The organism is Gallicola sp. Sow4_E12, assembly GCF_052116305.1.
In the GTDB taxonomy this organism is placed as follows: Bacteria; Bacillota; Clostridia; order Tissierellales; family Peptoniphilaceae; genus JBQKLI01.
Genome location: NZ_JBQKLI010000014.1, coordinates 1 through 57671, shown reverse-complemented (window position 1 = coordinate 57671; position 57671 = coordinate 1). Strand labels below are relative to the sequence as shown.

The following is a 57671-nucleotide window of genomic DNA, read 5'->3' as shown; positions in this document are numbered from 1 at the left end:
TGTTTCTGTTACAGAGGCTCCGCTTCTGATATGTAGCGCTTCTTTGCTGATTCCTGTAAAGATTTTTTCTTTACCATCTTCTGTTATAACAACTGTTGCGTTTTCTGCTGCGTAGCTTGGTACAACTACAGTAAATGCTGCCCCTAATATTAATCCTGAAAGGGCAACTTTCTTAATAAAATTTGTGTCCACTTTTACACTTCCTTTTTCTGTTTTTATTTTTTTATAATTCAATACTAAATATTTATTTGTATTATTTAGCAGTGCCTGTTGATTTCTCACTACGATTGCTATTCTATAAAAAGTAAAAATAAGTGTCAATGATTAAAAGAGGAAAAATCAGCAATTATAATATAAAAAATACATACTATATTAAACCATTATAATAAAGGAGTCCTTTAGATGTTGAAAATCAAAGGTTACAAAAAGGTTACAAGAAAAGTGGAAAGATAGAATTTGAAAAAAACAAAAGTTACAAAAAGTTAACAATGAGAGCTGAGAATGGAAAAAAACGGTTAAAAAATCAAAAACCGAAAGGCGATAAAAAAGTGGTATCTTAAAAGAAACAAGCCGTCTTGACCGTTTATTTCCTGTATGAGAAAATAAGATAATAGGTAGATAAATAATACCTTACGAGAGGATGAAAATAAAAATGATATTTTTGGTAGTATTCTTATTAACCTTAGTTAATGGAGTCTTTGCCATGAGTGAGATTGCTCTAGTCAGTCTCAACGAAAAAAAGGTAAAAAACAGGGCGGAAGCAGGAGATGCAAAGTCTAAAACGCTGTATCATCTTTTGCAGGATTCGAATAAATTCTTATCCACTATTCAAATCGGAATAACCTTTGCAGGGTTCTTGACATCTGCCTTCGGTAGTGAAGCTTTTGCAAATATGCTGATCAATTTTATAGGCAGAACTGCGCCTCAAGTTCCAGTAGAAAATTTTAAGGTTGTTATTGTAGTTATTATTACCTTAATCCTTTCTTTCTTTAGTATTGTTGTTGGGGAAATGGTTCCGAAGAGAATCGGGATGAATAACCCGGAGAAAGTGTCTTATGCTGTGGGTGGATTTATACATAAACTAAGCCGAATTACATCGCCGATTGTAGCCCTTCTTTCCGCTTCAACAAATCTGATTGTAAAAGCGGTAGGAATCGATCCGAATAAACAAGATAACGAAGTAACAGAAGAAGAAATCAGACTGATGGTGGATGCCGGCGAAGAAGAAGGTTCCATTCAAGAAAATGAAAAAGTAATGATCGAAAACATCTTCAATTTCGATAATAAGCCTGTAACAGATGTTATGACCACAAGAAGGGATATGGTATCTGTAGATGTGAATGCAACCTATGAAGAAGTAAAGCGTCTTGCTTTTACGGAAAGATATTCAAGATATCCAGTATTCGAAGGAACCATTGATAAAATAATCGGAACTTTTCATTTAAAGGACTTATTGACATTGGATGAAAACAATACAAAGCAGAACTTTGATTTAAGAAAGATTTTGAGAAAGCCCTATTTTGCTCCAGAAACCATGCGCTCAGACCGTCTTTTTGCAGTAATGCAGTCAAAGAAGCTTTATGTAGCAATCATTCTTGACGAATGGGGAAGTGCTGTCGGAATGGTCACTTTGGAAGATCTATTAGAAGAAATCGTCGGGGATATTTTTGACGAGTACGACCATGACGAGATCGAAGAAGTACGGAAAGTGGCTGAAAATCAGTATCTGGCAGATGGTGTAGTCTCTTTAGATAAGATCGAAGATTTAATAAAGGCAGACCTTCCTTTAAACGATTTTGAGACACTAAGCGGTTTCATTATAGGGGAGCTTGGTTATCTTCCTACAGAAAAAGATCAAGGCTATACCTTTGAATATAACGGTTATGAATTTAGAATATTATTAGTAGAAAACCGATTTGTAGAAGAGGTATCGATCCATAAAATAACAGATGAAGAAAATATGAAAGAAAATATTTCGAAATAAATGACAAAAGGGGAAGAAAATATATATTTTCTTCCCCTTTTGTCTTACAGAATAAGTCCATAATTTTTAGAAGGATGACGCAATTTTATTCAAACTTGTAAAAAGCGATAATAATACGACAATTTATAATTACCCGAGGGATAGGAAGCTAAACAAAAAAATTATTAATTGTCGGATTCTCTGAAGCGGAGAAATTTATAGACTGAAAGGATAAAAAAATGAAGATAGAAAAAGTTGGAATATTGGGGCTGGGTGCTTTAGGAATTCTTTATGCTGAAAAACTATCGAAAGTATTAGGAGAAGATCTCTATATCTTAGTTGACAGCGAAAGAAAAGAAAGATATTTAAAAGAAGGTGTTTTTTCAAATGGGAAAATGCTGAATCTGAATTATCTTGATTATGAAAAAGATAGTCAAGAGCTGGATTTGATCATCGTTTCATTGAAATCTTATCATGTAAAAGACACTCTTCCGAAGATTGTAGGCCTGGCAGGAGAAAAGACTTTGTTTATATCTTTGCTAAACGGCATCGACAGCGAAGAGATAATAGAAGAGAGATTTGGAGAAAACGCTGTACTTTATGCAGTAGCCCAAGGAATGGATGCTACCAGAGATGGAAGATCCCTTTATTACAGCAATACAGGTAATATCAGCCTTGGCGAAAAAAACAATCAGCCAAGCAAAAGACTTGAAGCGGTAAAGAATCTCTTCGACCAAGCTTCTATCGAATGGAATACACCGGCGGATATTCATCTTCAGTTGTGGAGCAAATTAATGCTTAATGCCGGGATCAATCAGGTACTGGCTCTATATGAGGGAAGCTATGAAGACTTTCAGAAAGATCCTAAAATAAGGAAGCTTACCATAGATATTATGAGAGAAGTAAAAACAGTGGCAAATCAAAAGGGCATTGCAATTACAGAAGAAGAGATTCAAAAATGGATAAAGATACTCGACGGGCTCGATCCAAAAATGAAACCTTCCATGGCGCAAGATGTAGAGTATGGACGGAAAATGGAAATCGGATCTTTTTCAGGGAAAATTTGTGAGTTAGGAGAAAAGCTCGGTGTTCCTACCCCTCTCAACAAAAAAATAAAAGAGGACCTTGAATTAAAAGAAAAGAAATAACGGATTATTCTATTCTAATTTATTAAATATCTTAAAAGGAGGGTATATAAAGCTATAAGATTCTTATTTTCAAAAGAAAATATCCTAAGTGGTGTTTTCTTTTGAAATGGGAAGAATATAATACTTTAGGCTTGATAAAATATTGTCCTATCATTTCGATCGTGATGGAATGAGAGCAATAAAATAAGGAGGAACAATATGCATAAAAGACTATTTATACCCGGCCCGGTGGATGTAAGACCGGAAGCGTTAGAAAAGATGGCAACTCCTCAAATTGGACATAGAACAAAGGAAGCTACTGAACTTCAAAAGAGTGTTTCCGAAAAGGCAGCAAAGGTATTCCAGACTAAAAATACGATTATTTTATCTACATCCTCTGGAACAGGGTTAATGGAAGGAGCAGTGCGTTCTTTCACAAAAAAACGGGCAGCTGTATTTTCAACAGGGGCTTTTGGAGACAAGTTTTATAAATTGTGTATAGGAAATGGTATTCCTGCAGATAAATACAAAGTAGAAGCTGGAAAAGGAATTACTGTAGACTATGTTAAAGAAAATCTGGCAAAAGAAGATTACGACTTGATCACCCTGCAGCATAACGAAACTTCAACGGGCATTATGAATCCTGTTAAAGAGATCGGCGATTTTTTAAAAGAGAATTATCCGGATATTACATACGTTGTCGATGCGGTAAGCTCCATGGGAGGAGTCGACATCAAAACAGATGAGTGGGGAGCAGACGTTATGATTACTTCCACTCAAAAATGTATCGGTCTTCCTGCTGGAATGGCGATTGCTTCTGTAACAGATGGTGCGATCGAAAAAGCAAAAACCATCGAGAACCGGGGAGTATACTTCGACTATGTATCTCTTTACGACAAAGTAAAGGCGAAATATCAATATCCTTCTACACCCTCTTTAGCTCATATGTATGCATTGGATTATCAGCTGGGATTCATGCTGGAGGAAGAAGGACTGAAAAATCGATTTGCTCGTCATGAGGCTATGGCAAAGACAGTTCGTGAATTTGCAGAAGAATATTTCGAACTATTGGTAAAAGATGAGAAGTTCCGTTCAAACACAGTTACCTGTATCCTCAATACTAGAAATATTGATGTAGGGGATCTAAATAAAAAATTGGCTGAAAGAGGATTTATGATTTCAAACGGCTACGGCGATTTAAAAGATAAAACATTCCGGATCGCTCATATGGCAGATGCTCAGCCGGAAGTACTGGATGAATTATTAAAATATATTAAAGACATTTTAGGTCTATAGGAGGCAGTATGATTAAGGTCTTAGTTACAGATGGGATGGATGCAGAAAAGAAACTGGAATTGGTAGATGCCGGTTACGGTGTTATCGATGAAGAAGTGGATGCAGAGGAGCTTAAGAAATTGATTAAAGACGTAGATGTAGCTGTTATCCGCTCACGAACAAAAATAACAAAAGAAATCATCGACGAAGCTTTAGAAACAAAACAGTTTAAAGCGGTTATCCGTGCAGGTGTAGGGCTTGACAATATTGATGTGGCTTACGCTACAGACAATGGAATTAAAGTGTTCAACACTCCAAACGCCAGTTCCAATGCAGTTGCAGAGCTTGCGTTGGCAGAGATACTAAGTATTCCCCGTTTTATACACACTTCAAACATCGAGATGAGAGAAGGGATCTGGGGCAAAAAAGCGTATAAGGGAGAAGAGATTGAAGGAAGAACATTAGGACTTGTAGGTTACGGAAGGATTGCTCAGAGTCTGGCTAAAAAAGCGAAAGCACTGGGAATGAATATTATCTTTTTTGATCCCGGAGTAGAAGAAGGAGAGGAAGGATCTGTAGAACTAGAGGAACTTCTTTCCAGTTCCGACTTTATATCTCTTCACATTCCGGGAGGAGAAGCGAATTATCATTTTATCGGAAAAGAAGAATTTGAGAAAATGAAAGAAGGCGTGTATTTTATCGATCTTGCAAGGGGAGGAGTAGTAGATGAAGATGCTTTAGTGGATGCAATCGAATCTGGTAAGGTGAAGGCAGCTGCTTTAGACGTATTTGAAGAAGAACCTGTCAAAAATGAAAGAGTTCTTAAGTGTAAGCAGATCTCTATAACACCTCATATCGGTGCGGCTACAAAAGAAGCACAAAAAAGAATCGGACAAGAAGTAGTAGATATTTTGAAAGAAAATTTCCCCCAGTAATTTACGGAGGCAGACATGGTACAAGTAAAAGGATTTAAAGGGATTAGACCGACAAAGGAAAAATCGGAAGATATAGCAGCAGTTCCTTATGATGTTGTAAACAGCGGCGAGGCAAAACTCATCGCTAAAGAAAATCCCTTAAGTTTTTTAAAGATAGACAGAGCTGAAATCAACTTTGATGAAGACATAGATTTTCAAGATCCCAAAGTTTATGAAAAAGCAAAAGAACTTATAGAAGAATATATTGCAAAGGGCTTCTTTTTAGAAGATCCGGATGAGAGCATCTATATTTACGAACAACGATGGAAAGATGTTGTCCAAAAAGGAATCGTTTGTTTATCTTCCTGTGAAGACTATCTAGATAAAAAAGTCAAGATCCACGAACATACTTTAACAGCAAAAGAAATCGATCGAACAAATCATATTGATATTACAAACTATCATACAGGACCGATCTTTCTTTTATATCGGGAGAAGAAAGAAATTCAAGAGGCTATCGAAGAAGGGATAAAGACAGGAGAGGTGATTTTCGATTTCGAAAGAGACGGGGTCAAGCATAAAGGCTATCGTATCGAACCGAGAAAGTTGGAAGAGCTTTTTAAAGATGTAGATGCGACTTATATCGCAGATGGACATCACCGCTGCAAATCTGCGATAAATGTATACGAAAAAAGAAAAGAAGAAGATAGACTGACAGAAGGAAGCGGATATTTTCTGTCTGTGATTTTTCCGAAAAATGAAGTGAAAATTCTTCCCTATAATCGTATCGTAAAAGATTTAAGTCCTTATTCCGAGGAAGAATTTGTAGGAAAATTAAAAGAATATTATGAAGTAGAAGAAATAGAAGATTATAGAGATCCTGTTGGAAAATTCAACGCTACAGTATTTGTTGGAAATACATTCTATTCTATTGACTTAAAAGAAGATAAAAAGTCAGAAGATCCTGTAGATTCTTTAGACGCTGCAGTTATGCAGAAATATAACTTTGACGATATATTGGGCATAAAAAACCCGAAAGAAGACAAAAGACTCGAGTTTGTCGGTGGAATCCGAGAACCGGCCTTCGCCATCGAAAAAGTTAAAGATGAAGGGGGAGCTGCGTTCTTCCTTTGGGCAACAACAGTAGAAGAATTATTAAATGTAGCAGACCACGACAGAATCATGCCCCCAAAATGTACTTGGTTCGAACCAAAACTCCAAAGCGGCCTGTTCCTTCATAGACTGTAAAAAAAAGTGTGGAGCTTAAGAAAAGAATGGAGTTGAAGAGGAAAAATGAGAAATACGATCATTTTTCTACTTAAGATGAAAAAGCAGGGGCAAAGCCCCTGCTTTTGTATTTTCAAAAAGTTATCAGTATAAGAAAAATGTAACAGTTTTATGTCAAGCAGAAAATGGATGCTTTTACCGTTTTCAACCATATCTCCCCTCTCCCCTCTTTCACATTCCACACTGTTCTTTTAATCCTTCCACCATTCATCATAGACTGTAACCGGCAGCTGGCGTTTATGTTCGCTGTTTTTGAAGTAGCGTTCTAGCTTTATTCTGGATTCTTCCGGAATTTTTTTCCCTTCCAGATAATCGTCGATTTCGTTGTAGGTGAGGCCTAGAGCTGCTTCGTCGGCAATCATCGGTTTTTCTTCTTCCAGATCTGCTGTAGGAATTTTGTCGTAAAGTTCTCTAGGACAGTTTAATTCTTTTAACAGGGCTTTTCCTTGGCGTTTGTTTAAGCGCCAGATGGGCATAATATCTGCTGCTCCGTCGCCGTGTTTTGTGAAAAATCCTGTAATATTTTCTGCTGCATGGTCTGTTCCGAGAACTATACCGCTGTGTTCTCCGGCAAGGGCGTACTGGGCGATCATTCGGGCTCTGGCTTTGATATTTCCCTTATTATAGTCGGAGATGTCCTGTCCGCTTAGCTCGAGGGCGGAGACCATACCGTCTACAGAATCTTTAATATTAACACTGTAGGTTTTATCCGGAGAAATATATTCCAGAGCCTTTAAAGCATCTTCTTCGTCGGCTTGTTCTCCATAAGGAAGACGGACTGCTAGAAAGGCGGCTTCTATTCCTTCGCTGCGAAGTTCTTCTACAGCCATCTGGGCAAGTTTTCCAACTAAAGTGGAATCTTGTCCGCCGCTAATCCCTAAAACACAGCTTTTAAAGAAGGGGTGCTTTTTGAAATAATCTTTGATAAAATCTATAGATCTTCGTATTTCTTCCGAAGGGTTGATAACAGCTTTTACTTTTAACAGTTGGATGATTTTTTCTTGAGTACTCATGAGATGCTCCTTTATATAAATAGAATTGAGAGGTAAATAATGAACTATGAAAATTGTGTAAATGGACGTTTTATACGCCGTGTTAACCGTTTTATTGCAGAGATAGAAATTCATGGTGCGGTAGAGAATGTGCATGTCAAAAACACTGGACGGATGAAGGAACTTTTTCTTCCAGGGGCGGAAGTAGTCTGTGCTTATATCGACTCTCCGAAAAGAAAAACGAAATACGATCTTATTTCTGTAAAAAAGGGAGAAGTCTGGTTTAACGTGGATTCCCAAGTTCCAAATCAGGTGGTTTTTGAGGGAATAAGGGAGGGGGAAGTTTTGGAACTTCCAACCTTTGATTTTCTAAAAAGAGAACACTGTTATACAGATTCCAGGATCGATATTTATGGGGAGAAGGGGCCTGAAAAGTATTTGATAGAAGTCAAAGGGGTAACTTATGAAAATGAAAAAACTGCAAAGTTTCCCGATGCACCTACCTTAAGAGGGGTCAAACATCTTCATTCTTTGATTCGTGCCGTGAAAGAAGGATATAGAAGCTATGCCTTCTTTCTTCTTCAATTCACAGGAGTCGATTATTTTACACCCCAAGACGAACGGGACCCCCTCTTTGGCGAAACCCTTCGCCTTGCAGCAAAGGAAGGTGTAGGTATTCTCGTTTATGACAGTATCGTCAAGGGAGGTTCTATTGAGATCAAGGGGAAAGTGCCTTTTAAATTATAAGGTTATTTTAAAGGCCGTACAGTGACTTCCCCGCTTGAAATCTGAATGGTTTTTCCATCTTGATCGAGTATCAATTCTCCTTTGTCGGAAACACCTAAAACTTTACCGTATTTTTTTTCTCCCCGATAGAGATAATAGATTTCCTTTCCCTGAAGGATGTGATGTGCTCGATAATAGTCCAAATAATCGGAAGAATCTTCTATGAGATGATAAAACTCGTTCACGATCTCTGCTATGAGCTGATTGCGGATAAGGTCTTTGCTATGAATCGAATCTGCAGAGTCTTTTATGTCCTCAGGGAAGTCTTCTGTGCGGATGTTGATTCCAATTCCGATAATAACTGTTTCGATTCTTCCCGATTCTAAAGAAGTAATACCTTCTGTTAAAATACCGGCGATTTTTTTGTTTCGAAGATAAAGATCATTAACCCACTTTATCCCCACAGGAAGTCCTGTAAGCTTTTCTATGGATTTTGCAGCGGCAACAGAAGTCAGAGTCGTGAGTCTAAGAGCCATTTCTACATCTTCTAGAAATGGATAGACCAAGGTCATGTAGATTCCTGTTTCGGAAGGAGAGTAAAAGGGTCTGCCTAAGCGTCCCTTTCCTTTTGTCTGCTCTTCGGATACTACAAGAAAAGGACCTTTAGTACTGCCAAGGAGCCTTTTTCCTTCTTCGTTGGTGGAATCGATGGTCTTATAGGAAAAGATATCCAGTTTTTTTAAGTCCTGTTTAAGATAAGAAGAGATCCCTTGAGGGGAGATAAGGTCGTTCTCTAAAAGAAGGCGGTAGCCTGTTTTTCTTTTGGACTCGATTTTATAGCCCTCCTCTTTTAATTCCTTCATCGCTTTCCAGACAGCTGCCCTTGTTACTTGAGCCTTTTGTGCCAATTCTTCCCCGGAGAGAAATTGGTCTCTGTTTTTTTCTAATTCCTTTAAAATAAATTCTTTTACAGACATAACTCCCATCCTTTCTGCTATTATTATACTACAGCTTGCTTTTGAATTTTGATAAAGGAGGATTTCGATGACAAATTTGCAAAAAGGAATACTAAGTACGGCAGCAGGCGGGTTATGCTGGGGATTTTCTGGAATGATCAGCCAGCATCTTATGACCAGCCAGAATATGAACCCTTTATTACTATCAACGTTTAGAATGCTGGGAGCAGGGATTCTTCTTTTGATCTTTCTGCAGTTTAAAAAGAAGGAGAAATTATGGGAAATATGGAAAGATCCCTCATCTTCCAAACGGCTGATCCAGTTTGCGCTTTTTGGATTGACCTTTAACTCGATTACCTTTCTTGCAACTATTCAATATACGAATGCAGGAACGGCAACGATTATGCAGTATCTTTCTGCGATTATTATATTAGTCAGCACAGCGCTCTATTATAGAAAGATGCCGAAAAGAAATGAAATAACCGCCCTTGTTCTTGCAGTCATAGGAGTGTATCTGATCGCTACCGGAGGAAACCCCGGAGAATTAGCGGTGTCCCCGTTAGGGCTTGTGATCGGATTAATTTCTGCGGCAGCTCTTGCTTTATACAATGTTCTTCCAGTAAAAATTTTGGATAAATACGGATCCCTTGTTATAACTTGTTGGGGAATGCTGATCGGAGGAATAGTCCTTGCTGTTTTTTATCAGCCATGGAATCATCTTCCAGAAATAACCTCTTCTTTTATAGCCAACACCTTGATAGTTATTGTGTTAGGAACGGTTCTTCCCTATGCATTATATTTAAAAGGGATAGCCTTAATCGGACCAGTGAAAGCCAGCATGATTATAGCAGTAGAACCTATCTCGGCTACAGCCTTCGCTGCAATGATTCTCGGCACAAACTTTTCGGCAGCAGATCTCTTGGGTTTTGTATGTATACTTTCATCTATATTTTTCTTAGCTGAACGAAAAAAGAGAAGGAAAAGAAAGAGGGAAAAGTTTAAAGAAGAAGGTATCTATTCCTATGAAGATTGATAGAGATAAAGCTGTTCTTATATTTTGTGAAAGGATGCTTATCGAATCTTAAAAATATAAAAGATGAGGAATGGTATGATACAAGATCCTAGCAGCCAGTAATATTTACTATAATTGTTCTAAAAATAGAAGCCTGCACAGCCGAAATGTTGAAATATCTTTATAGATGAAGAAGAGGGAACGGTTTATTTATGTTAGAATAAAAAGAGTATAAAAAAAAGGGAGAAGATCTGTTTACATATGAAAAATATTAATTTAAAAAATAAATCGACAATGGACTGGCTGTTTCGGGTCATTAAAGGGGTCTTTATCGGAATAGGAGCGATCCTGCCGGGCTTATCTGGAGGAGTGCTCGCAGTGATATTCGGTATATACGACCGCATGATAGAATTTATGGCAAAACCTACTAAAAAATTTCTGGAGAACGTACTTTACTTTGTACCGGTGGGAATAGGTGTTGGACTGGGGATACTTCTTTTCTCCTTTGCGGTGAGTGCAGCTTTTTCTTCTTATGAGACTTTATTTGTCTGTCTGTTTTTAGGTTTTGTAGTGGGGACCTTTCCTTCCTTATACAAGCAAGCAGGGGCAGAAGGCAGAGAAAAGAAAGATTTGATCATAACAGCAGTTACAGCAGCAGTGCTGTTTTTAATAATGAATATTCTTCAAAAAGGATCCTTGATTCAAATAGACCAGCCGGGGATGATAGCTTGGGCGGTTGCCGGATTTTTAGTAGGGCTTGGATTTCTTATTCCAGGACTCAGCACTTCTAATTTCCTCATGTATTTTGGAATGTATTCTAAAATGACAGACGGAATTTCCAGTTTTGATTTTTTCGTTATTATTCCTATTACTATAGGACTGTTCGTTTGTGTATTGTTGTTTTCAAAGCTTATTCACAGCCTTTTAGACCATCATTATGCGAAAATGTTTCATTTCATTTTAGGAACGGTAATCGGATCTAGTGTAGCGATTTTGACTACAGTTATATTTCCGTCTTATGGAGGAGAAGGGCTTTCTAAAATGGGCTTAAGCCTTGGTGCAGCCCTTGTGGGAAGTATATTGCTCTTTGTTATAGGAGTCATTACATCTTATGCTTTCAGCAAAGTGGAAGAAAGATATTCGACGAATTAAAAGAATCCCTCAGGGTTCTTTTTTGTTCTAAAAAGAGTTCTTTGGGAATAAAGAAAACAAATAAAAAAATAGAAGGGGATCTTATGATTCAAATAACACAAGAAGCATTAGACTATTTAAATAAAAAAGGGAAAAGGGCTGTTACCGTTGAATATCCGGAACACAGGACGAACTGCTGAGGAGCGGGTGTTCCTGTAGCGGAAGTTTTCGCAAAAAAGCCAAAAAATATTTATAAATTCAGCTGCGAAAAGATAGAGGGGGTAGAAGTCTATCTTTCAAATGCCTTATATATGCCGAAAGATCCAGTGATTATAATAGACGTGGAAAAGATTTTGTTTTTCTCCAACTTGACGGTCACAGGACTGAGGGCTACGGATTATTTCAAAGATTAATATCTTTTTAAAAACATAGTTCTGAACAAGAACTATGTTTTTTTGCACTCTATAGACAGAAATTATCCCTATGCTATAATTACTATATACAATTATTTTCTATATCTATTCAAAAAACAACCTTTAAAAGGAGAAATGTATGAAAAAAGCTTTAACCTTATTGCTGTTGGGAGCTATGATCTTTGCTCCAATAGGACAAATTACATATGCAGCGGATAACAGTGCAGCAGCGTCTCAAACAGTTCAAAAAACACGTTTAGAAGAACTGGAAGAGAAAGAAAAAGCCGATACTTTAACAGAAAACGAGAAAAAAGAATTAGATTATCTAAAAAAAGAGAAAGAGATAAAAGGAAATATAGCTGTTTTAGAAAAGAAAGAAAAAGAAGAGGAGTCCGCATTTTCTGAAACAGATATAAAGGATCTTGCCGCACTGAAAGAGAGCTTTGCTAAGGATAGATTTGCTCATTTAGAATGGAAAGACTCCATAAAAATCATAGCGGATGATGAAAAAACGGAGCTTGAAGCTTTTAGAAAAGCCCAGAAGAAAGCAAGATACGAAGAACTAAAAGCGAAAGGAAAGCTGGAAGGGGACGATATAGAAGAGTTTGAAGAACTGAAAAAACTTTTTGAATCACCAGTTCAAGTTCTATCCGATACCGTATCGCCAGTTCCAGGGAAAGATTGGGATAAAAAACCTGTTGTGAAAAGAGACCGCCTTACAGAAACAGAAGCTGTGAAAGAGTCTTCTAAAAGAGAGGATGATGTCTTTAGCGATAAGAAGCCTTGTACTGCAGACTGGTATGCAGAAACGGTTCATGACCCGGATCTATCAAATGCAGAGGGGATTGTCTACAGAGTCAACAATATCGATCAGGGAATCTTAGAGATCCATTCAAAACAAGAGACTTCAGGGCTTGTGAATTGGACTGCAGCTTTATCTACTTCTAGAAAATTAAAAAATGGAAAACTCTACATCGAGTTTGCAGATCCGAACTGGATACCGATAAAGGAAAGTTTTGCTATTTTAAAGATGGACAAAGATGCAAAAGAATCTCCCTTTACAGAAGTTACAAATGCAAGAGATTCTAAAAATAAAAAAGAACTGTATGCTAAAGCAAACTATATCTCCGACTATAAAGCAGTTTGGAATGAAAAAGACGGAGTCATTACCCTAACAATTGATCTAGGGAATATGTCTGGAAACAGCAGCTTGGCCTTCGAATTGAAAGGATACTATTCCCATAACTTAGAGAATGTACTAAAAGAGTATTCTTTAACAGGAGACTATAGCGAAGGGGTTAAAGAGAACGTAAAATACAGCAGCGAGTTTATCAATCCGAAAGAGGGGAATAACAATGCAAGGATTTGGTTAAGCGCAGCATTTACAGCGGATATCGAAAACTGTTCGGAAACTCTTGTAACAGGAGGGAAAAGCTCAAACAAAACTTCTAGACTGTCCGGTTCAAAGGGAATCCCTAAAACTTCGGCTTATACAGCGCCGCTTTTATTGCCGGAAATGATTCTTCTCGGCACGGGAGCTTATATCTTACTGAAAAAGAAAAGAAAATAATTTAAAAGGAACAAACCGCTTAGAAGGGTATCTATGAAGTAGATCTCTTAGTAAGCGGTTTTTTTGTACAGTAAGGAGGAGAGTATGAAATTTGAGACTATTTATATATCAGAAAACAAACCTATTCCGAATAGCAATCTGCCGGTGATTTTCTATAGCAGTATCTTTCAGGAAGGCAAAGAGGACTATGGAGAGGACTTTTTTAAACTTTTTGAGAAAAACGGATGGGGGAATTCTTGGAGAAACGGAGTCTATTCTTTCCATCATTATCACGCAAAGGCTCACGAAGTCTTAGGATGCGCTTCCGGCTGGGTTAAAGTTCAGCTTGGAGGAGTAAAAGGGGATGTATTCGAACTTAAAAAAGGGGAAGCGGTTATTCTTCCAGCGGGAACAGGACATAAAAGAGTAGAGGCTTCAGCAGATTTTTCCATTATCGGCGCTTATCCTTACAATCAGTCTCCGGATCTGAATAAAGAAGATTCAGAAAAATATGCGGGAAACAAAGAATCCATTCAAAAAGTACAAAATCCAGAGAAAGACCCTGTAACAGGAGAAGAGGGGCCAGCTGTAAAAGAATGGCAGTAAAAGGGTATTAAGAAATTTAAGAGAAATAAAGGAGGATTATTATGGAAAAAGTTATCGTATATACTTCATCAACCTGTCCTCATTGCAAGACAGCTAAGAAGTTTTTAGAACAGAAAAAGTATGAATTTATCGAAAAAAATGTACAGACAGATCCTGGCGCTTCGGCAGAACTTCAGGCATTGGGAGCACAAGGAGTGCCTACATTCAAAATCGGGGAACAGGTAATCGTCGGTTTCAATCCCTCTGCTATTGAGAAAGCGTTAGCTTCTAAAGTTATGGGCTGTCCAAATTGTCAAAAGAAGCTGGCAGTACCTCGAGGAAAAGGAAAGATCAAAATAACCTGCCCCCACTGTTCTCATAAATTCGAAACAGAAAGTTAAGGAAAAGGATAGGGATGAGGAAGTAGGGGATAGGAAGTAGGGGAAAAGATAGAGAGTAGGAAATAAGGGGAAAGAGCTTATAAAGAAAGAGTGGCCGATCATTTCTAGCCAAGAACGAAAAAACCGTTCTTGGGAAATGAGTGGATGAGACCTGTAATCAAATCAAAATACCTGATTTGAGCTAGGGCTTCAGAGAGTGATAGAGTGAAGATGAAGTAGAAACGAAGGGCGTGTTTCTTTTGGGACATCTTAAAGAAAAATGCTTTGCATTTTATGATTAAGAAAACTTTTGAGCTGAAAGCGAAAAAGTTCTCCAGCCCTACTGCCTTCTCCCTATTTCCTAGCCCCTGTTCTTTATCTCCTCTTCAAATCTACGGCTTCCACAGGGCAGATCTCATGGCAGCAGTAGCAGCGGATGCACTTTTCGTAATCCGGCAGGGCTTTGCCCTCTACCATGTCTATAATCTGTCTGGGACACAGGTCTTTGCATCGTTCGCAGCCGATGCATCGATCGTTCATAATGGGCCAAGGAGACCATTTATCTTCCAGTTTTTTTGCTAGGTTTTTTGTTAAAGAGAAGCGATGTAAAAGAAAGTAAATGGGGTTGCCGGAAAAAGAGCCCTCAATCGCAGGCTGGAAAACTGTTTTAAAGTCTTCGATATTTTCTCCAGAGATTTCCAATTCGCTGATGTTTTTTGGAATAAGATTTCTGTCCATTGCTTCTAGAAGGACTGGAATTTGTTTGTAAGGAAGGCTTACAAGATCGCTAAAAAGAAAATCGAGGGCATAGGGGTTTTCGGATAAGCCTAATAAACCGACTTTTTTGGCTGTTCCGCCTGAAGGACCAGGGCCTTCCATTCCGATAACGGCATCCATTAGGGAAAGATTCGGCTTGAGATACTGGCAAAGATCTACAAGCATTCGGCTGAATTCCCTTTTGTCGGGGTATTTAGAGTGATAGTATGCTTTTTCAAGTCCGGGGATCAGACCATACAGGTTTTTGACAGCGCCTGTATAATAAGTGAGGCTGTGGGTTTTTAATTTTGGAAGATTTAAAATGAAATCGGCTTCTTGAAGAACTTCTAAAAGGTGAAAAGATTTTAAGTTTTTTCCTTCCGGATAAGAAACTTTCCTCCCCTTTAAGTTTCTGTTTAAGCGAAGGGGAATTCTCTTTTCTAAATCGGACAGTCTGCAGATCCGATAAACTTTATCCAGACTTTGTGCAGTGAAAGGGCCGGCAGGGCTGTCGGCAACAATAACGGAGCAGTTTTTTTCAATAAAATAAAGAGCTGATTGGCGAAGAATCTCAGGATGAGTTGTGACTGCCTTCTCAGGGGAGTTGGGAGAAAGAAGATTCGGCTTTAGAAGGATGTTTTTTCCAGCGATATCTAAAACAGAAGAGGAAAAGTACCGGTCCAGCAGCGTATAAACTGCTGTTTTAATATTCTCTTCCCTATAATCGCTGCAGGATTTCAGATCTATTTTTTGCTTCATATTGTCCTCCTCATGGTTGCTTAACTTCATCCTACTGAAAAGCGGCATTTTATTCAAGAAAATTTGATATTTTCGTTTAAAGTGTGTACAAAACAGGTATGAGTATAATAGAAACCTATTACGCAAAGGAGGGATAATGATGGATGTAAATTTGAATATAATAAACGAGATCTTCTATGATTTTGATCAAGAAGAAGTTTCATTAATCGCATTGATCAACGATGGCGAATATGAAGGACTTCCAGAGGAAATGGAAGAGGAGCTGAAAGCTTACAAGGAGTTTACAATTGATCCAAACAAAGTCCTTTCGGTACGTATCGTTGCAACGGAAGAAGGCGTTGTCAAAGGGATTGTACTGAATCCTGTGCGTTTATTCTATGAACTGGATACAGAGGAAGATAAACGAAAAATACTTCCAGAAGAGTTTAATATTGCAACTTTATATACGAACGACGAAGGGGAGATTATCGTAGGATCCCTATTGGAAGTTCTTGAAGCATGGATGCTGCGCCACGATTTAAGAAGAGAATATGAAAAGTATACGAAAGAAGACGAAGAAAAATAAAGTTCCGGCACACTCATCTTTTCTGGAGTGGCCAGTTTTTTTGTGGAAATTCAGTAAATAGAAGCATCCTTGTTTTTGCAGGAAGAAGGTTGGGGGTAAGGATTGAAAAAATCCTTATAGAAAAGATTATTTAACGTAAAAATAATTAAAAAATTACAAAAAAATGTTTAGAAAGAAATATTAGGGTATATATAACTATATAGTAATAAATATTAAATTAAATCGGAGGAATTCAAATGACTAAAAAGATTGGTGTACTAGTTGGTAGTTTAAGAAACGGTTCATATACAGAAAGTGTAGCAAAAAAAGCGATTGACCTTTTACCGGAAGGATATGAAGGGAAAATTTTAGATATTTCTAATTTAAAATTCTATAACGAGGATTTAGATACAGAAACAACAGTAGATCCGACATATCAAGCATTAAGAGATGAATTGGAAGAAGTAGATGGAGTAATCTTCGCAACTCCAGAATACAATAGATCTGTTCCAGCATTGATCAAAAATGCAATCGACGTAGGAAGCAGACCTTATGGACAAAGTAAATTCGAAGGGAAGCCAGCATTGGTAATCGGTGTTTCTCCTGGAGCTTATGGAGCATTTGGAGCAAACCACCACTTAAGACAATCGCTAGTATTCTTAGATATGCCTGTAGTTCAGCAGCCGGAAGCTTATTTGGCAAATATTACAGAATATATGGAAAATGGCGAAGTTACGAATCCTCAAACGATAGAATTATTACAATCTGTAGTAGATCGTTTTGTAGATTTAGTGGAAAGATATTAAGATATTTGAAAAATCGGGGAAACCCGATTTTTTTGTATCCGAATATTTTTTTAAAAAAGTATAAATTTACAAATAATGGGTAGAAATGATTCTAAGGAGGGATAATATTATGAACAAAAATCCAAATCATGAATTCGATCATACAAATAATGAAAATAGACTAGACAAAGAAAACAAAGCGAAGGATCCGGATTGGGATAGAGGCTTGTTGGATGAGTTTGAACCTTTTGGGAAAAGAGAAAAAGGAAAGACAGATGAAAAAGCTGTAAAAGAAGAACCGAAAAATACGGACCCTCATGGATTGTTGGATGAGTTTGAACCTTTTGGCAAGAAAGAAAAGGTTTTTAGTGATGAAGAAAGAGACCGGGAAATAGCTCAAGAAAACTATACTCCGGATGCAAGCATAGAAGAAAAGGTAGATGAAGCAAGAGAAAAAGCAGAAGAAAACGATATCGGCGATGAAAGACATATTCGAAAGGATCAAGACGAAGAATATAATGACAATGTAAATCTTCCAGGTTCTGACTCGGGAAGAGAAGAAAAAGAGATAGATTACAGAGACGAAAAAGAAGGAAGAGATTTAGGAAGTCCAGCTAAAGGCCAGAGCCACGGGAAAACATATCGGGAAATATATCAAAAGGATGAAACTTTGACAAAGGAAGATTCTATAGAAATAGAAAAAGCTCGGGCAGCGGGAAGACCTTTAGAAAGCGACTTTGAAGACAAATATGAAGGTGATTATGTTCCGGATGATGAGAGAAACAAAAAAAGCTTCGGCCCGAAAGATAATCCTGAAGTTATAGCTGCACCTTATGTAGAGGGTGTGGATAAGAGACGAGATGGAAATTACACAAAGGGAGATATAGACATGGGGGAAGATTATAAACGCAAAGACAGGGATGAGAATGCAGCAGCTTCCCCAGCAGGAGATTTCGAAGAAAAATATGAAAAGAACTATGTTAAAGAAGATTCTTCAGAAAAAACAACGAATAAGACTCATGCAGAAATAAAAAATAAAAGAAACGACCAAAACGAAGGTTATGAGGAGGATGTAAATCTTCCCGGTTCTCAATCTCATAGCCGAAAAGCAGATAAAGAAAAAAACGAGCAGAATGAACTAGGTGAAAACTTCGAAGAGAAATACGAAAAGAATTACGTAAAAGAAGATACTCCACAGGGAAATAATAAAAAAGAACCTGCTGAAGAAAACTTCGAAGAGAAGTATCGTGAAAAATACGCAGATAAAAACACAGAAGAAAATAATGCCAATGCACATTATGAAAAAGATCATCCCGAGAACAAAGGGATTAACACAGCTATACCGAATGCCGGCTTCGAAGAAGAATATCGTGAAAAATATGTAAAAGACGATTCTACTAGTACGGATGAAGATCTATACACTGACCCTGAAGCAAAAGACGATATTAAAGACCGAGGCGGATTAAGAGAAGAGAATGTAGTAGAAGAAGCTCTTCGCGAAACAAAAGCACGCCAAAGAGAAGGGGAAAAAGGACAATTTTTAAAAGAAGAACTAGAACGTCTTGAACTTGAAGAAAAGCAGTACGATAACAATATATATAAGAAAGATGAATAGATTCTAAAACTCCTAGAAAGCAAAAAACCGCAGTCTTAAGACTGCGGTTTTTTGTTTTGTTTTTCGATACGATAAGACAGGTCGGAAATCTCTTCGGTAATAACTCTTAAAGTTTTGATAAAACTTTCTACATGATAATTATAGATCACTTCATATTCTTTATGAGGCTCCCCGATAAGAGGATGAATCTCTCTTCCTAAAAGAATCTCTAGATCTTTTTTGTTTTTATCCGATAGAGGAACCAGCCGCTCTCTTTGGGTGATTTGTGTAAGCAGACTGAAGGCTCTATAAAACTGTGTATTGACTTCCCATATTTCAGCGAGTGTAATATCTTTATGGAGAAACTGAGTTTCTTTTTCAACATTTAAAGTTTCTAGAGTGATCGCGTTAAGCTCCTTTACAATAGGAGAAAGCTGGATTTCATGATTGTGTTCCAAAAGATCCAGCACTTTTTCACGGAAGGTTTGCAAGACTAAACTATAATGCTTCACAAGGAAACGTTCCTGATCCGGCGGAAGAAAATAGTAATTTACCAAAAAACCTACGATAACCCCGACGAAATTATCAAGGACTGTGTGAAGTGTAAACATCATCGGAGTAATATCTTCGCCGACAGGATTGAAAAGCATAACCGACATCGTTACGATACCAGCAGTGACTATAGAATCCTGCCACTTCAAGCGGATAAAAACATTGATTAAGAGAAAAAGGGCGAAACCAATGGCGAATCCATTTGTAAAACCCAGAAACTGAAACAATCCTCCCAAAAGCCCCCCTAAAAGTGTTCCAAACACCCGGTTAAATGCCGCTTTATAAGAGCTGGAAATAGAATGAGTTATGGTAATAAAAGCCGCTATTCCCGACAGCAGAGGCGATCTCAAACCGACGGATTGTGAAATCATAATCGACAAGGCTACGGCAAGAGAAGACTTGATAATGCGCCGTCCAAATAGTTTTTTCGTTTGTGCTATGCGAAACATAAAATCATCCTTTTATTTCATAAGTATAGTGTTGTCTATCCTTATCATACCCCATTATTATGTATAAAGCTTGAAGAAAAAAAGAAGAACCTGAACACATCTATTCAGGTTCCTCTAAGAGAGAAAAACAAAATATGTAAAAGAAATTCAAATATTTCTAGTACAATAATTTAACTATTTTTATCTGCGATAAAAAGTACTTTTATATAACGGATTGCCACGTAGAAAACCATAAAGGCTGCGATAATGGTTTCGATAAGTACAAGTATAGGCAATATACTGTGCTGGAATCCAAGAGCTTCGTTAAAGTATCCTACACTTTGTTTTAAAGCGATCGCTGAAATAACAAAGGGGAATGTGAAGGAAGAATAAGCAGGGAAAAAAGGTCCTGTCAAAAACTTCGGCATCTGCACTAATACATAAAGCATCATCAGCTGAGCTATAATAAGCATTATAATTACAATGGTAGGATTTTTTACATCGAAGGCTGTCAGATAGCCTGCCAATAAAAGGCTTGCTGGAGCTGCTACGATACCTACAGATGGTTTTGCAACATCTGGAATTTCTTTTACAACATGCAGTCTTTTAAATACCGGTATTAACAGTGCGATATAAGCTAGTAGTCCAAACCAGAAAGCGATAATTCCAACAATCGGGAATCCCATAGCTTTTGAAGTTAAAGAGGTTACTACGATTCCTACATATAATACAAAATAAGTAGCGAAAACTTTTTTTATATTAAAGTTTAAGATGAAATTCTTCGTAAAGACAATAATAAGTCCGATATAAAATACAATAGCCGCACACCACACTATGAATGCAATAGTAGGGAGCATTGGACGAATATAGCCGGCTAATAGGATAAAGGCCATCGGAAAGGTAGCCATAGAACTTGAGATCAGCGGATGGTTCAATCCCTCTTTAAAGGATTTCGGATCCTTGATAATTTTCGCAAGAATAGCCAGTGCAATAATAAGAGCAACAGCACCTAAGACAAAACGCAATTCTTGAGAATAAGAACCCAACAAGTTTCCTAGAGCAGCAAAGCCCAGAGCTAAACCTGCGATAGGATAGGGTAATTTGTTAAGCATAATAAGCCTCCTTTGTTTATGTATTAATCAATACATATTATAGATTCATTTAAGCATAGAAGGAAAGCTGTAGCAAGATATATTATTTTGCAACACGTTAACAATAAGATTTGAAAAATGGCAAAATTATGGGTATATATACAAGTATAAACAAGGGCTTAAAACTTACATACAGATTATAGAAAGGAATCCAATGATTATTAATATTGAAAGTTCTCATAAAAATGAAATGATCGATATCACTGAGACGATAGAAGAAATTGTGGGAAACGAAGGAGAACCTGTAGCCTCCTGTTTGATTTACTGCCCGCATACTACAGCGGCCATTACGATCAATGAAGGAACAGACCCCCATGTGCAGGAAGACATGCTTTTAGGTTTGGATAAAGCGTTTCCAGATCGAAAAGAATTCAAGCATGGAGAAGGAAATTCTGCTGCCCATATAAAATCATCCGTCATCGGCGGATCTGTATGGGTGCCTATCACAGGAGGAAGACTGCAGCTTGGAACATGGCAGAAAATATACTTTTGCGAATTCGACGGACCGAGAAGAAGAAAGGTGATTGTGCATATTCAGACTTAATGTAACTGTTGATATTGAAAAATATTTCATAAGGGGTATTATTTTATAGTATAGAGAAGAGAGGCTGTTATGAAAAAATATTATAAAGGAATATCCATTTTAGAAATAGAACCAAAAAGAAGCGATATAGAAATAATCGATATAAGAAGACCATTGGAAATAAAAATATTTAGTCTAGAAGGAATACGGGCGATTCCCATGGGAGAGCTTCTTAGTTCGCCGGGAAAATATTTAAAGAAAGATACAACCTATTATCTTCTATGCAGAACGGGACAAAGAACAACAATGATGACCGTTTACTTAAGGAAAATGGGGTATGATGCAGTAAACTTGGAAGGCGGTATTAAGGCGTTGTATCCGGAAGCAGACCTTTAAGAATCTTGGATTATAATCCAAGATTCTTTATTTTTGCGATAATATATCGATGTGTTATACTTATGCATAAATAACGTAAAGGAGGATATTATGTCTGAGAAAGCTGTAAAGAAAAAAAGAAGAGTAAAAGTTCCGCGCTATGTGGCGACAGTTTATTGCAATGGGGGAAAGAATGCAAAGAAAAAATACGAGTATGAAGAGGAAGTTTTAAACTGCCAGCAGGCTCTAGAAATCGATCCAGAAGGAAATTTAGAGTGCAGTTACGGATGTTTGGGATTTGAATCTTGTATTCAGGCCTGCAAATTTGATGCAATACATAAAAACGAAAATGGAGTACCCGAAGTAGACGAGGAAAAATGCATCCACTGCAAGCTCTGTATCAAAGCTTGTCCTAGAGATTTAATCAAAACACGAATGGCCGATCAAACAATGATGCCTCTTTGTTCGAATCAAGATAAAGGCGCCCTTGCTAGAAAAGAATGCGACGTAAGCTGTATTGCCTGCAGAATGTGCGAAAAGAACTGTCCGGCGGATGCGATTCATGTGATAGACAATTATGCAGTTATCGATGATGATACTTGTCTAGTCTGCGGGAAATGCGTTACAGTCTGTCCAAGAAAACTGATCAAAGACGAAAATGGAATTATATATGCATAAGGAAAATCCCGCTGAAATAAGAGCGGGATTTTTTGCGCAAAAAAAGCCCTCATCAAAAGATGAGAGCTTGTTAAAAAACTAATCTAAGATAGTAACTTGTACTGGACGTCTTCCCCAGTTATATGCTTCGCTGTTTGAATTCATATAAAGATCTATGATATTTCCTTTCACAGCACCGCCTGTATCTTCAGCAGTAGCATAACCATAACCTTCGATATATAGTCTAGTTCCTAGCGGAATGAAGTTGGGATCTACAGCAACTGCACCAACTCTAGCACGTGTACCGGATGCGGTTAAACCGCCCGGCTCGTTATAAGCTGTTGCTTCCATAGTAATTGTTCTTCCCGATTTAGGAGAAGATTGAGCTTTCTTAGCAGTTTCTTTTTTATAAGAGTTGTTCTTTCTATAGTTGTTGTTAGAATTTTTCTTATAAGATTTTTTACTATTTGAATAATCCGCTTTTCCATTAGAAGAACCGCCAGTTAAAAAGTATTTTGAAACATATCCTGTCTGACCTTTATAGCTGATTTGAACCCATTCATTTACAACAGGTCCGGATACAACAGCGCCTTCTTCTACAGCGCCGATAGAACGGTTTTGAACTCCAGGGCCTGTACGTACATTTAATCCCATAGTAGCTTTTCCAGAATAAGATGCAGCACTCGCCTCAGTAGATCCTGCAGTAATAGATGTTGTAAAAACAGTTCCTAATATAAACGCCCCAACAGCGAATTTTTTAATCGAATTAGATAACATAAATACCCCTTTTCTTTTTTCGTTGAATTTACTTACGAGCCTTATTCTATAAAAATCCACCAAAAGGGTCAAGAAAATCAGGCACAAAAAGGCGAAAAACAGAAATAAATAATTATTTCACAAAATTCAATCGAAATAAATAAAATTTTAGTTCCAAAATCTTGAAACAAATCCCTGAATTCAAAAGGTTACAAATAGGTTACAAAGTGCGGGTGTATGGAAAGTACAGAAGAGGGTGGGTGTTAAGAAAATGTAATAAAATTGTTATAATGGGCCATTTAAGCGATAATTATTATTTTTATTAAAAATAATAATTATCGTGATTTATTAGATAAAATTTACAAATAAAGATATGTTATAATCATATTGCTGAACTATAACAATAAGAGCCATTATTTGTATTGAAATGTTAAGGGGAATGTATTTTCCAACAAGATGAACTTTAAAAAATAAATCAATTAACTATTGATTTATTTTTATATTATGTTATCATTCAGTTAAAGGAAATGTATTGGAGGTAGTTATGCTATACGAATATGATATAAAAATTTTATTGTTAAAGGATATTAATTTAAGAGATATCGGAGAAATTATAGGCAACTTATTGACGCAGGTTCTTTGTTCAGACGAAAGTTGGCAAAAAAAACATTATGATAAAACATATAAGAAATATTGTTTTAATTATTTATACCCATTAGCGATCAAAGATATGTATACGCGTGGAGGTGTTTATAATTTTCAGTGTAGAGTGATGGATGAAAAGGTTGAAAAAATTTTTGATTTATATTTGAGAAATTTTAAAAATGATTATTTTAAAATTTTGCTAACTAGAAAGAAAAAAATTATAGATAAGAATGTAATCGAAAAGATTTATGCCACCACACCCATAATAATAAAGAACAATAATGGCTATTGGAAGAATAATGAAAGTTTTGATTTTTATGAAAAAAGGATAAGAGAAAATTTAATAAAAAAATATAATACTAGTACAGGAAACAATATTAGAGAAGCAGTTATTTTTAATAATTTAATAATAGATAACAGGAAACCGATTGCGGTCAGTTATAAAAATATAACATTACTAGGAGATAAAGCAACTTTCTATATAGCTCAGGATGAATTGTCTCAAGAAATTGTTCGCTGTGCATTAGGAATGGGGGTTGGAGAAAATAATGTTACGCTAGGATCAGGATTTGTTAATTTTAAATATTTTAGGAGGTGAAAAAATGATCGATGAATGTTTAGAAATATTTCTGGAAGAACAGAATAAAGAAGAAAGCGGGGATTTAATTCTCCAGGAATTTAGATTAGATTATGGAAATTACTATTTTGTGAATCTTAATACGGGCAGGGTTATTGAAAGTTTATTAGTTGAAAAAGACACATCGGATAAAGAAGAACGGCGATCTACTATTATAGAAAGGCAATTTAAAGTAAGAGATTATCTCTCACGATTATTAGAAATGAATAAGCCAATTGATGGATCAAAACAAATCCATTCTAATAATTATTTATCTTTTTTTATCAAAAAGGATAAAATTAAAGATTTAAATAAAATAAAAGAGAAGCTTATTAAATCTATAAACGGTTATTACGAAGTACTTATAGATTATTCAAATAAATATGATAAGAAAAAATTGGAACTTCTAAATAGGCTTGAAATTGAAGATTCACTAAATAGAGAAGAAGAAATCTATAAAACAAGAAGTTGGATCCTTGAGAATCTAGAACGATTCAGTGATCTAGAAAATTATAAAGATGATAAAAATTATTTGAAAATATTTTTTGTTTCATCTGATGAAGAGATCGATGAAAACAGTGATTTGAACGCAGAAAGTATTAAAAAGTATAGACAAGAATCTCAAAAATATATAGTTCCTAATTTATATAATAAGAATGATTACAATGTTCTTAAAGAGGGGGTTGTGTATGGTGTTGCCAATGATAATTATGGATTGAATAGCAAAAAGCCTTTTTTATTCAATAAAACAAAAAAAACTAAGGTATCTAATTTAGTATCGCTTGAAAGGGCAAAACAGCAGCGCAGCTTTTTTCAATGGCTCCATGCATTATCCGATAATAAAAAATACAATGTCTATATTGGAAGAATAATAAGTAATGGAGATGTACAAAATTATATTAGTGGTTTTCCAGGAAAAGAATTTTTAAGAGAGCCTTATTTTAATGGCTATTATCTTCGGGTAGCAAAGGAAAAAAATGAAGCCGAGATCGTGGATTTTGATATTATAAATGGTCTTCATTCAAAAGAAGAAGGTATGTATATTAAAAATTACCTTCGATTAGAAGATAATTTAAAAAGAGATTATTACAATTCGAATCTTATAAAACTTCCAGTGGCGATGGAGATTATCGATAGCGCATTATTTGCTAACAGGTTAAGAAATAGTTTCTTTGCAGATGAAAAAGATATTTCAAAAGATGATCCTGATTTAAGGAGTGCGATTTTAGATACAAAAGATATCTTTGTTGACTGGTATGTTAAAGGAAAAGGATTAACAGCACTAAAAGAAATAAGAAAATCTACTTACGAGTTATTGTTGAGGCATTTAAAGAAAAATCAGTATTCTAGTTTAGCGAATGCGTATAATGTTAGAAAAGCTCTTCTACTTTATATTGAAGAGAAAGAGAAAGGAGAATCGGGCGTTATGGAAAATAAGAGAGAGGTATCAAAAGAGTTAGAGATTCGAAAAAAATTAGCAGAATTAATAGAGAATGAAAAAGATCAGCAACTTCAGAATGAAGAGTTATTTGGTTTTGCGTTGGGACAAAGTTTATATTATTTGTTAAGTTTATCTGAGGCTGCTGATAAAAATCATAGCTTAATTTTACCAATTTTGCAGACGAAGAAGTTAAAAAGAATGAAAGAATTAACAAATAACATTTATCAAAAGTATTCTTATGCAATTGGAATGAATAACAGAAGATTCAATAAATTAATCTCTATGATTATGAGTTATGAAGGATCAGAAAAAGTTGACCAGCAAGAAATGATTATTGCAGGTTTTACAAGCTCAAATATAATTTATGAAAAAAAGAAATCAAATGAAAATAACGCTTAAAAAATAATGGAGGAGAAAAAATGGATAAGAGAGTTTATGGTGTGTTAGGAATTAGATCGATAATGGCGAATTGGAATGCAGATTTTAGTGGAAGACCTAAGTCGATATCAACCGGGGAGATTTTTGGAAGCGATAAAGCATTAAAATATCCTATTAAAAGATATTTTATGGAAAATGGAGAAAAGGTTCTATATACAAAAACGTATAAATCGGTAGAAACAAAGACGGGAACGGAATTAGGGGTTAGAAGCTTAAAGGAGCGATACGAAGACTTATTCGATGTTGAAGATTTAGGAAAAGATACAGACCAAATGACAGTCCTTAAGAATCTATTTTCTGCAGCAGATGTGAAAAATTTTGGAGCTACATTTGCAGAAGCTAAGAATAATATCTCTATTACAGGAGCTGTTCAAATAGGTCAGGGATTTAACAAATATGAAGACAGCTATGTTGAATCCCAACAAATATTATCTCCATTTAGAAATCCAACCAAGAAAAAGGATTCCGATGAAGAAAGAGGACAATCTACTTTAGGAATAAAGATTATCAGCAATGAAGCACATTATGTATATCCTTTTGTCATAAATCCTAATAATTATAGAGATTATATCGATATGGGAGCGACTGAAGGGTATACAGAAGAAGATTATAGTAAATTAAAAGATGCGATGATCATTGCAGCTACATTCTACAGCACGAATGCTAAAATGGGATGTGACAATGAACTTGCTGTTTTTATTGAAACTGAAAAGGACTTGTATTTACCCGACTTATCCCAGTTTGTAAAGTTTGACAAAGAAGAGGATATTAATGTGTTTTATTTAGAATTTGATACTATTTTAGAGCCTGTGAAGGATAGAATTAAAAGTATTGAAATCTATTACAATAGCTATGATTCTAAAGTTATATGTAATCTCGAGAATATAAAGAAATACAATATTTTCAGTAAAGAGGAAATATAAATGAAAGTATTGGAATTTAAATTAACAGGAGATACTGCCTTTTTTAAAATTCCAGAAGTCAACACTTATCGTTATCTAACATATTCCTCTATACACAAAATTAGTTTACTGGGGATTTTAGGATCAATAGCAGGACTAAAGGGATATGGTTTGAATCAGGATAATAAATATCCTGAATTTTACGAGAGACTTATGGAAGTTAAATGTTCAATTTCAATAGAAGATCCGAAGAATATTAAAAAGAAATATCAATCTTTTAATAATTCAGCTGGATATGCTTCATATGAAAAAGGAAATAATTTGATTGTAACAGAACAATGGCTTGAAAAACCTTGTTGGACTATAAGGTTATTGGTAGATTCTATTCCAGAGGATCTGCCAATTGTTGACAACTTAATAAATAAAAAGACAATATATATACCGTATCTTGGCAAAAATGATCATTTTGCTAATATTTATGGAGTAAAATTAGTGGAAATGGAAGAAGTGCAGGAATTGTCTGGAAGAATTGAAATGGACGGGCTGTATTTGACGGAGTTATTTACAGTGTTTAGCAAAAGATCATTACAAAAAATATATAAATTCTCAGAAAATTTGCCGATCAAATTGGATGAACAGTTTAACCAATATATTAAAGCAGATTTTTCACAGACGAATGGGGTATTGCAATTAAAAGAAGATAGAAGTATACCTGAAGGAGCATTATTTACTAAAGACAATATGTACTTTTATTTTGTTTAATCTGAAAGTTATGGAGTGATATATGACAAATAGAGAATTAATAAAAAAGAAGAATAAGTTTTATGCTCATAAAAAGAAAAGAGATGGAGAGAAGAAAGAGTTACTTGAGGATCATTTATATTTAACTCTAAAATATTATAAGAAAATATATGAATCTAAGAATTTGTCTCCTGTCTTTGAAAGAATTTTTAAGGGTTTGTTCATTTCCGAAAAGTTTAAAAAAATTTATGACGAAATGATTGAAGATGTTATATATTATCATGATATCGGAAAGGTAAATCCTCTATTTCAGAGGGAGATAATGCAGAATAAGGATATAGAAGATAATATAAGAGTTGAAAATTCAAATCATTCTTATTTCAGCTCGCTAATCTATATGAGAAATTATTTAGGAAGAATAGATGAGGAAGCAGAAGGAATTGAAGAAAACGACCTGATAATGCTATATTCTATCTTAACTATAAATATGGGAATTATTCAAGGACATCATGGATCATTGAAATCAAAAGAAAGCCCTATTTTTTCTATTGCAGAAAATGATGAAAACTTTATGGAAATTGCATTTTTTCAGGATAGTATTCACATTGATGCATCAGACTATAGTGAGGTTATAGAAAACTACGATATGATCCTTGGATATCCCTTTGACAAAGAAAAGCATATTTTAATGTATATTTATTCGAGGCTTCTTTTTGGACTTTTAACCCAATCGGATATTTTAGCAACAATGGATTACATGGCGGATATAAAAACAGAAGACTTTGGGTTAATAAATAATACAGATGAACTATTATCGAGTTTCAATGATAATGAAATTACAAAAACGATTAGGAGATACGAAGAAGGAAATTATTGTTATCCTGAGGGAAGTATTAATGAACTGCGGTCAGAAATGTTCTTGGAAGCAGAAAGAAATTTACAAACCAATAAAAATATTTTCATGTTAGAGGCGCCTACCGGGGCGGGTAAAACAAATATATCTATTAATTTAGCATTAAAACTATTAGAGGAACACGAAGAGCTGAACAAATTGTTTTACGCATTTCCTTTTAATACATTAGTAGAGCAGACATATAATGGTTTGCTAGAGATCTATGAAGGAAATAAAAAGATACAACAGCAAATATCGATATATAATTCGATAAACAGCTTCGAAGATTTAGAAAAAGAGCTTAAATTAGCAAAAGAGATTAGTGGGAAAGACGAAGAACAGGAAGAAATATTGTATCAAAGGTTATATAGAGATTATCAGTTCTTATATTATCCCATTTCGATATCTACAAATATTAAACTATTTGATTGCTTTTTTGGAAATCAAAAATCATCATATTATCCATTCCCACTCTTGGCGAATAGTGTAATCATTATGGACGAAATTCAGTCCTATAAAAATAGTATCTGGCAAGAGATGATAGAGATGTTGGGATACTTTGCAGAAATATTAAATATTAAAATTATTATCATGTCGGCAACTTTACCGGGAATAGAAAGTTTGATTCATAAAACCCAGATAGAGAATGTCCAAAGATTAATCGAAGAACCAGATAAATATTATCAAGATCAAAGATTTAAAAATCGTGTATTATGCGACTATTCATTGTTAGGAATAGGAGAAACAGAAAATAAAAGAGATGTGTTGTTTGAGAATATCATTGAAATTATAGAAGGTTCGATCAATGGGAAGAAACTTATATTGGTTGAATTTATCAAAAAAGATACGGCCAAGGATTTCTATAATAAAATATGTGATTTATTTGCAGATCAACATGTAATAATAAAACATATGGATGGAGACACAAGTAGAAAATCAAGAAAAGATATTATTAAAGTAATAAAAGCAAAAAAGAATAAAAAATTAGCAGAGAAGTTAGAGGATGAGTTAAAAAAAGAGCTGGAAGGAGATTATATACTTGTATCTACTCAAGTGGTAGAGGCGGGTGTTGATATCGATATGGATATAGGATTCAAAGATATCTCTTTATTTGATTCAGAGGAGCAGTTTTTAGGGAGAATTAATAGAAATTTTAAATACAAAGATGCTGTTGCATATTTTTTTGATCTAGATTCAGTAGATAAAATATATAAAAATGATGTCAGAACAGAAAGCTCACTTTTATTAAAAATGGAAAAAATTCAAGAACTGCTAAACACAAAAAACTTTAAAGAATATTATAAATTTGTTCTTGATCAGCTTGTAAAAGACAATAAAGATAGTTCAAATAATACACGTTATAAGAAATACGAAACATTGCTAAAAGAGTTAGACATGACGGGTATAGAAAAACATTTTAAGTTGATCAACAAGGCAGACACCTTTAGCATCTATTTAAATACAAATAATTCTTCTTCGGACAAACTATGGGAAGAGTATAAAGATTTGTTGAACAGTGAAATGGATTTTTCGGAGAAAAAAATAAAGTTAATTAACCTGCGAGGACGAATGGATGAATTTACTTATGAAATATATTCTACTCCTACGGGTTATCAAGATTATTATGGAGGGATCTACTATTATGATAATGGGGAGATCTTTATGGACAATGGAAGATTTGATTCTAGGAAAATGAATAATGATGAAAGTTTTGATTTTTTATAGGTGAATCATGGAAATTACAGGGACTTTAGTAAATTATTATATACATTGTAAGAGACAATGCTATCTTCATGGGAATAAAATAAATTTAGAAGATAATGAAGAACTAGTGAAGATAGGAAAAGCCTTACACGAAGAAAAATTGCATAATAGAGATAATACAGAAGTTACTTTAGATAATATAAAGATTGATAAAATAACAAGAGATTATTTAACAGAGATAAAAAAATCAGATGCTGATCAGGAAGCCGCTAAATGGCAGCTTATTTTTTATTTGATAAAATTAAAGGAAAAAGGAATTATCCGAAAAGGAAAATTAGAATTTGTTGAGAAAAAGAATGCATCAAAAACAACGATTATTGAGTTAACAGAAGCGATAGAAGAACAATTGAAAAGGATATTGGAAGAAATTGAGTTATTAATCCTAAGTGAAAATCCGCCAAAGGAAAAGCTTAGAATATCAAAGTGCAGAAAATGTGCATACTACACGTATTGTTACATATAGAGGATGAAGATGGGAAAAACAAAATATATTTTTACATCAGGTAAATTATCTAGAAAAGATTTTTCTTTGTGCTATAGAGACGTCGATAATAATATTAATTATTTTCCGATAGAGGAAGTAAGAGAAATATATATACTAAATGAAGTTTCTATTAATACAAAACTACTAGATTTTTTAGGCAGATATAGTATTTTTATTCATTTTTTTAACTATTATGGAAATTATAGTGGTACATTTTGTCCAAAGGAAGAATATCTTAGTGGTCGTTTATTAGTGCAGCAGTTAGAAAAATATAAAATAGATCGTATTCGTATTGCTAAATCTATAGTGAAGGGAATAGCTTTAAATATTATTGAAGTATTGTATCATTATCATCGGCATAATAAGCCGGTAAAGGAGTATATAGACAATATAAGAAAAATAGTTTTTAATGAGTTGGATAAAGTAGAACAAATAAAGAGGATTTTATACATTGAGGGATTTGTTTGGAAAGAATTTTATAGTGCATTAAGAATAGTATTACCTGAAGATTTCTATTTAAAGGAAAGAGTTAAAAGACCTCCAGATAATCCAATTAATGCGTTGATATCTTTTGGAAATACAATGTTGTACACGAAAACGGTGTCTGCAATTTATCAGACACATTTAAATCCGACAATAAGCTATTTGCATGAGCCAGCGGAACGAAGATTTTCTCTAGCATTGGATATCAGTGAAGTATTTAAGCCTATAATAGTGTTTAGGACAATATTAGATCTTGTGAACAACAATCGCATTAGTAAAATAAATCATTTTGACAAGAATATGAATTATGCTGTTTTAAATGAAGAAGGTAAAAAAATATTCATAGCAGAATTTGAAAATAGGTTAAATAAAGTTATTGAGCATAAAAGGTTAAAAAGAAAAGTGACGTATCAAACCTTATTGAAATATGATTGTTATAAATTGATAAAAGATATTATGGAAGGAGTTGAATTTATTCCATATAATGACAAAAATAAGGAATAGAAACTATAATTATAATTATGTATTCTTATTTTACGATATAAATTCAGAGAGAGTATCGAAGGTTTTCAAGATATGTAAAAAATATTTAGAAAGATACCAGCTATCTGTATTTAGAGGGAATATTACCCCGTCAAACTTAATAAAACTTAAGAAAGAATTAAAAAATATTATTAAAGAGGAGGAAGATACAATTGCAATCATAAAACTTCCAGGCAAATATTCATTCGAGGAGGAGATAATGGGAATAAAGCTGAAGGATGAAGACGATTTGTTTTTTTAGTGATTTATTTGGCAATCACTGGAAAAAAACAGTAAATAGACTTAAAAATACTCATTTATAGGGTATATGATAATATAGAGAATATGTATTTTACTATGGCTGAACCATAACATTAAATGTATTGAAATTCATCAGCCCACGGTGCCTGTAAAAGCGATTCGATTGCTGAACCATAACATTAAATGTATTGAAATTAGTTTCCTCCACCTGCTGTAGTCTTTAGTCCGCGCTGAACCATAACATTAAATGTATTGAAATATAAAATCTTACTTTAACTTGGATACTTTTAAAAAGGCTGAACCATAACATTAAATGTATTGAAATAAGGCTTTACGAGCATCTTCCTGTGATAACTTCCCGGCTGAACCATAACATTAAATGTATTGAAATTCTATTTGACGATGTTCCTATCATTGAGTATGTAGAGCTGAACCATAACATTAAATGTATTGAAATAGATGATTCCGCAACTGAATTAGCTACACTTATAAAAGCTGAACCATAACATTAAATGTATTGAAATAAAGATACTAATGAGATAATGATTTTAAATTGGATAAAGCTGAACCATAACATTAAATGTATTGAAATAAAAGAGAACCTTTGTATATAACCGTTCATTTTTTGCTGAACCATAACATTAAATGTATTGAAATATTATACGTTTATATTCATCTTTAACAATGTAGTCAAGCTGAACCATAACATTAAATGTATTGAAATTCAACTCGCAATTACAAAGTCGGAGAATGGCAACTGCTGAACCATAACATTAAATGTATTGAAATTATAATTTATTAAGAGTAATCGCTCTTACAATATCGCTGAACCATAACATTAAATGTATTGAAATATGATAAAATAAAACAAAGGGAATATAATCCTTTCGCTGAACCATAACATTAAATGTATTGAAATCAAGATCCATCAAAATATAAGTGGTCTAAAATAAAAGCTGAACCATAACATTAAATGTATTGAAATTCTTTTAAGATTAATGCAATAACCCCTTTTCGAGATCGCTGAACCATAACATTAAATGTATTGAAATTACTTATATTGATTCTAAACATACGATATCAATTACGCTGAACCATAACATTAAATGTATTGAAATATATTTGATGGCGCTACCCCGTTAATTTCTGCATTAGCTGAACCATAACATTAAATGTATTGAAATCGTGCTGACGGACGAGAATAAGTCAGTGTACGTAAGCTGAACCATAACATTAAATGTATTGAAATAGTTTAATCGGACAAATTGGGGATAGTTTAATATTGCTGAACCATAACATTAAATGTATTGAAATAGAGAGATTATCCCGTTATGGCAAGACGTTCATCAGCTGAACCATAACATTAAATGTATTGAAATAGGTAAGGAGTTCGTTCGTTTCATCTATTACAACGTGCTGAACCATAACATTAAATGTATTGAAATCAGCAAGATAAGAAGATATATAGCCTTGTAGTACGGCTGAACCATAACATTAAATGTATTGAAATAGCATTGATAATTCTAGATATTCGTTCTCTATGACCCGCTGAACCATAACATTAAATGTATTGAAATATGAGGATAAGACCTTTAGATTGGTTACTGAAAAGGCTGAACCATAACATTAAATGTATTGAAATGCAACAATCTCCTTTTCGAGCCTTGCCTCAAACACTGCTGAACCATAACATTAAATGTATTGAAATATATAAGTTCCCACGTGAACATTATTTAGTCCAAAGCTGAACCATAACATTAAATGTATTGAAATACAGAAACGAGGGCTACTACGGGTATAAACTGCACGGCTGAACCATAACATTAAATGTATTGAAATTAGGCTGTAGGTAAATTCGCACTTACTTTTTGTAGGCTGAACCATAACATTAAATGTATTGAAATACTTTAAAATCGCTTGATTTTTTCCTTGAAACAATTGCTGAACCATAACATTAAATGTATTGAAATTCTAGCACCACCGCCCTGTCTATAACATAATATCTCGCTGAACCATAACATTAAATGTATTGAAATAATATTCGTGTCGCTTCTTTTACGTCTTTCACGTTTGCTGAACCATAACATTAAATGTATTGAAATGAGAGAGCGAACGGGTACGCCACGACTTCAGAATCTGCTGAACCATAACATTAAATGTATTGAAATTTGATTACTTGCAGATATTGCCCCCTTATAGCGACGCTGAACCATAACATTAAATGTATTGAAATAGTTACAGCAAGCCATTATTCCTCTAGTTTAAAATGCTGAACCATAACATTAAATGTATTGAAATTGGTTTGAAGATGGAGGGGTTAAATTCGGGGTTAAGGCTGAACCATAACATTAAATGTATTGAAATTTATATGGGGCTTCATCTCCTACAGGAATCCCGTTGGCTGAACCATAACATTAAATGTATTGAAATGCAGATAGAGTTTCTCCAGTGCTTGTGTTATACATAGCTGAACCATAACATTAAATGTATTGAAATGTTTACAGCAGAAAGTGTTAGAATACTCTTCTAATATGCTGAACCATAACATTAAATGTATTGAAATAGCAAGCTTTGAATATCTGCAAGACTTTTATAAGAAGCTGAACCATAACATTAAATGTATTGAAATCAAACGGTGATACAAAACAAGCGATGGATCTTGTAAGCTGAACCATAACATTAAATGTATTGAAATTTTAGAACATCATTTAACACATAGTCCGTTCTGTCGCTGAACCATAACATTAAATGTATTGAAATTGTAATTTGTAGGAATATGATATTGATTTGCAACTGCTGAACCATAACATTAAATGTATTGAAATAGGATAAAATCACCCTTCTTAAAATCATAAGCAAAGCTGAACCATAACATTAAATGTATTGAAATCCTCTACCCTGCCTTGTCTGCTCAGTAACTACAAACGCTGAACCATAACATTAAATGTATTGAAATACGTGAGTTTGATACCGATAGTTTTCTTGAGAAGTTGCTGAACCATAACATTAAATGTATTGAAATGTTTAACGGGATCCCAGCAAAACAGGCAATAGAAGAGCTGAACCATAACATTAAATGTATTGAGATACTACAGACTCAACGTGTTTGTTTAACGTCGCATGCTGAACCATAACATTAAATGTATTGAAATTGAAAAAGGTGGAGAGATTATCGATCTGCCAGAAGGCTGAACCATAACATTAAATGTATTGAAATACAGGACAAGAAGCTGTATATTCCAACAGTTCGAGGCTGAACCATAACATTAAATGTATTGAAATGGAGATGAAGCAAGATCGTCGATAGAAAAATTATCAAGCTGAACCATAACATTAAATGTATTGAAATATTCGCCTGTATATTTTACAATCGCATTTGCTGTAAGCTGAACCATAACATTAAATGTATTGAAATCTGGGAAGATACGGTTACAAAAAGAGATTTAGAGCTGCTGAACCATAACATTAAATGTATTGAAATTTATCGAAGAGAAGAATCGATAACAAACAAAATGACGCTGAACCATAACATTAAATGTATTGAAATATTTTTCAAGTTTTGCTCTTAATCTTTCTACTTCTTGCTGAACCATAACATTAAATGTATTGAAATGTTTGAAATATTAGAAGTGCTAGACGTCTTCAATGAGCTGAACCATAACATTAAATGTATTGAAATGAAGAAAGCGGATAAAGAAAGAGCGATTGAGGATAGCTGAACCATAACATTAAATGTATTGAAATAGGTTTTGTTGTATGGTTATAACAGAAATATAGCGCTGAACCATAACATTAAATGTATTGAAATGACAATAAAAAAGGGCATGAGATTTCTCCCACGCCCTGCTGAACCATAACATTAAATGTATTGAAATGCGACAATATTTGTCATTAACTCAATACTGTGAGGCTGAACCATAACATTAAATGTATTGAAATTAAATACAATATTATTTGCCTTTTCGTTTTCTACCTGCTGAACCATAACATTAAATGTATTGAAATATTACTTTGTATAGTTTAAGACTGCCCATAGCATGCTGAACCATAACATTAAATGTATTGAAATGGAGATATCTATATAACCGTTAAGACAGAACTTGGCTGAACCATAACATTAAATGTATTGAAATTTTACAGCTGCAGCCGAAGTTTAGATTGTTGGACGGGCTGAACCATAACATTAAATGTATTGAAATTAGTTTCCTCTATTGCCAATATCAAAATACCTACTGGCTGAACCATAACATTAAATGTATTGAAATAATCAATTACTGGCACATTCGGATCGGTAGGACTGGGCTGAACCATAACATTAAATGTATTGAAATTATATAGCTATATTGTTATCATCTTCTATATCTTTTGCTGAACCATAACATTAAATGTATTGAAATTACAAATTGACTACATTATTATTTTCATCTAAGGCTAGCTGAACCATAACATTAAATGTATTGAAATTTAATAGAGGAATCGAAGCGATAAATTCAATTCAGAGCTGAACCATAACATTAAATGTATTGAAATGGGTTGTATTTGCAGACGGTTGGGTAGATACCAACGGCTGAACCATAACATTAAATGTATTGAAATGTTTTAGTAACCCAACCAAGGTAAATTTCAAATTGCAGAACCATAACATTAAATGTATTGAAATAAGATAAGCGACTCAGGGTTTTAACCCACCACAAGTTGCAAAAACATTTATATCCATATTTGCAAGCCTCCATGCTACAATATTAACTAGAAGGGTTATTCAAATAAAAACATAATGGAGGGCTTATGGAAAAGGTAGCTATTATAGGAATGGGGACTTCGGGGATGGCTGTTTTGGCGGGATATGAGAAGGTAGTTGATCCGTCAACAGTATCCATCGACTGTTACGATTCCAGCGGAAGTTTAGGGAAAGGTTATCCATATAGAATGGATTCGGATGAAGTTATTTTAAATTTAAAAACGAGAAAGATTAGCTATAACTATGAAGACAACGACGACTTAGCTCGTTGGCTAGAAGAAAATGATTTGCAGGAACCTGTCTATACTCCTCGGAATGTTTTTGGTGTTTATATGAAATCCCGCATGGAGGATACTGCAAAGAAGATACAGGCCAATCTTATGGAAGAAAAAATCATTCGTATAGATAAGGCAGGAAATCAGTGGGAGCTGGGGACAGAATCTGGGAAGATCAACAAATATGACAGGGTTCATCTTTGCTGCGGAGAGCTGAAGCAATATGATTACTATGGTCTGAAAGGCGAGGAGAATTTTATCCAGGAGATATTTCCATTGGAAGAGAAGCTTCAAGGGGTTCAGAAAGGCAATATTTGTGTGATCGGAACGAGTCTTACAGGAGTAGATGTGGCAACCTACTTGTTATCTAAAAACCGTGGTGATCATATTACAATGTTCTCACGAAGCTGCATGATTCCTACTGTAAGAGTGGAACCTGTGGAAGTTTCGATAAATGTCCTGACAATGGAGTGTTTAAAAAAGCATTTGGAAGAATATTATGGGCGTATCGCCTTTGAAGAGTTTGATGCTTTATTTCTAGAAGAGCTAGAATCTCATGGAATTGATTTTGAGAAATTCCAAGAATTTCATATGTGCGGAGGTATTGAAGGGTTAGAGAGAAATATCGATTCTCCTGATGACTTAGCTGTGGTTCAGGCTCTTCTACCCCCAATGAACGGGATTTTTAACAAGGTGTGGGACTGTATGCCTGTAACTGACAGAGTGCGTTTCAGAGAAAAATGGCATCCTTTTTTAACCCATAACCGCAGTCCGCTTCCTTTAGAGTCCGCTGAGATTTTGATTCAGGCTAAAAAGGAACACCGATTATCCATGGTAAAGGGTGTAGGAGGTATTAAAAAGAACGGAAAATACAAGCTGATTATGGCAGACGGAAAAGAACATGAGATAGAATACGACTATATAATAAATGCGACAGGGCTGGATGTACGGATGAGGGAAATAGAAGAATCGAATCCTCTTTTAGACCAGCTCCTTGAAAAAAGATATGCTTCGGTCTGCGAATATGGCGGTTTAACTTTAGTGCCGGGAAAAATGTGCGTGATCTCTCCTCTTTATGGAACGTTGGAGAATCTTCATGGACATGGAGTGCTGGCGGTTGGTGTACAATACCGTAATAATTCTACAATGATGATTCAAAAGACTGCTCATGAATTGATAAAAAGTTTATATTCTTCAAAATAATAAAAACCCCAGACAAAAGATCTGGGGTTTTGCTATTCTATAAGTTCTTCTACACGGCTGCCGATTCGTACACCTAAGAGGTCTTTTACAAAATCATTAGCAGGATGATCAAGGATGTTGTCTGGAGTGTCAAACTGCTGAATCGTTCCTTCGTTTAGGATTAATACTCTTGAGCCGAGCATTAAGGCTTCGGTGATATCGTGGGTGATAAAAAGAATCGTGATACCTGTTTGTCTATGAATGTCTTTGATTTCCTTTTGAAGGGTCCGTCTTGTGATTTCATCTACAGCACCAAAGGGTTCGTCCATTAGAAGGATTTCTGGGGAAGCGGCGAGAGATCTTGCGATCCCTACACGCTGCTGCTGGCCTCCTGAGAGTTCTCTTGGATAGTGGGTTTTTAGGTCTTGAGAGAGTCCAACGATATCCATCCATTTATCGACAGCTTTTTTTGTGCGCTCTTTATCTTTTTTGTTGAGAAGGTTGGGTACATAGGAGATATTTTCCTCCACGCTGAGATGGGGAAAAAGGACATTTCCTTGTATAGAATAGCCGATGTTTCTCCTTAGTTCAATCTGGTCTTCCTTGCTGATGTCTTTGCCTTCTACGAAGATGCTTCCCTCAGTAGGAACGATAAGACCGTTTATCATTTTAAGAATTGTTGTTTTCCCCGAACCGGAAGAGCCGATCATCGTGATAAACTCTCCCTTTTCGATTTCGAGATTAAACTCTTCGAGGATGATTGTATCCCCATATGCCTTTTTTATATTTTTAAATTCTATTATGGGAGCCATTGGAACCTCCTTAAAGTCCTTTTTCTGTTAAGAAATCTTCTGCAGCATCTCGAGGGTTTTTGCCTTCTCCTTCGACTTGGTAATTCAAGCGGGCCATTTCTTCATCGGAAAGAATCCCTTCCAAGCTTTTGAAGATACCTTCAAGCTCTGGATGAGTGTTTAGTACTTCTTCGCGGATCACATTGCCGCATTGATAAGAGGGGTAGAAATTCAAGTCGTCTTCTAACACGACAAGATCTGAAACAGCGAACTGTCCGTCAGTGGTGAAGATAGGCATTATATCGATATTTCCTTCTGTAATGGCTTGATATTTTAATCCAATATCTAAATCTACAGTATTGTTGAATGAAATACCGTAGGTTTCAGTAAGAGGAGTATATCCGTCTTCTCTTTCAAAGAAGTCGTATTCCGCTCCGAAGGTAAGATCTTCAGAGATTCCTTTTAAATCGGAGATGGTTTTTAAATTATGTTCCTGTGCGATTTCTGTTCTTACGGCCAGTGCGTAGCTGTTGTTAAAGCCGTACATGCCTTTCCAAGTCATATTATAGTTATCGTTATATTCCTTTTCTAATTCTCCGAAGCGTTCTTCCGTATAGAGATCCTCTCGTTTTAATACCTGATTCCAACCTGTTCCCGTATATTCCGGATAAACATCAAACTCGCCGCTTTCCATAGCAGGCTGTATGTTCGAAGTACCTCCGCCGACTCCCTGAGTTATTTCCACAGTAAGGTCGGTGTTTTTTTCGATGAGGATATCCAGCATTTCACCCATGATATATTGTTCGGTCATAGGTTTTGTAGCCACTTGGATTGTATCTTTGCTGGATCGATTGCCTAAGATTCCAAAGAGAAGCAGTCCAACAAGAAGCAGTATTAAGAGAATAAAAGGGATGTTGCTTTTTTTGCGAGATCTTGTCCGATAATCCACGGACTTTTCCAATCTTCCCAGAACTAAATCGAGGATCAGCGCCATAATGGCAATCAGCAAGGAACCTGTTACCGTCATCGCTGTAAAGTTTGTGGTAATCCCGCGGTAAATGGCCACACCTAGTCCTCCAGCACCGATAAAGGAGGCAATTCCTGTTAAGGCGATCGTCATAATCACCATATTCCGAATACCGGACATAATAACTGGCAAGGCTAGAGGAAGCTTGATTTTATAGAGGATCTGTTTATCGGTACTGCCCATCCCTCTGGCAGCTTCGACGAGCTGTTCATCAACATTTGTAATACCTGTATATGTATTTCGAACCATTGGAAGCAGGGCGTACAACGTTAATGCGATAATAGCTGTTGTGTTTCCGATACCTGAAAAAGGAATTAGAAATCCCAGCATAGAGATCGAGGGAATGGTATAGAGAAAGTTTATGGTGCCTAGGACAGGTTTAGAGGACTCGCGGTATTCGCTGATTGCAATACCGATAATCCCGCCGATGACAATGGAGATTAAGATGGCGATCATAGAAATCAAGAGATGTTCCAGACTTAATTGGATAAAAAATTCACGCCGTTCAATCAATAAGTTTAATATTTCCTGCAGCATAAGAATTCCTTTCTATTTTTATAAAATGAGTAGAATTTGATATTACTCTAAGTATAGCATTATGGGAAAATAAAGCACGAATGTCTATTAATTATGGATTTAGGAAGAGATAGAAGGCTGGAAGCCGATAATAGAGAAACAGAAGTTAAGGATGATCGACAGAAAGCTTAAAGATGTTCATTCATTTCGCTTACACTCTTTATAGGTCTTGCTCTTGTACAATCTTTCTGACAAAGATACATAAAAAAAAGACCAGCACTGTGCGGTCTTTTTTTATGTAATGATTATAAAACTGGTCGGGATGAGAGGATTTGAACCTCCGGCCCCTAGTACCCCATACTAGTACGCTACCGAGCTGCGCCACATCCCGAAAAATATAGTAGTTGTATTATAGCAATTTTTCCGAGAAGGTTCAAGCTGGAGAACTTTTGTGAAGAGATAAGAAATAGCCTTGTTTATAAAGGCTATTTCTTCTTAAATATGAAGTTTCCTTTTCCTGGTTTTACATTTACTATTTTCTTTCCTTTTTTAAAAGCTTTTGTAAGGGCTTTATCGGCTTTTTTCTGATTCTTGTTGAAGATGCCTTTTATCTTTTTCTCGCCACGTCTAATGCTTTTTACTTCTTTGCCTTTAATGCTTTGATAAAGGCCGAAAGCTAAGGAAAGAGCTCCTAGAGCTGCAATTTTTCTTCTGTTTCTCATGACATCATCTCCTATAACATACATTTTACCCTGAATTTACCCTTATAAACGCAGATACTTAAAATAATTTGTATTTTTCTTTCGCTTTGCGGTAATTCTCCGGCAGATTATAGTGTTCGCCCCCCTCAATAAAAATTTCGTCTAAAGCTTTAAAGAGGATTTCGAAATACTCGTCCTGAATACTGTTTCCCATGTGGGAGATGCGGAAGGTATTTTTTAGTTCTTCGCCGATGCCTCCGGAGATTAAAATATCTTTTTCGTAAAGAGCTTTGATTAAGTCATCTTTCGAGATGCAAGAGGGTGTATAGACTGTAGTGACGGTGTTTGAAAAAGAATCGAGAGGGAAAAGTTCCAGTCCGGATTCTTTTACGGTATCTCGGATAACATCCCCTGCCTTTTTATGAAGTGCAATAAAATCTTTCTCTAAAAGAAGATCTAAAGCTTTGTCGAGGGCATATGTTAGATTTTCGCTCATAGTATATGGGAAATCGAACTGGTCGGTGTAAGCGTAATAGTTTTCGAAGTTTAAATAGTAGCTGGGAACAGGTGTTTTACGATCCGCTATTGTTTTCTTTGCCCTTTCGCTTATCGTAACTAAAGTAAGACCCGTAGGCGCTGATATGCTTTTTTGAGATCCGCCTAAGAGGACGTCTATTTTGTACTCATCAAAATAAACATTTTCTCCGCCCATTCCTGAAACAGAATCTACGATAGAAAGAATACCGTATTCGTGAAGCAGAGGACAAATTTCTTCGATATTATTTGTGATACCAGAAGGGGTTTCACAGTGGACTAATGTAGCTGCTTTAAAATCCGAATCTTTTTCTAGGAATGTTTTTAATTCCTCTACATCGATTCCTCTTCGGGGATTTCCTTCAAATAGGACAGGTTCGCCGCCGGAATTTTTTACAAAGTCGGAAAATCCTTTTCCGAAAACTCCATTTGAGAGGATAAGGATACGATCTTCTTTTTCGACAAGGGAAGAGACCGCTGCATCGAGCCCTAATATTCCTTCTCCAAGCATAATAAAGCTTGTCGCTTTCGTATGGACAAGTTTTGAAATTTTCTTTTCAGCATTTCTATGTAATTTTGTATAATTAGGATCCATATCCGGATTCGTTAGAAAGGTGTTCATTGCTTCTTTTACTTCAGGAGCAACTGTTGTAGGTCCTGCGCATAAATTTATCATGATATCATCTCCTTCTATTTATTTTAAGGGATAAGGAAAAGATATGATAGAATCAGAACTCTTAAAAGGAAAAGGATCAGAGCGGGAGAAAGAGAGTTTTACCTTTTACAGAATATGGTATGATTAAAAGAGTTATGGAGGGATTTCATGTTTGTTAAAGTTGAAGTTTTTATTCCAAAGGAATACGTTTATCCGCTGATGAAAGAAATAAATGATCACGGTTATATAAAAGAAGGCCATTATGATTATGCCTTTGCTGCAACAAAGGTAACCGGTCATTGGAGACCGGTTAAAGGAGCAGATCCTTTTTCAGGAAAAGAAGGGGAGATCAGCTGCGAGGAAGAGATAAAACTGGAATTTCGAATTCGAAAAAACTGTATCGGTTTAGTAAAGGAGATTATAGTAAAGAATCATCCCTACGAAACGCCGGTCATTAATTTTATTCCTTTAGTTTAAGGAAGGATAGTAAAAAGAGAAGAGGTAAGAAAATGGAGAATAATTTTTCCCAAAGAATTGAAGAATATATTATAAGCAGAGTAATATTTGATGAAGTGTCAAAGGAACTGAAATCTTGTTTAAAAAAGACAAATCGCGAGATCTTAAGAGAGTATGGAAATCGTTATCGACTGGATAAAACAGAAGAAAAAGGAAGTATTAAGCTTTCCGAAGAGTTAAATGAGCGCATTTTAGAGGATTTAGAAAAGAATCTTTCTTATAAAGACGAGGCATTTATCGAAAAAATCTACGAAGATATATCCAGAGAGGATTTAGATATCGAAGAAGGAATCGATGATTTAATGAACTTTATGGAATATAATCATTACGGCTGGGGTTTTCTATTTATAGAAGAAGACAAAGAAGATTTTATCCCTGTGATTCCGAAAGAGATTGCAAAGAAGCTTGGAGAAATTGAAAAAGACCATGTAATGAATAAAAGCAGAAGGTATAAAAGGATATCTCAAGTTTTAAAAGCGCTGATTCATTTATACGGGGTATTGGAAGAAGAGCAGTTCCTAAAGGTGTGGGAAGAGATCGGCGAAGGAGAGCTATCCGCCACAGATTTTCATAAGTACCTGGCCGATCATCCGGAAGAAGGAAGAAGCTTCCGCATATTTGACGGCGATATTCTCCATGGAACCTTTGAATCTCCGATAGAAGCAGCAACCCTTAAAGACCGAAGAAAAGGAAAAGAATATTATATTCCGTCGAAAGCAGAGATCGAAATTTTCGAAAATCATTATTCGGATCCGAACAAGAAAGAGTATAAGGATGTTTATGCCTTCTTAGAAAAGAACAGCACGGCAGTTCAAGCAGACAGGGCGATGGCTCAGCTGGAGTTTTTCAGTGCTAGCTCTGCTAAAAAAGATCTCGATACGATTCTTTCTATTCTTGCAGACAGCGGAATCATTATAGAAAAACAGGATCTGACAAAATTAGGGGATAGGATGACTGAATTCTTAAATCATTCTCCGATTTGGGAAAACAAAGGAAATACTCCTCAGAGTCTTTACGATAAAACCGTAGAAGATATAAAAGATAAAGGCAACGGCAATATTATCCATAAAAATATTATTCAGTAATAGCATTCAATAAAAAAGCAGATCCAGTTACAGGGTCTGCTTTTCATATTGAGAGCGAGAAAGGTTATAGGTTGTAGGGAAGAGGGAATAGGGGAGGATAATTTTTCGCTAACGCTTAAAATTTCCATTTTATTCTTACGTAAACTATTTTCGCCTTTGGCGAAAATAGTTCTCAACCCCTATAACCTATAACCTACTTCCTGCACTCTCTTTTCCCTATCCTTTAAAAATGGCTTTTGTCTGAAGATAATCCATGATTCCATAGATTCCATTTTCTCTTCCGAAACCGGACTGTTTGTACCCGCCGAAAGGAGCATAGGGATTTCCTTCTGCATCGTTGATAAAGATATTTCCAGTATTAATCTTAAGTGCAGCTTTTTTTGCGTCTTCTTCAGGACCTACTACTGCACCGGATAAGCCGTAAGACACGTCGTTTGCAATTTCTATGGCTTCTTCTAGGGAGCTGTATGTGATAATGCAAAGAACAGGTCCGAAGATTTCTTCTTGGGCGATTTTCATATCGTTTTTAACATTGACGAAAATCGTCGGCTCTACATAAAAGCCTTTGCCATCTATTTTATTTCCCCCGATAAGAATTTCTGCGCCTTCTTCTACTCCAGATTGAATATAGTCGAGGACTCGTTCTTGTTGTTTTTCAGATACGAGAGGTCCTACAACAGTATTCGGATCTGTAGGATCTCCGATAACTACTTTTTCTTTATAGTATTCTAGAGCTTCTTTCTTCGTGTTTTCCAGTTCTTCTTCTGGGACTAAAAGCCTTGTTAGAGCGGAGCAGGTTTGGCCTTGATTGTTTAGGACAGTATCCATAGAACGTTTCACCGCAAGTTTTAAATCGCCGCCTTTTAGATAGAGAAGAGGAGATTTTCCGCCTAGTTCCAGAACAAGATGCTTAATGCCTTTCCCTGCTTTTTCAAACATTTTCTCGCCGACTGCAGTAGAGCCAGTAAAGGATACAGAGTCCACATCTTTATGTCCTGCTAAATAATCTCCGGTCTCGCCGCCTTTTCCAGTTACAAGATTAAACACTCCGTCAGGAAGTCCTGCTTCATCGATAATCTCTGCATAAATAAGGGCTGTAAGGGGAGTATTTGTCGGAGGCTGTACCACCACGGTGTTTCCAGCGAGGAGTGCCGGTGTAATTTTTCGCTGAATCTGATTGATAGGGAAATTCCAAGGAGTAATACAAGCCACGACCCCGTATCCTTCGTAATAGATGGAGGCATTCTTCTTCTCTTCAACAAAATTAAAGTTTTTTATTTCCTCTATGGCAGAACGGATTTCCTTTAAGGGCTGGGGAGCATGGACTTCTTCTACAAAAGTTCTGCTGCTGCCCAGTTCTTCTATAATCTGATCAGCGATTCTCTGCTGATTTTTTTCGATTCCGTTATAAATTTTTTCCATACATTCGATTCGTTCTTCTACTGGAAGACTGCTCCACTTGGGAAAAGCGGTTTTCGCTGCCTGAACGGCTTTATCCACATCTTCCTTTGTTCCAAGAGCTACTTCGCCGATGACCTCTTCAGTAGCGGGGTTGATCACCTTAGAACTTTCTGTTCCCGTAGAGGAGATCCATTCTCCCTGTATATAAATTTGATTTTTTTTCATAAAAGTCTCCTTTGTCATATGTTCTATAAATAAGTCTGCGTTTTTTATATACCCGAAGAAGCGTAGAAGAAAAAGATACGAAAAAAGAGGAGTTGTTCCGCAAAAAAATATGAACAAATTTTAATAAAGAATCTTTATTCAAAGAAAAATTTGTTAATTAATTGATAATATGATAAATAGAGATACATAATCGTGTTTTTTGTTTGAGAAAAAATATCTAGATTAGTTATGAACAATTGTAAACAAAAGATAACATTTTTAAGTTAAGCGATTAAAAATATCTATAATAACAAAAATAAATGTTAAAAAATACATTTGAAAACGATATTATAACAGAAAGTCAAGAGTTCATTTTGACATTACGTATTTTTATGAATATAATTTTTTAGAAAGATAGGTGCTGAAAATGTTTAAAAAAGAAAGAATGAACAGAATTCATCAGTTATTAATAGAGAAAGAATTTTTAAGTGTAAAAGCACTTTCTGAAAACTTAGAAGTCAGTGAAATGACTGTCCGAAGAGATTTAAAAGAGTTAGAAGGAAACGGGATCCTTTTTCGTGCAAGAGGAGGAGCTTATATAAAGAAAACTATTTCCAGTGAAGAAGATATTGGAGAAAAACAAATCCGAAATCAGACTGTGAAATTAAGAATAGCTAAAAAGGCTTTAGATATGATTAAAGATGGGATGACTATTTTATTAGATTCGGGAACGACAACCTATCAGCTAGCGTTGCTTATCGCAAATCAGGATTTCAAGAACTTGAATATTATAACAAATGATATGGAAATTGTAGAATTGTTGAAAAACATTGATGAAATTTCTTTAATCGTCATAGGAGGATGGATTCAGAAAGCTACGAATAGCACGCAGGGAAATCTTGCGAAATTATGTATGGAACAACTTCATGCAGAGATAGCCTTTGTAGGAGCTTCTTCCATAGGTGAAAACTTAAGGATATATTCACCGAGTGAAGAAAAGGTGTTTTTAAAAAGATTATTTGTGGAGAATTCTGAAAAGACTGTTCTTTTAGTGGATCAGTCGAAAGGGAAGCAGATCAATCTTAATTATGTTTATTCAGTAACGGATATGGATTGTATAGTTACCGATCTTTCTCTTTCAAAGAAAGCACAAGAAGATTTAGTAAAAAATCATACAGATTATTGGAAAGTATAGGGGGATCTTATGTCAAAGGTCGTAATGATAGCAGATGATCTGACAGGCGCAAATGCAAACTGTTCTTTAATGAAGAAGATAGGTCTTCAAGCGGCAAGTATTTTAACTTTAGATCAGGAGTTGCCTAAAGATATGAGTGTTCTGGCATACACTACAGATTCTAGAGCAATGCTTAAGAAAGATGCATACGATGCAGTAGCAGAAGCGATGGATAAATTTATGGACGAAGATATCCGTCTATATAGTAAAAGAGTAGATTCCACATTAAGAGGAAATTTAGGTGTCGAATTAAATGCTGTTTTTGATAAGCTAGGAGAAGATTTTATCGGAATAGCAGCTCCTTTTTATCCGGCAACGGGGAGAATCGTTGTGAACGGGATAATGCTTGTAAATGGTTCTTTATTGCTGAATACGGATGCTGGAAGAGATACAAAAGCACCTGTGAAAAGTTCAAGGGTTGAAGAACTGTTTAAAAAAGATTTTAAGGGTAAAGTTCGATCGATTTTTTTAGAGGATATAGAAAAAGGGAAAGAAAATATTGCTTCTTTATTAAAGTCAGGGAAAAAAGAAGGAGTTAAACTTTTTCTATTTGATGGTGTTACCGATTATCATTTAAATCAAATAGCAACAGGGGCTATCCTTTCAGGAGAAGATTTTTTCTCAATAGATCCAGGTCCTTTTACAATGGAGATAGCAAGACAATTTCAAGAAAGGTCAGAACAGTTAGATAAAATCTTGATGGTTGTAGGCTCGGTAACTGATATTACGATTGAGCAGATACGGGAAACGATTATAGAGTATCCTGTAAACATTTTAGAAGTTGATCCAAATAAGCTTGTCAGACATGATCTTTATAAAGAAGAGATTGGGAGAGCTAGTAAAGAAGCATTTAAACTGCTAAAAAAAGAAGATAATCTACTAATAACAACAACTCCCTTTCATAATCCGAAGGATAGATTGAATTTATCGGCAATCGCACAAGAATCAGGAATGAATATTGATGATTTATCTCTGATGCTTTCTTATGGGCTAGGACGAATAGCAAAAAATGTTTTAATGGAAGATTTGAGTTTTGCAGGTGTTTATCTGAGCGGCGGCGATATTACAGTAGCAATGGCAGATGAACTTGGATCTACGGGTATAGAGATACTAGAAGAAGTTGTACCTCTTGCAGCTTATGGAAAAATGATCGGCGGTTTAAAACCAGGCCTCCATATTATCAGCAAAGGCGGCATGGTTGGAGATAAAAATACAATGAAAGATTGTATTGAGAAATTGAAGTTTAATTAGGAGGATATTATGAAAAAACCAATTATTGGAATACCACTAGGAGATCCGGCGGGGATAGGTCCGGAAATTACAATGTACACTTTTGCAGAAAAATCTCTTTATGATATCTGTAATATGTTTCTTGTTGGAGATCGTTATGTCGTTGAGAAAGCAATCGAAATTACAGGTTTAGATTTAAAAATAAACATTGTAGAAGATGTAGAAAATGCTAAATTCGAGTATGGAACAATTGACATGATGGATTTAGGGGTTGTAACAGGTCCCTTTGAATTTGGAAAAGTAGATGCTCTTTGCGGAAAAGCTTCTTATCTTTATATTAAAAAAGCAGGGGAGCTTGCTATGGCAAAAGAAGTAGATGCTATCGCTACAACGCCCATCAACAAAGAGTCTCTAAGAGCAGCAGATGTTCCTTATATTGGACATACAGAAATGCTTGAAGAGATATCCGGCGTTCATGATCCTCTTACGATGTTTGAAGTGGAAGATTTGAGAGTGTTTTTCTTATCACGCCATTTAAGTTTAAGAGATGCTTTAGATGCAGTCACATACGATAGGGTATTAGAATATATTAAACGATGTACCGAAGCGATGGAAATACTTGGTGTAAAAGGGACTATGGCCGTAGCTGGATTAAATCCGCATTCAGGAGAGCATGGACTTTTCGGTTGGGAAGAAGTAAAAGAAATAACGCCGGCCATCGAACAAGCTCAAAGAGAGGGTTACGATGTAGTGGGACCTATCGGAGCGGATTCTGTTTTTCACTTGGCTTTGAAAGGAAAATATGCATCAGTATTAAGTCTTTATCATGATCAAGGACATATTGCCACAAAGACCTATAATTTTGAGAAGACGATTTCTATTACGAACTCTATGCCTTTTTTAAGAACAAGTGTGGACCATGGAACAGCTTATAGCCATGCAGGAAAAAATACAGCTTCTGCTGTCAGTATGATTGAAGCAGTGAAATTAGCAGCAAAATATGCTCCTAATTTTAATCGTGAATAGAGAGGAAATAAAATTATGGTAGGTGGATTAAACGGAACTCAGATGCTCGTGGGGCTTTTAGTAGCGATAGCATTGCTGATTTTCTTAGTGTTAAAAACAAAAGTGCACGCATTTTTAGCCCTAATTATTGCAGCAGTAGTAGCTGGAGTTGTGGGCGGAATGCCGATGCAGGACTTATTGCTTGATGATGGGAAGACTCTGGGCGTTATTAATGCTATTAAAACTGGATTTGGCGGTACTTTAGGAAGTATTGGTATCATTATCGGCTTTGGAGTTATGATGGGCCAAATTTTTGAAGCAACAGGAGCAGCGCAAAGAATGGCACAAACTTTCTTGAAATTATTTGGTAAAGGAAGAGAGGAAGAAGCTTTAGCTTTAACAGGTTTCTTTGTGTCCATTCCCATTTATTGCGATTCTGGTTTTATTATCCTTTCTCCTATTGCAAAGGCGATTTCGAAAGTTACGAAAAAATCAGTAATTTCTTTGGGAGTTGCTCTTGCAGCAGGACTTGTTATTACTCATACAATGATTCCTCCTACACCAGGACCTCTTGGAGTAGCTGGAATCTATGGTGTAGATGTTGGTACATTTATTTTATATGCATTCGTATTAGCCATACCTATGACGATTGCTTGTATGATATATGCTCGAAAAGTGGGGAAAAAGATTTATCAAATTCCAAATGATGATAATACTGGTTATATTAGACCTGCATATGAAGAGCCGAATTATGATGAAGTTCATAATATGGATATGGAAAACGTACCTTCAACGATAGAATCTTTTGGACCGTTAGTACTTCCAATTATTCTAATTCTATTAAACACAGTTACAGATGCTATGAAACTAGAAGGTGGTGTATGGGAGGTTCTTCAATTTTTAGGTGATCCTATTGTAGCTGTAGGTCTAGGATTATTATTGGCCATCTTTACTTTAGGGAGAAGGCTAACTAAAGATGAAATACTCTTTGAGATGGAAAAAGGAATGAAATCTGCTGGTATTATTCTACTTGTAACAGGAGGTGGTGGTGCCTTTGGACAAGTAATTAAGGACAGTGGGCTTGGTGTTTATATTGCTAATATGATTGCAGAGACGCCGATTCCAATTATTATACTACCTTTCATTATAGCTACGGCAATGCGTTTCATACAAGGATCTGGAACTGTGGCAATGATGACAGCAGCATCCATAACAGCGCCTATTATCGTAGCTAGTGGAGAGAACCCTATTCTAGGAGCGTTTGCTTGTTGTATAGGATCATTATTCTTCTCTTATTTTAACGATAGTTATTTTTGGGTTGTAAATAATACACTAGGTATTAAAAATGTTAAAGAGCAGATTCGAGTATGGTCTTTAACGTCAACAATCGCTTGGGCAGTAGGATTTGTTGAGTTAATAGTTTTATCAATCATATTTTAGCGATAGTAGATTTAAAATCACCGTAAAGCACTACGGTGATTTTTGTATTCATTAGAAAAAGTAATACTGTTATAGTAATTATAGATGGTGGGTTATAAAAATTGTATATAGTGGTTATGTAATTTTTTCAGATATAATAGTATAGGATTATCACTATCTTTTACTATATTTTGACCCTGTTTTTATTCCTGATATAATGGAATTGTTGGATAGAAAGTATAAAACAAAGGAGATGCAGATGAAGTTTTTTATAGATACGGCAAATGTTAATGAAATCAAAGAGGTAGCTTCTTGGGGAATATTGGACGGTGTAACGACAAATCCTTCTCTTATTGTAAAAGAGGGCAGAGATTTTCATGAGGTCGTTCAAGAAATTACTGAGATTGTGAATGGACCTATTTCCGCAGAGGTAGTAAGCGAAGATGCGGAAGGGATGCTTGAAGAAGCGAAAGAACTTACGAAGATTCACGATAATATCGTAATCAAACTTCCAATGACAAAAGAAGGCTTAAAGGCTTGTTCACAGCTTTCAAAAGACGGTGTTCACACGAATGTAACATTAGTTTTTTCGGCAACTCAAGCGTTAATGGCTGCAAAAGCAGGAGCTTCTTATGTGAGTCCTTTCCTTGGAAGACTAGATGATATTAGTACAGATGGAATCACTTTAATAGAAGATATCGTAAAAATCTTCAAAAATTATGGTATTCATACCGAAATCATAGCAGCGTCCATCCGCCATCCTCTTCATGTGTTAAATATTGCAAAGGCGGGAGCGGATATCAGCACTATTCCTTACAAAGTGTATGAGCAAATGGTAAAACATCCTTTAACAGACAGCGGAATAGAAAAATTCTTAAAAGACTGGGAAAGTGTTAAATAATTTTTGCGGGAGAAAGGGGCCTGACAATTTCTTTTCCTTCAATTAAAAAGAACAGAAGATTTAATGGAAAGGAAGGTTGACATGACAATAGCAGTAATCGGAAGTATTTTTATGGAATATACCTATAATATTCCAAGAATCCCATTGGCAAGCGAGGTTTTAACGGCTAAATCTATGCTTTCGAGAGAAGGCGGGAGAGGTCAAAATCAAGCGGTTACCATGGCGAAACTAGAGGGCGATATTAAAATGATCGGAATGGTCGGAGAGGATGAAGGCGGCGAGATCTGTCTGAACTCGATGAAACGCTATGGGATAGATACATCTGGAGTATTTATAAAAGGCGGAGTAAGAACAGGAGAAAAAATCATCTATATCGATGATAACAGCGAAACAAACAGTGTGGTTTATCCTGGAGCAACAAGATCCATTACCGTAGAGGATCTGCCCAAAATCTATGAACTTTTGGAAGGTGTCGATGCAGTATTGCTGCAGTTCGAACTGCCTTTTGAGGTGATTTTACCGATTCTTAAACACTGCCACGAACAGAATATTCAAACCTTTGTAAATCCGGCACCGGCAAGCCAGGATTTCGATGCATCCTATCTAAAGTATGTGGATTATTTAATTCCAAACGAAATCGAACTGTTTTTTACAGTTCATAACGAGATAAAAACACATAAGATCGAGGAAGCCTGCAAAAAAATTGATGAGCTGGGCTGCCACAATATAATCGTAACTTTAGGTCAAGAAGGTTCAATCTATTATAACGGAGAAGAATTTACAAAGATTCCAGCAGAAGAAGTAGCAGGAAAAGACGGGAAATGTGTAGGAGACAGCTTTGTGGGGACATTTGTTATTGGAATTACGACTGGCATGGAAACGATAGAAGCTATAAAATATGCAACAAAAGCTGCTGCGATTACCTTAAGCAACAAGGGCGGATACAGTGCGTTGCCCTATAAAAAAGATATTGAAAAATAATTGAGATGGGGAGCATCGAAATCTAGATGCTCTCCTTCTATTAAAAAAACAGAAGAAGTTTATCAGAGGAGAAGAACATGAATATTAAATTATTGAAAAAACTAGGTCTTGCACTTATTTGTGTAATTACTTTGGCTTCATGCCAGACAAATCAAACTCCTGTAAAGGAAGAAACAAAGAAAGAAGAAACCGCAGTTCCTGTAGGTCAAGAAGGAAGAATAGAGTTTATCCTTATGAATGGAGATGAAGAAGTTTCCCGTAAGGAACTTAATTTTAAGACAGGTGAAAAACTAGGAGCAGTTATGGAAGAAAATATGGAAGTGGTAAAAGACGACTCCGGTTTTATAACAGCGATCGATGGGATTTCACAAAATCCGGAAGAAAATAAATGGTGGACCTATACGGCAAATGGAGAAATGGTCAATGTTGGCGCTTACGATTATGATATAAAACCAGGGGATCGTATTGTCTTTACTTTAAGCGTGTATGAGGCAGAATAATTATTCGGTTAGAAAGCTTACCTTTCTTGCATTGACTGCTGCTGCAGCCATTGTGGGAAGGACGCTTTTTATTTCTATTCCAAATGTTCAGCCTGTTACAGATATTGTTCTGGTAATGACTCTTTATTTAGGTCTGTGGGAAGGATTTTCTGTAGCGATGGTTACGATTATGATTACAAATCTTTATATGGGGATGGGAATATGGACTGTTTTTCAGATTATAACTTATGGAGTTATCGTTTTAATCACATGGCTTTTTAGAAGGTTGTTAAAAAAAGCATTTATTTTACAGATAGTACACAGTGTTTTAGCGGGGATTCTCTATGGGTTTATTATTTCCCTTCTTCAAGCTGTTTCCTTTATGGGGATGGACCGTTTTCTGCCCTACTATGCAGCGGGGATTTATTTTGATCTGCTCCATGGAATAGGAAACGGGATATTGTATATCATCTTTGTACCTGTTTTTATAAAGCTGATAAGAAAATATGATATGGAAAAGTAGACGGCGAAAGCCGTTTTTTCTTTTGCAGATTTCGTAAGGAAAAAGAATTTTCAACGGGAGAAATTTTGTCCTATACTGTTCTTTGATATAATAGACAGGAAGAGGTGAAAAGGAGGTTTTTATGACACAGGAAATAAGCTATCTGCAATTGTTTCTGCTCTTTTTTAAGATCAACGCAGTAACATTCGGAGGCGGCTACACCATTGTGCCGGTGGTGCGGGATGAATTTGCAGTAAAGAGATCCTTAATCGATGATGATACGATGCTTAATATTATAGCATTGGCCCAGACAGGTCCGGGTGCGATGGCCATAAGTACTTCTCTTTTAACAGGTTACAAATTAAAAGGTGTGCCTGGGGCTGTTGTTTCTTTAACTGCATCTGTACTGCCCTGCTTGATAATTATTACAGCGATTTCTTTTTTTTATCAAAGTTTCAGCGAAAATTTTTGGGTGAAATCTGCTTTATTGGGAATGAGCGGAATTATTAGTGCGGTGCTTCTGGTCACTACTGTTAATCTGGGGAGGAGCGCTTTGAAAACCACACCAGTTTTTTCTGTCATTATGATGGTGATGTCTTTTACGGCATCTTACTTTTTGGGAATACATACAGCACTGATCATTTTATTTTTAGGATTCTCCGGGCTGACATTTTTTTCGATAAGAAAAGAGGAGGAGAATAGATGAATCCGCTTTTGCATTTATATATTGCTTTTCTGCAAGTAGGGGCTTTTGCTTTTGGAGGCGGCTATGCTATTTTACCTATGATACAAAAGGTTATAGTGGAGCAGTACGGCTGGCTTAGTCTTCAAGAGATGACAGATATTATTTCTATTTCTCAGATGACCCCAGGCCCGATTTCCATAAACTCAGCTACATTTGTAGGGACAAAATTAGCAGGGTTTCCTGGAGCTGTGATAGCCACCGCAGGAAGTGTTACACCGCAATTTATATTAATGATGATACTGGGACACTTTTATTTTAGCGATCGAAAATTCTATTTTATGGATAAGATTTTAAAAGGAATAAAACCGGGCATTGTGGGGCTGATCTTTATCGCAGCTTTGTCTATGACTCAGGAATCGTTATTTAAAGAAGGAATGATTGCAGCAAATCAACTAAATCTTACAGCGCTGATCTGCTTTTTTATAGGTCTCGTTCTTTATGTGAAAAAAGTGGATCTAATAAAACTGATTGCTTTGGGAGCGGGGCTTGGGATGGTGCTGAGTTTGATTTTATAACAGAAAGGATGCTATTTGAAAATAATTGAATTACTTTTATTAAGTATTGCTCTTGCTTTTGGTGGAGGAGATCCGGGAGCTGAAGTTCCGGAAAGGACTGTACCGGAAGCCGTTGAAATGGATAATAGACAGAAGGGGGAAATCCTCCGTGTCGTCGATGGAGATACTTATGAGATATTTATAGACAAAAAAGAAAAAGTTCGTCTGATCGGAGTGGATACGCCTGAATCTGTGGCGCCGCAAAAAGAGCGAAACGTGAAAGAAGGAAAAACCGCTTCTGATTTTGCAAAGGAACTTTTAGAAGGAAGAGTTGTAGAGATAGAATACGATGTTCAAGAAAGAGACCGATACGGCAGAGTTTTGGCTTATCTTTATTTAGATGGAAAAATGGTGAATGAATATCTTTTAGAAGAAGGTATGGCTCAAATAGCCACCTATCCTCCAAATATCAAATACGCTGACCGCTTTCAAGAGATCGAGGCAGTAGCTCGGGAATCGGGAAAGGGATTTTGGCAGGAAGGTTTTACTAGGAAAAAAGCTGAAAAAGAAGAAAAAGACAAGAAGTCTGCCGGTCTTATTAAAGGAAATATTAATAGTAAAGGCGAAAAGATTTATCACATGCCCCATCAAAGAGACTACAATAGAACAAAGATCGATGAGAATAAAGGAGAACAATGCTTTATCTCCGAGAATGAAGCGAAGAAAGCCGGATTTCGCAAAGCGGCACAATAGGAGGATTTTATGAAAGCGTTGCTGAGTGTTACAGATAAAAGAGGGATTGAAGAGTTTGCCAAAGGACTAGAGGCATTAGGATATGAAATTCTCTCCACTGGGGGAACTCTTGCTAAAATAAAGGAAGCGGGAGTCTCTGTAAAAGGGATAGAAGAGTATACAGGTTTTCCAGAAATGCTCGAGGGAAGGGTAAAAACCCTTCATCCAAAGGTCCATGGAGGGATTCTTTATAAAAGGGATGTCTCTTCCCATGTTGAGACAGTAAAGGAGCATGGAATCGAAGCCATCGACCTTGTTTGTGTCAATCTTTACGATTTTGAAGGGGTACTGAAGCAGAAAGCGCCGAGAGAAGCGATGATCGAAAATATCGATATCGGAGGCCCTACATTAATCCGTTCCTCTGCAAAGAACTATAAAAATGTGCTTATCGTAACGGATCCGGAGGATTATGAAGAAATTCTTACAAAGCTTCAAAAAGGAGAAGTAGAAGAAGAATATAGAATGGAACTGGCCATGAAAGCTTTCAGCAATACGGCTTATTACGATGCGATGATTTCCAGATATTTTCAAGAAGAAACGGGCAAAAAATCAAAGTATTTCACGATAGGTATGAAAGAAGAAGGAAAGCTTCGATATGGAGAAAACCCAAAACAAGAAGCTGCCCATTATACCGATCCTTATGTAGACTCCTATCTTTCAGATTTTGAAATCCTTCAGGGAAAAGAGTTGAGCTTTAACAATCTAAACGATTTAAATACTGCTGCTGCTCTTTGCGGAGAGCTTCATAAACAAGGAGGCGTCTATGCGGTAGGGTTGAAACATGCAACTCCCTGCGGTGTTGCAAAGGGAGAGTCTGTTTATGATGCTTATGAAAAATGTTTCCATGCAGATGACGTCTCCATCTTTGGCGGGATCGTTGCGATAAACGGTACGATTAACGAAAAGACAGCTGCGAAAATGAACGAAATCTTTTTAGAAGTGATAGCGGCTAAAGATTTTTCAGAAGAAGCGTTAAAAGAATTTTCAAAGAAAAAAAACACAAGAATACTTAAGATAGATTTCGACAAAATGCCTGTAGATATGGATATTAAGTATTTAAATGGAGAGGTGCTTGTTCAGCAGGCGGATTTGGAAGAAGATGATAAATGGGAAGTTGTAACGAAAAAAAGTCCGGATATCGAAGAAAGCTTAGACCTCCAGTTTGCGATGAAAGTCTGCAAATATGTAAAATCGAACGCCATTGTTATCGTAAAAGACGGAGTGACTTTAGGTATCGGCGGAGGGCAGACTTCTAGAATATGGGCATTGGAATCCATCTTCAACAATCATCCAGATGTAGATTTTACCGGATCGGCATTAGCAAGCGACGCATTCTTTCCCTTTGACGACTGTGTTAGGGAAGCTTCAAAACATGGAGTATCCGCTATTATTCAGCCGGGAGGATCTATCAAAGATCAGGATTCGGTCAAAGCCTGCGATGAAAAAGGGATCTCCATGGTGCTTACAGGATCGAGACATTTTAAACACTAGAGTTAGAAAAAAGTGGAAGAGAGGGATAAAAAAGTGTGGAAGAGTGGAGATGTTGTTGAAAATAACAGGAGCATTTATTTTCTTTATTGGAAAAAAAGGGGTTTTTCGCTTCTGCATATAGTTTAGGTATCGTGAATTTTATTAATGTCTTAATTAAAATACTTAGTTGTAAACTCTGCGTTGGAATCAGCGGAAGTATGCTTATTTGCAGCTGTTTTTCCCTACTACCTACTACCTGCTTCCTATCTTTTACAACACGTTCATAAAAAATAAAAAACCGGGGTTTTGATATGTACCCTCTTTACTGGACAACAGTAAGGAGGGTATTTTTATGCGATATAGCTATGAATTTAAAAAAGAATGTGTGGAATTGTATAGACAAGGTCAATGGCCT

The 57671-nt window shown here is 35.8% G+C and carries 52 protein-coding genes, 1 tRNA gene and 1 CRISPR repeat array (1 of these 54 running past the window's edge); of the genes, 40 read left to right on the top strand and 13 right to left on the bottom strand.

The window, feature by feature from the left end; all coding sequences use genetic code 11:
- On the bottom strand, nucleotides 1-192 hold the beginning of the coding sequence (locus ACTQ46_RS08415) for a 3D domain-containing protein (protein WP_441748937.1). 990 nt of this gene lie to the left of the window's left edge; 192 of the gene's 1182 nt are visible here — the first part of the coding sequence; it begins with the start codon at nucleotides 190-192; the stop codon falls past the left edge of the window.
- Between the two features lie 460 nt (nucleotides 193-652).
- On the opposite strand from ACTQ46_RS08415, the gene ACTQ46_RS08410 reads away from it, so the two are divergent.
- The 5 genes from ACTQ46_RS08410 to ACTQ46_RS08390 all read left to right on the top strand — a co-directional run bounded on the left by ACTQ46_RS08410 (nucleotide 653) and on the right by ACTQ46_RS08390 (nucleotide 6527).
- Nucleotides 653-1984, top strand: coding sequence for a hemolysin family protein (locus ACTQ46_RS08410; protein WP_441748935.1), 1332 nt, complete (start codon nucleotides 653-655; stop codon nucleotides 1982-1984).
- A 218-nt stretch (nucleotides 1985-2202) separates the two neighbouring features.
- Nucleotides 2203-3111: a ketopantoate reductase family protein gene (locus ACTQ46_RS08405; protein WP_441748933.1), complete on the top strand. Its 909-nt coding sequence runs from the start codon at nucleotides 2203-2205 to the stop codon at nucleotides 3109-3111.
- Between the two features lie 198 nt (nucleotides 3112-3309).
- Entirely contained in the window at nucleotides 3310-4386 is a 1077-nt protein-coding gene (locus ACTQ46_RS08400; protein WP_441748931.1) for a pyridoxal-phosphate-dependent aminotransferase family protein, read from the top strand.
- Between the two features lie 8 nt (nucleotides 4387-4394).
- Complete coding sequence (locus ACTQ46_RS08395; protein WP_441748929.1) at nucleotides 4395-5300, top strand: NAD(P)-dependent oxidoreductase; 906 nt, start codon at nucleotides 4395-4397, stop codon at nucleotides 5298-5300.
- A gap of 15 nt (nucleotides 5301-5315) precedes the next feature.
- Complete coding sequence (locus tag ACTQ46_RS08390) at nucleotides 5316-6527, top strand: DUF1015 domain-containing protein (protein ID WP_441748927.1); 1212 nt, start codon at nucleotides 5316-5318, stop codon at nucleotides 6525-6527.
- 230 nt (nucleotides 6528-6757) lie between these two features.
- Here ACTQ46_RS08390 and nadE read toward each other — a convergent pair whose 3' ends face one another.
- Nucleotides 6758-7579 (bottom strand): ammonia-dependent NAD(+) synthetase, encoded by an 822-nt coding sequence (nadE, locus tag ACTQ46_RS08385; protein WP_441748925.1) that lies wholly within the window; start codon nucleotides 7577-7579, stop codon nucleotides 6758-6760.
- A gap of 39 nt (nucleotides 7580-7618) precedes the next feature.
- On the opposite strand from nadE, the gene sfsA reads away from it, so the two are divergent.
- Nucleotides 7619-8305 (top strand): DNA/RNA nuclease SfsA, encoded by a 687-nt coding sequence (gene sfsA / locus ACTQ46_RS08380; RefSeq protein WP_441748923.1) that lies wholly within the window; start codon nucleotides 7619-7621, stop codon nucleotides 8303-8305.
- Nucleotides 8306-8307: 2 nt separating this feature from the next.
- Here sfsA and ACTQ46_RS08375 read toward each other — a convergent pair whose 3' ends face one another.
- Nucleotides 8308-9261, bottom strand: coding sequence for a biotin--[acetyl-CoA-carboxylase] ligase (locus ACTQ46_RS08375; RefSeq protein WP_441748921.1), 954 nt, complete (start codon nucleotides 9259-9261; stop codon nucleotides 8308-8310).
- A gap of 67 nt (nucleotides 9262-9328) precedes the next feature.
- Between ACTQ46_RS08375 and ACTQ46_RS08370 the strand changes: the two genes are divergently transcribed.
- The 5 genes from ACTQ46_RS08370 to ACTQ46_RS08350 all read left to right on the top strand — a co-directional run bounded on the left by ACTQ46_RS08370 (nucleotide 9329) and on the right by ACTQ46_RS08350 (nucleotide 14331).
- Complete coding sequence (locus tag ACTQ46_RS08370; protein ID WP_441748919.1) at nucleotides 9329-10273, top strand: DMT family transporter; 945 nt, start codon at nucleotides 9329-9331, stop codon at nucleotides 10271-10273.
- 240 nt (nucleotides 10274-10513) lie between these two features.
- Complete coding sequence (locus ACTQ46_RS08365) at nucleotides 10514-11404, top strand: DUF368 domain-containing protein (protein ID WP_441748918.1); 891 nt, start codon at nucleotides 10514-10516, stop codon at nucleotides 11402-11404.
- Between the two features lie 531 nt (nucleotides 11405-11935).
- The gene (locus ACTQ46_RS08360) at nucleotides 11936-13366 is read left to right on the top strand and encodes a hypothetical protein (RefSeq protein ID WP_441748916.1); all 1431 of its coding nucleotides are present in this window, start codon (nucleotides 11936-11938) and stop codon (nucleotides 13364-13366) included.
- An 84-nt stretch (nucleotides 13367-13450) separates the two neighbouring features.
- A complete protein-coding gene (locus ACTQ46_RS08355) occupies nucleotides 13451-13951 on the top strand; it encodes a hypothetical protein (RefSeq protein ID WP_441748914.1) in 501 nt (166 codons plus the stop codon).
- Nucleotides 13952-13992: 41 nt separating this feature from the next.
- A complete protein-coding gene (locus tag ACTQ46_RS08350) occupies nucleotides 13993-14331 on the top strand; it encodes a glutaredoxin domain-containing protein (RefSeq protein ID WP_441748913.1) in 339 nt (112 codons plus the stop codon).
- Nucleotides 14332-14685: 354 nt separating this feature from the next.
- On the opposite strand, the gene ACTQ46_RS08345 is transcribed toward ACTQ46_RS08350, so the two are convergent.
- A complete protein-coding gene (locus ACTQ46_RS08345; protein ID WP_441748911.1) occupies nucleotides 14686-15825 on the bottom strand; it encodes a DUF362 domain-containing protein in 1140 nt (379 codons plus the stop codon).
- A 136-nt stretch (nucleotides 15826-15961) separates the two neighbouring features.
- Between ACTQ46_RS08345 and ACTQ46_RS08340 the strand changes: the two genes are divergently transcribed.
- The 3 genes from ACTQ46_RS08340 (at nucleotide 15962) to ACTQ46_RS08330 (ending at nucleotide 18769) form a co-directional block, all read left to right on the top strand.
- The gene (locus ACTQ46_RS08340) at nucleotides 15962-16390 is read left to right on the top strand and encodes a hypothetical protein (RefSeq protein ID WP_441748909.1); all 429 of its coding nucleotides are present in this window, start codon (nucleotides 15962-15964) and stop codon (nucleotides 16388-16390) included.
- Between the two features lie 236 nt (nucleotides 16391-16626).
- The gene (locus tag ACTQ46_RS08335; protein ID WP_441748907.1) at nucleotides 16627-17175 is read left to right on the top strand and encodes an NADPH-dependent FMN reductase; all 549 of its coding nucleotides are present in this window, start codon (nucleotides 16627-16629) and stop codon (nucleotides 17173-17175) included.
- Nucleotides 17176-17284: 109 nt separating this feature from the next.
- Nucleotides 17285-18769 (top strand): hypothetical protein, encoded by a 1485-nt coding sequence (locus tag ACTQ46_RS08330; protein WP_441748905.1) that lies wholly within the window; start codon nucleotides 17285-17287, stop codon nucleotides 18767-18769.
- 35 nt (nucleotides 18770-18804) lie between these two features.
- Here the strand turns inward: ACTQ46_RS08330 and ACTQ46_RS08325 are convergent, their stop codons facing one another.
- Nucleotides 18805-19749, bottom strand: a complete 945-nt coding sequence (locus ACTQ46_RS08325; RefSeq protein WP_441748903.1) for an FUSC family protein — start codon at nucleotides 19747-19749, stop codon at nucleotides 18805-18807.
- A 170-nt stretch (nucleotides 19750-19919) separates the two neighbouring features.
- Nucleotides 19920-20840 (bottom strand): TDT family transporter, encoded by a 921-nt coding sequence (locus ACTQ46_RS08320; RefSeq protein WP_441748901.1) that lies wholly within the window; start codon nucleotides 20838-20840, stop codon nucleotides 19920-19922.
- 193 nt (nucleotides 20841-21033) lie between these two features.
- Between ACTQ46_RS08320 and ACTQ46_RS08315 the strand changes: the two genes are divergently transcribed.
- The 3 genes from ACTQ46_RS08315 (at nucleotide 21034) to ACTQ46_RS08305 (ending at nucleotide 22455) form a co-directional block, all read left to right on the top strand.
- Entirely contained in the window at nucleotides 21034-21423 is a 390-nt protein-coding gene (locus ACTQ46_RS08315) for a secondary thiamine-phosphate synthase enzyme YjbQ (protein WP_441748899.1), read from the top strand.
- Between the two features lie 69 nt (nucleotides 21424-21492).
- Nucleotides 21493-21798, top strand: coding sequence for a rhodanese-like domain-containing protein (locus tag ACTQ46_RS08310; RefSeq protein ID WP_441748898.1), 306 nt, complete (start codon nucleotides 21493-21495; stop codon nucleotides 21796-21798).
- Nucleotides 21799-21888: 90 nt separating this feature from the next.
- Nucleotides 21889-22455: a 4Fe-4S binding protein gene (locus tag ACTQ46_RS08305; protein ID WP_441748896.1), complete on the top strand. Its 567-nt coding sequence runs from the start codon at nucleotides 21889-21891 to the stop codon at nucleotides 22453-22455.
- 78 nt (nucleotides 22456-22533) lie between these two features.
- Here the strand turns inward: ACTQ46_RS08305 and ACTQ46_RS08300 are convergent, their stop codons facing one another.
- Nucleotides 22534-23211 (bottom strand): 3D domain-containing protein, encoded by a 678-nt coding sequence (locus ACTQ46_RS08300; protein WP_441748894.1) that lies wholly within the window; start codon nucleotides 23209-23211, stop codon nucleotides 22534-22536.
- Between the two features lie 523 nt (nucleotides 23212-23734).
- Between ACTQ46_RS08300 and ACTQ46_RS08295 the strand changes: the two genes are divergently transcribed.
- The 9 genes from ACTQ46_RS08295 to ACTQ46_RS08255 all read left to right on the top strand — a co-directional run bounded on the left by ACTQ46_RS08295 (nucleotide 23735) and on the right by ACTQ46_RS08255 (nucleotide 38595).
- Nucleotides 23735-24433 carry a CRISPR-associated endoribonuclease Cas6 gene (locus tag ACTQ46_RS08295; RefSeq protein WP_441748892.1) on the top strand — a complete coding sequence of 233 codons (699 nt, stop codon included), beginning with the start codon at nucleotides 23735-23737 and terminating at the stop codon, nucleotides 24431-24433.
- Between the two features lie 4 nt (nucleotides 24434-24437).
- Nucleotides 24438-26291, top strand: a complete 1854-nt coding sequence (locus ACTQ46_RS08290; RefSeq protein ID WP_441748890.1) for a hypothetical protein — start codon at nucleotides 24438-24440, stop codon at nucleotides 26289-26291.
- A gap of 20 nt (nucleotides 26292-26311) precedes the next feature.
- A complete protein-coding gene (locus tag ACTQ46_RS08285) occupies nucleotides 26312-27253 on the top strand; it encodes a type I CRISPR-associated protein Cas7 (protein WP_441748889.1) in 942 nt (313 codons plus the stop codon).
- Complete coding sequence (cas5b, locus tag ACTQ46_RS08280) at nucleotides 27254-27994, top strand: type I-B CRISPR-associated protein Cas5b (protein ID WP_441748887.1); 741 nt, start codon at nucleotides 27254-27256, stop codon at nucleotides 27992-27994.
- Nucleotides 27995-28016: 22 nt separating this feature from the next.
- Nucleotides 28017-30590, top strand: coding sequence for a CRISPR-associated helicase Cas3' (gene cas3, locus ACTQ46_RS08275; RefSeq protein ID WP_441748885.1), 2574 nt, complete (start codon nucleotides 28017-28019; stop codon nucleotides 30588-30590).
- Nucleotides 30591-30597: 7 nt separating this feature from the next.
- Nucleotides 30598-31092: a CRISPR-associated protein Cas4 gene (gene cas4, locus ACTQ46_RS08270; RefSeq protein WP_441748883.1), complete on the top strand. Its 495-nt coding sequence runs from the start codon at nucleotides 30598-30600 to the stop codon at nucleotides 31090-31092.
- Between the two features lie 9 nt (nucleotides 31093-31101).
- Nucleotides 31102-32100 (top strand): type I-B CRISPR-associated endonuclease Cas1b, encoded by a 999-nt coding sequence (gene cas1b / locus ACTQ46_RS08265; RefSeq protein WP_441748881.1) that lies wholly within the window; start codon nucleotides 31102-31104, stop codon nucleotides 32098-32100.
- Nucleotides 32063-32380 carry a CRISPR-associated endonuclease Cas2 gene (gene cas2, locus ACTQ46_RS08260; protein WP_441748879.1) on the top strand — a complete coding sequence of 106 codons (318 nt, stop codon included), beginning with the start codon at nucleotides 32063-32065 and terminating at the stop codon, nucleotides 32378-32380. The genes cas1b and cas2 overlap by 38 nt, the downstream gene beginning before the upstream one ends.
- Before the next feature lie 98 nt (nucleotides 32381-32478).
- Nucleotides 32479-37039: a CRISPR direct-repeat array (repeat unit 30 nt; unit sequence GCTGAACCATAACATTAAATGTATTGAAAT).
- 125 nt (nucleotides 37040-37164) lie between these two features.
- On the top strand, nucleotides 37165-38595 hold the full coding sequence (locus tag ACTQ46_RS08255) for an FAD/NAD(P)-binding protein (protein WP_441748877.1): 1431 nt from the start codon (nucleotides 37165-37167) through the stop codon (nucleotides 38593-38595).
- Between the two features lie 32 nt (nucleotides 38596-38627).
- Here ACTQ46_RS08255 and ACTQ46_RS08250 read toward each other — a convergent pair whose 3' ends face one another.
- The 5 genes from ACTQ46_RS08250 to ACTQ46_RS08230 all read right to left on the bottom strand — a co-directional run bounded on the left by ACTQ46_RS08250 (nucleotide 38628) and on the right by ACTQ46_RS08230 (nucleotide 42819).
- Nucleotides 38628-39386 (bottom strand): ATP-binding cassette domain-containing protein, encoded by a 759-nt coding sequence (locus ACTQ46_RS08250; protein WP_441748875.1) that lies wholly within the window; start codon nucleotides 39384-39386, stop codon nucleotides 38628-38630.
- A gap of 10 nt (nucleotides 39387-39396) precedes the next feature.
- On the bottom strand, nucleotides 39397-40929 hold the full coding sequence (locus ACTQ46_RS08245) for an ABC transporter permease/substrate-binding protein (RefSeq protein ID WP_441748873.1): 1533 nt from the start codon (nucleotides 40927-40929) through the stop codon (nucleotides 39397-39399).
- 293 nt (nucleotides 40930-41222) lie between these two features.
- A tRNA-Pro gene (locus ACTQ46_RS08240) sits at nucleotides 41223-41299 on the bottom strand.
- A gap of 94 nt (nucleotides 41300-41393) precedes the next feature.
- The gene (locus ACTQ46_RS08235; protein WP_441748871.1) at nucleotides 41394-41630 is read right to left on the bottom strand and encodes a hypothetical protein; all 237 of its coding nucleotides are present in this window, start codon (nucleotides 41628-41630) and stop codon (nucleotides 41394-41396) included.
- Nucleotides 41631-41688: 58 nt separating this feature from the next.
- The gene (locus ACTQ46_RS08230; protein ID WP_441748869.1) at nucleotides 41689-42819 is read right to left on the bottom strand and encodes a pyridoxal-phosphate-dependent aminotransferase family protein; all 1131 of its coding nucleotides are present in this window, start codon (nucleotides 42817-42819) and stop codon (nucleotides 41689-41691) included.
- Between the two features lie 147 nt (nucleotides 42820-42966).
- On the opposite strand from ACTQ46_RS08230, the gene cutA reads away from it, so the two are divergent.
- Nucleotides 42967-43275: a divalent cation tolerance protein CutA gene (cutA, locus tag ACTQ46_RS08225; RefSeq protein WP_441748867.1), complete on the top strand. Its 309-nt coding sequence runs from the start codon at nucleotides 42967-42969 to the stop codon at nucleotides 43273-43275.
- A 32-nt stretch (nucleotides 43276-43307) separates the two neighbouring features.
- Nucleotides 43308-44399, top strand: a complete 1092-nt coding sequence (locus ACTQ46_RS08220) for a hypothetical protein (protein ID WP_441748865.1) — start codon at nucleotides 43308-43310, stop codon at nucleotides 44397-44399.
- A gap of 216 nt (nucleotides 44400-44615) precedes the next feature.
- Here the strand turns inward: ACTQ46_RS08220 and ACTQ46_RS08215 are convergent, their stop codons facing one another.
- Nucleotides 44616-46025 carry an aldehyde dehydrogenase family protein gene (locus tag ACTQ46_RS08215; protein ID WP_441748863.1) on the bottom strand — a complete coding sequence of 470 codons (1410 nt, stop codon included), beginning with the start codon at nucleotides 46023-46025 and terminating at the stop codon, nucleotides 44616-44618.
- Between the two features lie 406 nt (nucleotides 46026-46431).
- Between ACTQ46_RS08215 and ACTQ46_RS08210 the strand changes: the two genes are divergently transcribed.
- The 12 genes from ACTQ46_RS08210 to purH all read left to right on the top strand — a co-directional run bounded on the left by ACTQ46_RS08210 (nucleotide 46432) and on the right by purH (nucleotide 57277).
- Nucleotides 46432-47199 (top strand): DeoR/GlpR family DNA-binding transcription regulator, encoded by a 768-nt coding sequence (locus tag ACTQ46_RS08210; protein ID WP_441748861.1) that lies wholly within the window; start codon nucleotides 46432-46434, stop codon nucleotides 47197-47199.
- A 9-nt stretch (nucleotides 47200-47208) separates the two neighbouring features.
- Nucleotides 47209-48489: a four-carbon acid sugar kinase family protein gene (locus tag ACTQ46_RS08205; RefSeq protein ID WP_441748859.1), complete on the top strand. Its 1281-nt coding sequence runs from the start codon at nucleotides 47209-47211 to the stop codon at nucleotides 48487-48489.
- Nucleotides 48490-48498: 9 nt separating this feature from the next.
- A complete protein-coding gene (gene pdxA, locus ACTQ46_RS08200; protein WP_441748857.1) occupies nucleotides 48499-49494 on the top strand; it encodes a 4-hydroxythreonine-4-phosphate dehydrogenase PdxA in 996 nt (331 codons plus the stop codon).
- A gap of 15 nt (nucleotides 49495-49509) precedes the next feature.
- Nucleotides 49510-50913, top strand: coding sequence for a GntP family permease (locus ACTQ46_RS08195; RefSeq protein WP_441748855.1), 1404 nt, complete (start codon nucleotides 49510-49512; stop codon nucleotides 50911-50913).
- 238 nt (nucleotides 50914-51151) lie between these two features.
- A complete protein-coding gene (fsa, locus tag ACTQ46_RS08190; protein ID WP_441748854.1) occupies nucleotides 51152-51793 on the top strand; it encodes a fructose-6-phosphate aldolase in 642 nt (213 codons plus the stop codon).
- Between the two features lie 81 nt (nucleotides 51794-51874).
- Nucleotides 51875-52774, top strand: a complete 900-nt coding sequence (locus tag ACTQ46_RS08185) for a ribokinase (protein WP_441748852.1) — start codon at nucleotides 51875-51877, stop codon at nucleotides 52772-52774.
- A gap of 77 nt (nucleotides 52775-52851) precedes the next feature.
- Nucleotides 52852-53274: a DUF4430 domain-containing protein gene (locus tag ACTQ46_RS08180; protein ID WP_441748850.1), complete on the top strand. Its 423-nt coding sequence runs from the start codon at nucleotides 52852-52854 to the stop codon at nucleotides 53272-53274.
- Nucleotides 53261-53776: an ECF transporter S component gene (locus tag ACTQ46_RS08175; RefSeq protein ID WP_441748848.1), complete on the top strand. Its 516-nt coding sequence runs from the start codon at nucleotides 53261-53263 to the stop codon at nucleotides 53774-53776. The genes ACTQ46_RS08180 and ACTQ46_RS08175 overlap by 14 nt, the downstream gene beginning before the upstream one ends.
- A gap of 121 nt (nucleotides 53777-53897) precedes the next feature.
- Nucleotides 53898-54461 (top strand): chromate transporter, encoded by a 564-nt coding sequence (locus ACTQ46_RS08170; protein ID WP_441748846.1) that lies wholly within the window; start codon nucleotides 53898-53900, stop codon nucleotides 54459-54461.
- On the top strand, nucleotides 54458-55015 hold the full coding sequence (locus tag ACTQ46_RS08165; protein ID WP_441748844.1) for a chromate transporter: 558 nt from the start codon (nucleotides 54458-54460) through the stop codon (nucleotides 55013-55015). Before ACTQ46_RS08170 ends, ACTQ46_RS08165 begins: the two co-directional genes overlap by 4 nt.
- A gap of 15 nt (nucleotides 55016-55030) precedes the next feature.
- Nucleotides 55031-55747 (top strand): thermonuclease family protein, encoded by a 717-nt coding sequence (locus ACTQ46_RS08160; protein ID WP_441748842.1) that lies wholly within the window; start codon nucleotides 55031-55033, stop codon nucleotides 55745-55747.
- Nucleotides 55748-55756: 9 nt separating this feature from the next.
- Nucleotides 55757-57277: a bifunctional phosphoribosylaminoimidazolecarboxamide formyltransferase/IMP cyclohydrolase gene (gene purH / locus ACTQ46_RS08155; protein WP_441748841.1), complete on the top strand. Its 1521-nt coding sequence runs from the start codon at nucleotides 55757-55759 to the stop codon at nucleotides 57275-57277.
- Nucleotides 57278-57671 lie beyond the last annotated feature (394 nt).

Bases quoted from the DNA above. Each gene is read 5' to 3' on its own strand.
- ACTQ46_RS08410 (WP_441748935.1), top strand. From the start codon at position 653: ATGATATTTTTGGTAGTATTCTTATTAACCTTAGTTAATGGAGTCTTT.
- ACTQ46_RS08405 (WP_441748933.1), top strand. From the start codon at position 2,203: ATGAAGATAGAAAAAGTTGGAATATTGGGGCTGGGTGCTTTAGGAATT.
- ACTQ46_RS08400 (WP_441748931.1), top strand. From the start codon at position 3,310: ATGCATAAAAGACTATTTATACCCGGCCCGGTGGATGTAAGACCGGAA.
- ACTQ46_RS08395 (WP_441748929.1), top strand. From the start codon at position 4,395: ATGATTAAGGTCTTAGTTACAGATGGGATGGATGCAGAAAAGAAACTG.
- ACTQ46_RS08390 (WP_441748927.1), top strand. From the start codon at position 5,316: ATGGTACAAGTAAAAGGATTTAAAGGGATTAGACCGACAAAGGAAAAA.
- nadE (WP_441748925.1), bottom strand. From the start codon at position 7,579: ATGAGTACTCAAGAAAAAATCATCCAACTGTTAAAAGTAAAAGCTGTT.
- sfsA (WP_441748923.1), top strand. From the start codon at position 7,619: ATGAACTATGAAAATTGTGTAAATGGACGTTTTATACGCCGTGTTAAC.
- ACTQ46_RS08375 (WP_441748921.1), bottom strand. From the start codon at position 9,261: ATGTCTGTAAAAGAATTTATTTTAAAGGAATTAGAAAAAAACAGAGAC.
- ACTQ46_RS08370 (WP_441748919.1), top strand. From the start codon at position 9,329: ATGACAAATTTGCAAAAAGGAATACTAAGTACGGCAGCAGGCGGGTTA.
- ACTQ46_RS08365 (WP_441748918.1), top strand. From the start codon at position 10,514: ATGAAAAATATTAATTTAAAAAATAAATCGACAATGGACTGGCTGTTT.
- ACTQ46_RS08360 (WP_441748916.1), top strand. From the start codon at position 11,936: ATGAAAAAAGCTTTAACCTTATTGCTGTTGGGAGCTATGATCTTTGCT.
- ACTQ46_RS08355 (WP_441748914.1), top strand. From the start codon at position 13,451: ATGAAATTTGAGACTATTTATATATCAGAAAACAAACCTATTCCGAAT.
- ACTQ46_RS08350 (WP_441748913.1), top strand. From the start codon at position 13,993: ATGGAAAAAGTTATCGTATATACTTCATCAACCTGTCCTCATTGCAAG.
- ACTQ46_RS08345 (WP_441748911.1), bottom strand. From the start codon at position 15,825: ATGAAGCAAAAAATAGATCTGAAATCCTGCAGCGATTATAGGGAAGAG.
- ACTQ46_RS08340 (WP_441748909.1), top strand. From the start codon at position 15,962: ATGATGGATGTAAATTTGAATATAATAAACGAGATCTTCTATGATTTT.
- ACTQ46_RS08335 (WP_441748907.1), top strand. From the start codon at position 16,627: ATGACTAAAAAGATTGGTGTACTAGTTGGTAGTTTAAGAAACGGTTCA.
- ACTQ46_RS08330 (WP_441748905.1), top strand. From the start codon at position 17,285: ATGAACAAAAATCCAAATCATGAATTCGATCATACAAATAATGAAAAT.
- ACTQ46_RS08325 (WP_441748903.1), bottom strand. From the start codon at position 19,749: ATGTTTCGCATAGCACAAACGAAAAAACTATTTGGACGGCGCATTATC.
- ACTQ46_RS08320 (WP_441748901.1), bottom strand. From the start codon at position 20,840: ATGCTTAACAAATTACCCTATCCTATCGCAGGTTTAGCTCTGGGCTTT.
- ACTQ46_RS08315 (WP_441748899.1), top strand. From the start codon at position 21,034: ATGATTATTAATATTGAAAGTTCTCATAAAAATGAAATGATCGATATC.
- ACTQ46_RS08310 (WP_441748898.1), top strand. From the start codon at position 21,493: ATGAAAAAATATTATAAAGGAATATCCATTTTAGAAATAGAACCAAAA.
- ACTQ46_RS08305 (WP_441748896.1), top strand. From the start codon at position 21,889: ATGTCTGAGAAAGCTGTAAAGAAAAAAAGAAGAGTAAAAGTTCCGCGC.
- ACTQ46_RS08300 (WP_441748894.1), bottom strand. From the start codon at position 23,211: ATGTTATCTAATTCGATTAAAAAATTCGCTGTTGGGGCGTTTATATTA.
- ACTQ46_RS08295 (WP_441748892.1), top strand. From the start codon at position 23,735: ATGCTATACGAATATGATATAAAAATTTTATTGTTAAAGGATATTAAT.
- ACTQ46_RS08290 (WP_441748890.1), top strand. From the start codon at position 24,438: ATGATCGATGAATGTTTAGAAATATTTCTGGAAGAACAGAATAAAGAA.
- ACTQ46_RS08285 (WP_441748889.1), top strand. From the start codon at position 26,312: ATGGATAAGAGAGTTTATGGTGTGTTAGGAATTAGATCGATAATGGCG.
- cas5b (WP_441748887.1), top strand. From the start codon at position 27,254: ATGAAAGTATTGGAATTTAAATTAACAGGAGATACTGCCTTTTTTAAA.
- cas3 (WP_441748885.1), top strand. From the start codon at position 28,017: ATGACAAATAGAGAATTAATAAAAAAGAAGAATAAGTTTTATGCTCAT.
- cas4 (WP_441748883.1), top strand. From the start codon at position 30,598: ATGGAAATTACAGGGACTTTAGTAAATTATTATATACATTGTAAGAGA.
- cas1b (WP_441748881.1), top strand. From the start codon at position 31,102: ATGGGAAAAACAAAATATATTTTTACATCAGGTAAATTATCTAGAAAA.
- ACTQ46_RS08255 (WP_441748877.1), top strand. From the start codon at position 37,165: ATGGAAAAGGTAGCTATTATAGGAATGGGGACTTCGGGGATGGCTGTT.
- ACTQ46_RS08250 (WP_441748875.1), bottom strand. From the start codon at position 39,386: ATGGCTCCCATAATAGAATTTAAAAATATAAAAAAGGCATATGGGGAT.
- ACTQ46_RS08245 (WP_441748873.1), bottom strand. From the start codon at position 40,929: ATGCTGCAGGAAATATTAAACTTATTGATTGAACGGCGTGAATTTTTT.
- ACTQ46_RS08235 (WP_441748871.1), bottom strand. From the start codon at position 41,630: ATGAGAAACAGAAGAAAAATTGCAGCTCTAGGAGCTCTTTCCTTAGCT.
- ACTQ46_RS08230 (WP_441748869.1), bottom strand. From the start codon at position 42,819: ATGATAAATTTATGCGCAGGACCTACAACAGTTGCTCCTGAAGTAAAA.
- cutA (WP_441748867.1), top strand. From the start codon at position 42,967: ATGTTTGTTAAAGTTGAAGTTTTTATTCCAAAGGAATACGTTTATCCG.
- ACTQ46_RS08220 (WP_441748865.1), top strand. From the start codon at position 43,308: ATGGAGAATAATTTTTCCCAAAGAATTGAAGAATATATTATAAGCAGA.
- ACTQ46_RS08215 (WP_441748863.1), bottom strand. From the start codon at position 46,025: ATGAAAAAAAATCAAATTTATATACAGGGAGAATGGATCTCCTCTACG.
- ACTQ46_RS08210 (WP_441748861.1), top strand. From the start codon at position 46,432: ATGTTTAAAAAAGAAAGAATGAACAGAATTCATCAGTTATTAATAGAG.
- ACTQ46_RS08205 (WP_441748859.1), top strand. From the start codon at position 47,209: ATGTCAAAGGTCGTAATGATAGCAGATGATCTGACAGGCGCAAATGCA.
- pdxA (WP_441748857.1), top strand. From the start codon at position 48,499: ATGAAAAAACCAATTATTGGAATACCACTAGGAGATCCGGCGGGGATA.
- ACTQ46_RS08195 (WP_441748855.1), top strand. From the start codon at position 49,510: ATGGTAGGTGGATTAAACGGAACTCAGATGCTCGTGGGGCTTTTAGTA.
- fsa (WP_441748854.1), top strand. From the start codon at position 51,152: ATGAAGTTTTTTATAGATACGGCAAATGTTAATGAAATCAAAGAGGTA.
- ACTQ46_RS08185 (WP_441748852.1), top strand. From the start codon at position 51,875: ATGACAATAGCAGTAATCGGAAGTATTTTTATGGAATATACCTATAAT.
- ACTQ46_RS08180 (WP_441748850.1), top strand. From the start codon at position 52,852: ATGAATATTAAATTATTGAAAAAACTAGGTCTTGCACTTATTTGTGTA.
- ACTQ46_RS08175 (WP_441748848.1), top strand. From the start codon at position 53,261: ATGAGGCAGAATAATTATTCGGTTAGAAAGCTTACCTTTCTTGCATTG.
- ACTQ46_RS08170 (WP_441748846.1), top strand. From the start codon at position 53,898: ATGACACAGGAAATAAGCTATCTGCAATTGTTTCTGCTCTTTTTTAAG.
- ACTQ46_RS08165 (WP_441748844.1), top strand. From the start codon at position 54,458: ATGAATCCGCTTTTGCATTTATATATTGCTTTTCTGCAAGTAGGGGCT.
- purH (WP_441748841.1), top strand. From the start codon at position 55,757: ATGAAAGCGTTGCTGAGTGTTACAGATAAAAGAGGGATTGAAGAGTTT.